At 68.0% G+C, this 55,117-nt stretch carries 57 protein-coding genes (2 of these 57 cut by a window edge); 19 read left to right on the forward strand and 38 right to left on the reverse strand.

The features are described 5' to 3' along the window. The 5 genes from H7V21_RS15050 to H7V21_RS15070 all read right to left on the reverse strand — a co-directional run. Nucleotides 1–889 carry the 5' portion of a sigma-54-dependent transcriptional regulator gene (locus H7V21_RS15050; protein ID WP_188054515.1) on the reverse strand. 449 nt of this gene lie to the left of the window's left edge, so only the first 889 of its 1,338 coding nucleotides appear in the window; its start codon is at nt 887–889; its stop codon lies beyond the left edge, outside the window. Continuing rightward, nucleotides 889–1,245 carry a flagellar motor switch protein FliN gene (gene fliN / locus H7V21_RS15055; protein ID WP_188054516.1) on the reverse strand — a complete coding sequence of 119 codons (357 nt, stop codon included), beginning with the start codon at nt 1,243–1,245 and terminating at the stop codon, nt 889–891. Before fliN ends, H7V21_RS15050 begins: the two co-directional genes overlap by 1 nt. A gap of 13 nt (nt 1,246–1,258) precedes the next feature. Continuing rightward, a complete protein-coding gene (fliF, locus tag H7V21_RS15060) occupies nt 1,259–2,812 on the reverse strand; it encodes a flagellar basal-body MS-ring/collar protein FliF (protein ID WP_223177086.1) in 1,554 nt (517 codons plus the stop codon). A 266-nt stretch (nt 2,813–3,078) separates the two neighbouring features. Beyond that, a complete protein-coding gene (locus tag H7V21_RS15065) occupies nt 3,079–3,732 on the reverse strand; it encodes a FliH/SctL family protein (RefSeq protein ID WP_188054518.1) in 654 nt (217 codons plus the stop codon). 10 nt (nt 3,733–3,742) lie between these two features. Then, the gene (locus tag H7V21_RS15070; protein ID WP_188054519.1) at nt 3,743–4,777 is read right to left on the reverse strand and encodes a flagellar motor switch protein FliG; all 1,035 of its coding nucleotides are present in this window, start codon (nt 4,775–4,777) and stop codon (nt 3,743–3,745) included. Nucleotides 4,778–4,867: 90 nt separating this feature from the next. Here H7V21_RS15070 and H7V21_RS15075 point away from each other — a divergent pair, with 90 nt between their 5' ends. Both H7V21_RS15075 and H7V21_RS15080 read left to right on the forward strand, forming a co-directional pair. Next, nucleotides 4,868–7,636: a hypothetical protein gene (locus H7V21_RS15075; RefSeq protein WP_188054520.1), complete on the forward strand. Its 2,769-nt coding sequence runs from the start codon at nt 4,868–4,870 to the stop codon at nt 7,634–7,636. A gap of 3 nt (nt 7,637–7,639) precedes the next feature. Then, entirely contained in the window at nt 7,640–8,059 is a 420-nt protein-coding gene (locus tag H7V21_RS15080) for a flagellar basal body protein (RefSeq protein ID WP_188054521.1), read from the forward strand. A gap of 163 nt (nt 8,060–8,222) precedes the next feature. On the opposite strand, the gene H7V21_RS15085 is transcribed toward H7V21_RS15080, so the two are convergent. Genes H7V21_RS15085 through H7V21_RS15095 form a run of 3 tightly spaced genes read right to left on the reverse strand, consistent with a single transcriptional unit; the run spans nt 8,223 to nt 10,014 of the window. Then, nucleotides 8,223–8,645 (reverse strand): flagellar protein FlgN, encoded by a 423-nt coding sequence (locus H7V21_RS15085; protein WP_188054522.1) that lies wholly within the window; start codon nt 8,643–8,645, stop codon nt 8,223–8,225. Continuing rightward, the gene (locus H7V21_RS15090; RefSeq protein WP_188054523.1) at nt 8,642–8,938 is read right to left on the reverse strand and encodes a rod-binding protein; all 297 of its coding nucleotides are present in this window, start codon (nt 8,936–8,938) and stop codon (nt 8,642–8,644) included. Before H7V21_RS15090 ends, H7V21_RS15085 begins: the two co-directional genes overlap by 4 nt. Then, nucleotides 8,935–10,014 carry a flagellar basal body P-ring protein FlgI gene (locus tag H7V21_RS15095; RefSeq protein ID WP_188056586.1) on the reverse strand — a complete coding sequence of 360 codons (1,080 nt, stop codon included), beginning with the start codon at nt 10,012–10,014 and terminating at the stop codon, nt 8,935–8,937. The genes H7V21_RS15090 and H7V21_RS15095 overlap by 4 nt, the downstream gene beginning before the upstream one ends. A 105-nt stretch (nt 10,015–10,119) precedes the next feature. Between H7V21_RS15095 and H7V21_RS15100 the strand changes: the two genes are divergently transcribed. Further along, nucleotides 10,120–10,539, forward strand: coding sequence for a flagellar assembly protein FliX (locus H7V21_RS15100; RefSeq protein WP_262503907.1), 420 nt, complete (start codon nt 10,120–10,122; stop codon nt 10,537–10,539). Between the two features lie 77 nt (nt 10,540–10,616). Here H7V21_RS15100 and flhB read toward each other — a convergent pair whose 3' ends face one another. Genes flhB through flgC form a run of 5 tightly spaced genes read right to left on the reverse strand, consistent with a single transcriptional unit; the run spans nt 10,617 to nt 13,487 of the window. Next, nucleotides 10,617–11,687 carry a flagellar biosynthesis protein FlhB gene (flhB, locus tag H7V21_RS15105; protein ID WP_188054524.1) on the reverse strand — a complete coding sequence of 357 codons (1,071 nt, stop codon included), beginning with the start codon at nt 11,685–11,687 and terminating at the stop codon, nt 10,617–10,619. A gap of 3 nt (nt 11,688–11,690) precedes the next feature. Further along, nucleotides 11,691–12,443, reverse strand: coding sequence for a flagellar biosynthetic protein FliR (gene fliR / locus H7V21_RS15110; RefSeq protein WP_188054525.1), 753 nt, complete (start codon nt 12,441–12,443; stop codon nt 11,691–11,693). A gap of 39 nt (nt 12,444–12,482) precedes the next feature. Next, nucleotides 12,483–12,746 carry a flagellar biosynthetic protein FliQ gene (locus tag H7V21_RS15115; RefSeq protein ID WP_188054526.1) on the reverse strand — a complete coding sequence of 88 codons (264 nt, stop codon included), beginning with the start codon at nt 12,744–12,746 and terminating at the stop codon, nt 12,483–12,485. Between the two features lie 3 nt (nt 12,747–12,749). Further along, nucleotides 12,750–13,067: a flagellar hook-basal body complex protein FliE gene (locus H7V21_RS15120; protein ID WP_188054527.1), complete on the reverse strand. Its 318-nt coding sequence runs from the start codon at nt 13,065–13,067 to the stop codon at nt 12,750–12,752. Nucleotides 13,068–13,079: 12 nt separating this feature from the next. Further along, complete coding sequence (flgC, locus tag H7V21_RS15125; RefSeq protein WP_188054528.1) at nt 13,080–13,487, reverse strand: flagellar basal body rod protein FlgC; 408 nt, start codon at nt 13,485–13,487, stop codon at nt 13,080–13,082. A 119-nt stretch (nt 13,488–13,606) separates the two neighbouring features. Here flgC and H7V21_RS15130 point away from each other — a divergent pair, with 119 nt between their 5' ends. The 3 genes from H7V21_RS15130 to fliP are packed head-to-tail and all read left to right on the forward strand — an operon-like array spanning nt 13,607 to nt 15,019. Next, on the forward strand, nt 13,607–13,843 hold the full coding sequence (locus tag H7V21_RS15130) for a FliM/FliN family flagellar motor switch protein (RefSeq protein WP_188054529.1): 237 nt from the start codon (nt 13,607–13,609) through the stop codon (nt 13,841–13,843). Further along, nucleotides 13,843–14,253, forward strand: coding sequence for a flagellar biosynthetic protein FliO (locus H7V21_RS15135; RefSeq protein WP_188054530.1), 411 nt, complete (start codon nt 13,843–13,845; stop codon nt 14,251–14,253). The genes H7V21_RS15130 and H7V21_RS15135 overlap by 1 nt, the downstream gene beginning before the upstream one ends. A 37-nt stretch (nt 14,254–14,290) precedes the next feature. Further along, nucleotides 14,291–15,019: a flagellar type III secretion system pore protein FliP gene (gene fliP / locus H7V21_RS15140; protein WP_188054531.1), complete on the forward strand. Its 729-nt coding sequence runs from the start codon at nt 14,291–14,293 to the stop codon at nt 15,017–15,019. A 14-nt stretch (nt 15,020–15,033) separates the two neighbouring features. Here the strand turns inward: fliP and H7V21_RS15145 are convergent, their stop codons facing one another. The 14 genes from H7V21_RS15145 to H7V21_RS15210 all read right to left on the reverse strand — a co-directional run bounded on the left by H7V21_RS15145 (nt 15,034) and on the right by H7V21_RS15210 (nt 26,936). Then, on the reverse strand, nt 15,034–15,708 hold the full coding sequence (locus H7V21_RS15145; RefSeq protein ID WP_188054532.1) for a PilZ domain-containing protein: 675 nt from the start codon (nt 15,706–15,708) through the stop codon (nt 15,034–15,036). A 14-nt stretch (nt 15,709–15,722) separates the two neighbouring features. Then, nucleotides 15,723–16,163, reverse strand: coding sequence for a hypothetical protein (locus H7V21_RS15150; RefSeq protein ID WP_188054533.1), 441 nt, complete (start codon nt 16,161–16,163; stop codon nt 15,723–15,725). Nucleotides 16,164–16,177: 14 nt separating this feature from the next. Next, nucleotides 16,178–17,038: a flagellar motor protein MotB gene (locus tag H7V21_RS15155; protein WP_188054534.1), complete on the reverse strand. Its 861-nt coding sequence runs from the start codon at nt 17,036–17,038 to the stop codon at nt 16,178–16,180. A 1-nt stretch (nt 17,039) separates the two neighbouring features. After that, entirely contained in the window at nt 17,040–17,363 is a 324-nt protein-coding gene (locus H7V21_RS15160) for a hypothetical protein (RefSeq protein WP_410482663.1), read from the reverse strand. 11 nt (nt 17,364–17,374) lie between these two features. Beyond that, a complete protein-coding gene (locus tag H7V21_RS15165) occupies nt 17,375–17,899 on the reverse strand; it encodes a chemotaxis protein CheD (protein WP_188054536.1) in 525 nt (174 codons plus the stop codon). A gap of 10 nt (nt 17,900–17,909) precedes the next feature. Next, the gene (locus H7V21_RS15170) at nt 17,910–18,299 is read right to left on the reverse strand and encodes a response regulator (RefSeq protein WP_188054537.1); all 390 of its coding nucleotides are present in this window, start codon (nt 18,297–18,299) and stop codon (nt 17,910–17,912) included. Beyond that, nucleotides 18,299–19,336 (reverse strand): chemotaxis response regulator protein-glutamate methylesterase, encoded by a 1,038-nt coding sequence (locus tag H7V21_RS15175; RefSeq protein ID WP_188054538.1) that lies wholly within the window; start codon nt 19,334–19,336, stop codon nt 18,299–18,301. Before H7V21_RS15175 ends, H7V21_RS15170 begins: the two co-directional genes overlap by 1 nt. Then, a complete protein-coding gene (locus H7V21_RS15180; RefSeq protein WP_188054539.1) occupies nt 19,333–20,229 on the reverse strand; it encodes a CheR family methyltransferase in 897 nt (298 codons plus the stop codon). The genes H7V21_RS15175 and H7V21_RS15180 overlap by 4 nt, the downstream gene beginning before the upstream one ends. Further along, nucleotides 20,226–20,726 (reverse strand): chemotaxis protein CheW, encoded by a 501-nt coding sequence (locus H7V21_RS15185; RefSeq protein WP_188054540.1) that lies wholly within the window; start codon nt 20,724–20,726, stop codon nt 20,226–20,228. The genes H7V21_RS15180 and H7V21_RS15185 overlap by 4 nt, the downstream gene beginning before the upstream one ends. After that, nucleotides 20,723–22,885, reverse strand: a complete 2,163-nt coding sequence (locus H7V21_RS15190) for a chemotaxis protein CheA (protein WP_188054541.1) — start codon at nt 22,883–22,885, stop codon at nt 20,723–20,725. Before H7V21_RS15190 ends, H7V21_RS15185 begins: the two co-directional genes overlap by 4 nt. Continuing rightward, on the reverse strand, nt 22,882–23,247 hold the full coding sequence (locus tag H7V21_RS15195; protein WP_188054542.1) for a response regulator: 366 nt from the start codon (nt 23,245–23,247) through the stop codon (nt 22,882–22,884). The genes H7V21_RS15190 and H7V21_RS15195 overlap by 4 nt, the downstream gene beginning before the upstream one ends. A 2-nt stretch (nt 23,248–23,249) precedes the next feature. Then, nucleotides 23,250–23,570: an STAS domain-containing protein gene (locus tag H7V21_RS15200; protein ID WP_410482664.1), complete on the reverse strand. Its 321-nt coding sequence runs from the start codon at nt 23,568–23,570 to the stop codon at nt 23,250–23,252. Then, nucleotides 23,554–24,438 (reverse strand): flagellar motor stator protein MotA, encoded by an 885-nt coding sequence (gene motA, locus H7V21_RS15205; protein WP_188054544.1) that lies wholly within the window; start codon nt 24,436–24,438, stop codon nt 23,554–23,556. The genes H7V21_RS15200 and motA overlap by 17 nt, the downstream gene beginning before the upstream one ends. A gap of 101 nt (nt 24,439–24,539) precedes the next feature. Beyond that, complete coding sequence (locus H7V21_RS15210) at nt 24,540–26,936, reverse strand: HAD family hydrolase (RefSeq protein WP_188054545.1); 2,397 nt, start codon at nt 26,934–26,936, stop codon at nt 24,540–24,542. Between the two features lie 124 nt (nt 26,937–27,060). On the opposite strand from H7V21_RS15210, the gene flaF reads away from it, so the two are divergent. After that, nucleotides 27,061–27,420: a flagellar biosynthesis regulator FlaF gene (gene flaF, locus H7V21_RS15215; protein WP_188054546.1), complete on the forward strand. Its 360-nt coding sequence runs from the start codon at nt 27,061–27,063 to the stop codon at nt 27,418–27,420. A gap of 152 nt (nt 27,421–27,572) precedes the next feature. On the opposite strand, the gene H7V21_RS15220 is transcribed toward flaF, so the two are convergent. From H7V21_RS15220 to H7V21_RS15230, 3 genes are all read right to left on the reverse strand, one after another. Continuing rightward, complete coding sequence (locus tag H7V21_RS15220; protein WP_262503908.1) at nt 27,573–29,462, reverse strand: methyl-accepting chemotaxis protein; 1,890 nt, start codon at nt 29,460–29,462, stop codon at nt 27,573–27,575. 214 nt (nt 29,463–29,676) lie between these two features. Continuing rightward, nucleotides 29,677–31,080: a methyl-accepting chemotaxis protein gene (locus H7V21_RS15225; RefSeq protein ID WP_188054547.1), complete on the reverse strand. Its 1,404-nt coding sequence runs from the start codon at nt 31,078–31,080 to the stop codon at nt 29,677–29,679. Nucleotides 31,081–31,363: 283 nt separating this feature from the next. Continuing rightward, complete coding sequence (locus H7V21_RS15230) at nt 31,364–33,256, reverse strand: methyl-accepting chemotaxis protein (protein ID WP_188054548.1); 1,893 nt, start codon at nt 33,254–33,256, stop codon at nt 31,364–31,366. A gap of 226 nt (nt 33,257–33,482) precedes the next feature. Between H7V21_RS15230 and H7V21_RS15235 the strand changes: the two genes are divergently transcribed. Together H7V21_RS15235 and H7V21_RS15240 are read left to right on the forward strand one after the other, a co-directional pair. Beyond that, complete coding sequence (locus H7V21_RS15235; RefSeq protein ID WP_188054549.1) at nt 33,483–34,847, forward strand: alginate export family protein; 1,365 nt, start codon at nt 33,483–33,485, stop codon at nt 34,845–34,847. Between the two features lie 111 nt (nt 34,848–34,958). Continuing rightward, complete coding sequence (locus H7V21_RS15240) at nt 34,959–35,321, forward strand: hypothetical protein (protein ID WP_188054550.1); 363 nt, start codon at nt 34,959–34,961, stop codon at nt 35,319–35,321. On the opposite strand, the gene H7V21_RS15245 is transcribed toward H7V21_RS15240, so the two are convergent. Together H7V21_RS15245 and H7V21_RS15250 are read right to left on the reverse strand one after the other, a co-directional pair. Further along, nucleotides 35,318–35,947 (reverse strand): response regulator transcription factor, encoded by a 630-nt coding sequence (locus H7V21_RS15245; protein ID WP_188054551.1) that lies wholly within the window; start codon nt 35,945–35,947, stop codon nt 35,318–35,320. The genes H7V21_RS15240 and H7V21_RS15245 overlap by 4 nt on opposite strands. Next, complete coding sequence (locus H7V21_RS15250) at nt 35,944–38,643, reverse strand: PAS domain S-box protein (protein ID WP_188054552.1); 2,700 nt, start codon at nt 38,641–38,643, stop codon at nt 35,944–35,946. Before H7V21_RS15250 ends, H7V21_RS15245 begins: the two co-directional genes overlap by 4 nt. A 275-nt stretch (nt 38,644–38,918) precedes the next feature. Between H7V21_RS15250 and H7V21_RS15255 the strand changes: the two genes are divergently transcribed. The 3 genes from H7V21_RS15255 (at nt 38,919) to H7V21_RS15265 (ending at nt 42,094) form a co-directional block, all read left to right on the forward strand. Next, complete coding sequence (locus H7V21_RS15255) at nt 38,919–40,310, forward strand: amidohydrolase (protein ID WP_262504112.1); 1,392 nt, start codon at nt 38,919–38,921, stop codon at nt 40,308–40,310. A 2-nt stretch (nt 40,311–40,312) separates the two neighbouring features. Beyond that, nucleotides 40,313–41,623 (forward strand): amidohydrolase family protein, encoded by a 1,311-nt coding sequence (locus tag H7V21_RS15260; protein ID WP_188054554.1) that lies wholly within the window; start codon nt 40,313–40,315, stop codon nt 41,621–41,623. Between the two features lie 111 nt (nt 41,624–41,734). Beyond that, nucleotides 41,735–42,094: a hypothetical protein gene (locus H7V21_RS15265; RefSeq protein WP_188054555.1), complete on the forward strand. Its 360-nt coding sequence runs from the start codon at nt 41,735–41,737 to the stop codon at nt 42,092–42,094. Nucleotides 42,095–42,191: 97 nt separating this feature from the next. Here H7V21_RS15265 and H7V21_RS15270 read toward each other — a convergent pair whose 3' ends face one another. Next, nucleotides 42,192–44,669 carry a PhoX family protein gene (locus tag H7V21_RS15270; protein WP_188054556.1) on the reverse strand — a complete coding sequence of 826 codons (2,478 nt, stop codon included), beginning with the start codon at nt 44,667–44,669 and terminating at the stop codon, nt 42,192–42,194. A gap of 350 nt (nt 44,670–45,019) precedes the next feature. On the opposite strand from H7V21_RS15270, the gene H7V21_RS15275 reads away from it, so the two are divergent. Genes H7V21_RS15275 through H7V21_RS15285 form a run of 3 tightly spaced genes read left to right on the forward strand, consistent with a single transcriptional unit; the run spans nt 45,020 to nt 46,310 of the window. Next, the gene (locus tag H7V21_RS15275; protein WP_262503909.1) at nt 45,020–45,427 is read left to right on the forward strand and encodes a hypothetical protein; all 408 of its coding nucleotides are present in this window, start codon (nt 45,020–45,022) and stop codon (nt 45,425–45,427) included. After that, nucleotides 45,424–45,894 (forward strand): hypothetical protein, encoded by a 471-nt coding sequence (locus H7V21_RS15280; protein WP_262503910.1) that lies wholly within the window; start codon nt 45,424–45,426, stop codon nt 45,892–45,894. The genes H7V21_RS15275 and H7V21_RS15280 overlap by 4 nt, the downstream gene beginning before the upstream one ends. Then, nucleotides 45,885–46,310 (forward strand): hypothetical protein, encoded by a 426-nt coding sequence (locus H7V21_RS15285; protein ID WP_188054558.1) that lies wholly within the window; start codon nt 45,885–45,887, stop codon nt 46,308–46,310. The genes H7V21_RS15280 and H7V21_RS15285 overlap by 10 nt, the downstream gene beginning before the upstream one ends. On the opposite strand, the gene gspD is transcribed toward H7V21_RS15285, so the two are convergent. The 5 genes from gspD to gspG form a co-directional block, all read right to left on the reverse strand. After that, complete coding sequence (gene gspD / locus H7V21_RS15290; RefSeq protein WP_188054559.1) at nt 46,304–48,388, reverse strand: type II secretion system secretin GspD; 2,085 nt, start codon at nt 48,386–48,388, stop codon at nt 46,304–46,306. The two genes, H7V21_RS15285 and gspD, sit on opposite strands and share 7 nt — an antisense overlap. Nucleotides 48,389–48,400: 12 nt before the next feature. Continuing rightward, the gene (locus H7V21_RS15295; RefSeq protein ID WP_188054560.1) at nt 48,401–49,204 is read right to left on the reverse strand and encodes a type II secretion system protein N; all 804 of its coding nucleotides are present in this window, start codon (nt 49,202–49,204) and stop codon (nt 48,401–48,403) included. Next, complete coding sequence (gene gspI, locus H7V21_RS15300) at nt 49,201–49,569, reverse strand: type II secretion system minor pseudopilin GspI (RefSeq protein WP_188054561.1); 369 nt, start codon at nt 49,567–49,569, stop codon at nt 49,201–49,203. The genes H7V21_RS15295 and gspI overlap by 4 nt, the downstream gene beginning before the upstream one ends. Continuing rightward, entirely contained in the window at nt 49,566–50,060 is a 495-nt protein-coding gene (locus H7V21_RS15305) for a prepilin-type N-terminal cleavage/methylation domain-containing protein (protein ID WP_262503911.1), read from the reverse strand. Before H7V21_RS15305 ends, gspI begins: the two co-directional genes overlap by 4 nt. Nucleotides 50,061–50,151: 91 nt before the next feature. Then, entirely contained in the window at nt 50,152–50,646 is a 495-nt protein-coding gene (gene gspG, locus H7V21_RS15310; RefSeq protein WP_188054562.1) for a type II secretion system major pseudopilin GspG, read from the reverse strand. 45 nt (nt 50,647–50,691) lie between these two features. Here gspG and gspL point away from each other — a divergent pair, with 45 nt between their 5' ends. From gspL to H7V21_RS15330, 4 genes are all read left to right on the forward strand, one after another. Beyond that, nucleotides 50,692–51,801: a type II secretion system protein GspL gene (gspL, locus tag H7V21_RS15315; RefSeq protein WP_262503912.1), complete on the forward strand. Its 1,110-nt coding sequence runs from the start codon at nt 50,692–50,694 to the stop codon at nt 51,799–51,801. Beyond that, a complete protein-coding gene (gene gspM, locus H7V21_RS15320) occupies nt 51,798–52,301 on the forward strand; it encodes a type II secretion system protein GspM (protein ID WP_188054564.1) in 504 nt (167 codons plus the stop codon). Before gspL ends, gspM begins: the two co-directional genes overlap by 4 nt. Beyond that, nucleotides 52,298–53,791 (forward strand): GspE/PulE family protein, encoded by a 1,494-nt coding sequence (locus tag H7V21_RS15325; RefSeq protein WP_188054565.1) that lies wholly within the window; start codon nt 52,298–52,300, stop codon nt 53,789–53,791. The genes gspM and H7V21_RS15325 overlap by 4 nt, the downstream gene beginning before the upstream one ends. Nucleotides 53,792–54,041: 250 nt before the next feature. Then, nucleotides 54,042–55,117, forward strand: partial view of a family 43 glycosylhydrolase gene (locus H7V21_RS15330; RefSeq protein ID WP_188054566.1) — the 5' portion only. 481 nt of this gene lie beyond the right edge of the window; 1,076 of the gene's 1,557 nt are visible here — the first part of the coding sequence; it begins with the start codon at nt 54,042–54,044; its stop codon lies off the right edge, out of view.

Consider the following 55,117-nt stretch of genomic DNA (forward strand, 5'->3'; position numbering starts at 1 on the left):
GCGCGCGCAGCGGCGGAACCTCGATGCGCGCGAAACCGAGCCGCGCGAGAAGATCAGCGCGGAAGGCCCCTTCGGCGACGCGCGCTTCCAGATCCATGCCGGTCGAGGCGATGATCCGGGCGCGGAACGGCACGAGCTCGGCGCCGCCGACGCGGCGGAAGCGCTGTTCCTGGAGCACACCGAGCAGCTTCGCCTGTGTGGCCGGTGCCACGGCGCCGACTTCGCGCAGCAGCACCGTGCCTTCACCTGCCTTCTCCAGCCGACCGAGACGACGCGCTATTGCGCCGGGGAAGGCGCCTTCCTCATGGCCGAACAGCTCGGATTCGAGCACTTCGGCGGCGACGCCCGAGCATTCGACGACGAGCAGCGGATCGGGACGGCCCGAGGCGGCGTGGATGGCGCGCGCCATCACTTCCTTGCCGGTGCCTTTCTCCCCGGTGACGAGCACGGGCGCGCCGCTCGGCGCCACTGCGACCGCAAGTTCGGTAGCACGCATGAGGGCGGGGTGTTCGCCCAGGCCGCGCGGCACGCGGCGCGCCACGACCGACGCGATCGCTGCGGCGATCAGTTCGCGCTGCGGCGGCAGCGGCACATAGTCGCGCGCGCCGGCGCGGATCGCCGCGACCGCGCGTTCGGCGGGCGCGTCGACTCCGCACCCCAGCACCGGAACGATGAAGCGTTCGGCGCGAAGCCGCTCGAGAAAGCCGACGATGTCGAGCCCGACATCGAACATCACCAGATCGCAGCCGCTCTCGCGCAGCAGTGCCAGCGCCTCGGCAGGGCCGTCGGCCATCGCGGCCTCGGCACCCGCATCGCGCGCCAGCTCGGCGGCAAGACGGAATTCGCCGCCAGGCGCGCCGACCAGCAGCATACGGATCGGTCCGGCCATCAGCGGTCCGCCCGAACGATTTCGGTGAGCGTCACGCCGAGAGCTCCGTCGATCAGCACAACCTCGCCGCGTGCGATCAGCCGATCGTTGACGAAGATGTCGACCGGTTCACCGACCCGCCGATCGAGTTCGAGTACATGCCCCGGCCCAAGCTGGAGCAGTTCGCCCACCGGCATCCGCGTGCGGCCGAGTACGGCCTGCACCTTCACCGGGACGTCATGAACAGCTTCCAGCTCCTCCGGCGTGCCGGCGCCAGGCGCCTCGCGTTCCGGGGCGGCGTCGAAATCCTCGAGGATCGGCGCACCGGTTTCCTCGGCGGGGGCGGCTTCGGCGGGAATGATATCGTGCGGTTCCACGTACGGGGCTCCTTCAGGCGTTCATCCAGTGGCGGATCACCGACGCGGCCTCGGGGGGGCTCGCGGCGATGGCGTCGCCGATGCGCTTCAGCGCGGAGAGTTTGATGCGGCCGTCGACCTGCGCCATCTCGATCTCCTGATCGAGCATCGGATGCTGGCGGCCGGCTTCGAGTGCGGCGAGCTCCTGCTGCGCTTCGGGATCGCCTTCGGCGGCGCGGCCGGCCAGCGCGATCATCTCGGGGGATTGTTCCTCGATCATCGCCGGTTCGGCCACGGCGGGCGCGATCTTCGGCTTCAGCATTCGCAGAGCGATCAAGCCGGCAGCGGCGATCACGAGCAGCTGAAGCAGCCCGAACACCCGATCCATGGAAAGGAGCGACAGGAAGCTGTTCTCGCCCTCGGCCAGATCCTCGACCGGTGCGAAGGCCATGCTCTCGACGACCACGCTGTCGCCGCGTTCGGCGTCGATGCCGACGGCGTTCTCGACCAGGCGAGTCAGCCGCTGGACCTGTTCGGCGGGCAGGCCCGCTTCGCCGCCATCGACCATCACCGCGACAGTGAGGCGCGTGACCTTGCCCGGCGCGCGCACCGTGACCGTGCGGCGCGAGCTGTTCTGATAGGTCGTGTCCTCGGACGTCTGGTTGCTCGCCGACCGGCGGCTCTCGCCGGGCAGGCCGGCTGCAGCGCCTTCGTTCTCGGGCAGCTGCTCGGCAACGGTGGCGGCAGGAGGCGCGGCGCCGTTCTCCTCGTCCTGGCTGCCGTTCTCGACCGTCACCTGACGGGCGATCACCTGCGTATCCGGATCGAAGATATTCGCTTCCTCGCGCGTGGCATCGCGATCGATCTGGGCGGAAACCTCGGCACGCACCTTGCCCTGGCCGACGATCGGCTCGAGCAGCGATTCGATTTCGTCGCGCATCCGCGTCTCGACCTGCGTCTGGCGTGCGTCGGCGTCGCCGGCAACGGCGGCATCGGGATCGCCGGCGCGAGCGAGCAGCGCGCCCGACTGATCGACGATCGAAACCGACTCGGGCGACAGCTCGGGCACCGAGGACGAAACGAGATAGCGTATCGCGGCGATCGTTTCGGCGGGCAGGCGGCCGCGCGTCTTCACCGTCACGGCGGCCGAGGCCGGCCGCCGCTCGGCGGCGAACATCGCCCGCTCGGGCATGACGATATGGACGCGTGCGCGGGCGATGCTCTCAAGGCTCTCGATCGAGCGGACGAGCTCGCCTTCGATCGCGCGCGTCTCGTTCAGCTTGGCGCGGCTGGCGGAAACGCCGAACGATTCCTCCTGGTCGAGCACGTCATAGCCGATCGCGCCGCCCAGCCGTTCGCCGGCCAGGCTCATGCGCAGCTCGGCGAGTCGGTCCTGCGGCGCCATCACCGAGCTGCCGTCGGCGGAGAGGCGATATTCGACGCCCTGCGCTTCCAGCTTCTCGACGATCGTCTGCGCCGCGCCGGGATCGAGATCGGTGTAGAGAAAGCCCATCTGCGGGTCCGAGCCGCGCGTCGCCACGAATGCGAGCGCCGCCAGCAGCGCCAGTGCGACGCCCCCCATCAGCATCAGCCGCTTGGGCCCGAGCTGCTCCGCGAATTTTCTGATTGCTTCCAAGATCGCCCCGCCATTCGCCGGATACCCTGGGCACGCGGCCCGATAGCTCTCTTATAGGAGGAGCGACGGCGGCAGATTCTGCCGGGTGGGAAATTTTTGCCGGGCTTGGGTCCGGCACATGCCGAACATGGCTCGACCGCGGCGGCACGGGCCGCCGCGGTCGTCCGGGCAGGTCAGGGCTGCCGTCCGCGAAGGGCAGCGGCAGCCGATGAGTAGGGCTAGAGGTCCTTGGGCAGCAGCGTCTCGAGCTCGGCCGCGATTTCCGCGCGCCGCGCTGCGGCATCAAGCACAAGGCCCCCTTGTTCCCAAACGATGTGCGCATCGCCAGGGACCAGCGCCGGATCGGGCACGACGGCCAAATTCAGCCGGCGGCGGTCCTTGCTCTGGCGGTCGGCGATCCGTGCCTCGATCTCGGAAACCAGATCGGGATGGACGCGGATCAGCAGTTCGGTGCCGCGTGCCACCTGTTCTAGCACACGCCCGATCGCACCGTCGATCGCCGCCGCGGGAGCCGCTTCGAGCGCGCGTCCGGCGAGCAGCTCGGCTGCGGCGAGCGCCACATCGGTCGCTTCGCCGGTGAGGCGCTCGGCGGTCTCGGCGAACTGGCCGTCGAGCGCCTCGATCCCCGCCTGCAGCGAATCCACGGCGCTCAGCAATGCGGTGTCGCGTTCGGTGCGGGCGTGGGTCAGCCCTGCCTCGAAGCCGTCGGCCCGTGCCATTGCCAGCGCGCCTTCGTGGTCGGCGCGCAACACCGCCAGCTCCTTGCGCAGCGCCGCGAGCTCGAGCGTGAGATCGCTGCGCGGCGCCTCGCTCTCGGGCATGGCGGCCGTGAAGACCCGATCGAATGCGAAGCGCTGAACGTGCAGACTCATCGCCGACTCCTCAGATGATCATCGCATCGTCGCTCTTGGGATCGACGAGCAGAATCTCGCCGCGATCCGCAAGCGACTTGGCGAGACGGACGAGCGCGGTCTGCGCTTCCTCGCAGTCGCGCGCACGGACGGGGCCCATCGCGGCCATGTCCTCGCGCATCAACTTGGCGGCGCGCTCGGTCATGGCGCCGAAGAAGAGGTTCTTCATCTCTTCCGGGGCGCCCTTGAGCGCCAGCGCCATCTCGCGCTTGTCCGCATTGCGAACGATGACGGCGATCGCGGCCGGCAGCAGATTGCCCAGATCCTCGAAGGTGAACATCAGCGCGCGAATGCGTTCGGCGCTCTCGGGCGCCTTTTCGTCGAGCGCGGTCAGCATCGCCTCTTCGGTCGAGCGATCGAGCGCGTTGAACATCTCGGCCATGGCCTCATGCGGATCGCGCTTGTTGGTGCGCGACAGATTGGTCATGAATTCGGTCTTCAGCGTCTGCTCGACCTGCTGGATGACTTCCTTCTGCACCGTCTCCATGCGCAGCATGCGCATCACGACGTCGGTGGAGAAGTCGCGCGGCAGTTCGGCGATCACGCGTGCGGCATGATCGGCGCGCAGCTTGGAGAGGATCACTGCAACCGTCTGCGGATATTCCTGCTTGAGCGCGCCGGCGAGCACGGTTTCGGATACGTTGGAGAGCTTGTCCCACATCGTCCGGCCGCTCGGCCCACGCAGATCCTCCATGATCTCCTTCACGCGGTCGCCCGGCAGCACGCTGGTAAGCAGCCGCTCGGTCGTCTCGTAGCTGCCGTGCAGCGAGGCCATGCTCGACACTTCGCCGGTGAACTGGACCAGCAGATGCTCCACCACCGCCGCGGGGATGCGGCCCAGCCCGGCGATCACGCCCGAAAGCTCCTTGATTTCGTCTACCGAGAGCTGTTCCCAGATGGGGGCTCCATGGTCCTTGCCCAGCGCCAGCATCAGTGCGGCGGCGCGCTGGGGGCCGGAGAATCGCTTCAGTTCGGGCGGCTCGGCCACCGGCGTCATCACGGTCATGCAACTTCCCTGAAAATTGCGTCCGCGCGCACCCGCATGGGCACGCACCCCTCTATTATAGAAGGGGGGAAAGAGAATGGGCTCGCGGAGATGACGCTAAATTTGTCGAACGGCCTGGTGGGCCTCAGCCTGATGACGGGCGGCAACGCCTTCGCGACGGTGGGCGCGGGAATCGCGTTCGAGAGCCGCGCGGTGCGAACGGCGAAGGCGCAGTTCACAGCCGAGCCGACAACGCCGCCGTGGAAGCAGCCGGCGGACAGGCTGCCCTTCTCGGCGCAGCTTTCCGCGATCAAGGCGATGCGGACGATCATCGACAAGTCCGGCACGGGCGTCGATCTGCTGCCGCCCGATATCCAGACGAGCTTCACTACCTATAAGGCGCTCGATCGCCTGCGCACGCTGGCCGAGGCGGCGGCGTCGACCACTGCCTCGGATGCGCAGCGCAAGTCGATGCAGACTGCCTTCGCCAAGGGCATGACCGATCTCGAGACCTTCCTCTCCAAGGCGCCTTCGGATCAGGTGAACATCGCCTTCGGCCAGCCCAGCCGCTATACGAAGAGCGTCGGCATCGCCGCTCCGGACAAATATGCGATGAAGGGCCCTGTGCTCGTCGAGCAGCGGGCCGATGCGATTCCGGGGCTGACGGGGCAGGAGAGGTTCACCATCGCCCTGTCGAAGCCCGGCGGGAGCGACAGCATCACCGTCGATCTCGCGACCGGTCCCCAGCCGCCGACGCTGGATTCGATCGCCGACGCGTTCAACCAGGCGATCGCCGCGGTGCCGATGCGCAATCCGGACGGCAGCCTATATCTCGATGCGAACGGCGAGACCCAGCCGCGCTGGCTTGTCCGCTTTGTTCCCGAAAAGGGGGAGGACGGCTGGGGCTTCAACATCAAGACGCCGATGGGCGTCGAGCAGGTCGCGATCACCGAAGCGAGCGCCAAGGACAGCCTGATCGTCGCCGCCGGCCAGACCGCGTTGGATGCGCCCACCTCGGCCCAGGTTTTCCGGATCGACGATCCGGCAGGCGCGGCGTCGCGCACGACAATCGCCGGCATCTCCTCGCTCGATCGCGTCGCCACCGAGCGCGCCGAGCTGCTCGCCAAGAACGCGCCGCCGAGCAAGCTCGTCCTGCCGGTCAAGAAGGGCGACGAGCCGCCGCCTCCGCCCAATTATGACGTGAACGCAGATACCGATGCGGCGGCGATCGCCACCGATGCCTATGGCAACAGCTATATCGTCGGCACGACCGCGGGCGATTTCGGCGCGATCCGCTCGGACGGCGACGACAATCTCTTCCTCACCAAAGTCGATTCCCAGGGAAGGGTGCTCTGGCAGCGCGGGCTTGGCGCGGGCGGTTCCTCCGAAGGCGCGGCCGTAACGGTCGGTGCCGACGGCAGCGTCACGGTCGCCGGCACGGTCAACGGCAAGTTCGACGGTGCGAGCACCGACGGGGACATGCTCGTGGCGCGCTTCAGCGCCGACGGAGACGAAGAGTTCGCCACGGTGGTGCGCAACGCCGGCGCCGATGTCGCGCAGGCGCTTGCCGTCGGAAGCGACGGCAGCGTCTATGTGGGTGGCCGCGCCTCCGGGAACGGCGGCGACGCCTATCTCGCCAGGCTCGATGCCTCCGGCCGGATTACCGAGCGGCGGAAGATCGATCTCGGCGGCAGCGAGCGAATCACCTCGCTCGCGGTGGACGGCGACGGCAACCTGCTCGCGTTGATGAACGCCAACGGGGTGGCCTCCGTCCGCAAGATGGATGGCGGTTCGCTGGCGACCGATCTTGCGAGCATCGATCTGGGCACCGCCGATGCGCGGGCGCTGGCAGTGGCCGCGGACGGCAGCATCGCCGTCGGCGGCATGACGTCGGCCGCGCTGGCAGGCACGCAGGTCAACGGCACCGGCGGCGGCCGCGACGGCTTCGTCGCGACGCTGGATGCGGGGCTCGCCTCGGCGCGGGTCACCTATCTCGCGACGGCCGAGGAGGATCAGGTCGACAGCCTGACCTTCCTCGATGGCACGCTTTACGCCGGGGGCCGCACGACGGGCGCGCTCGGCGGCGATCCTCGCCGCGGCGCCGTCGACGGCTTCGTCGCACGGATCGACGCCGCCACCGGCACGGTCGCGGGCGTGACTCAGTTCGGCCAGCCGCAGCTGCGAACCGAGCCGGTGCAGGTCGCCGTGGCAAAGGGCGCCGACAGCGCAGTTTCTGCGCTCGGCTTCGCCGCCGGCCCGATCAATCCGCCGGTTTCCGACAAGCTCGTCGCGCAGACCGCGCTTCGTGCGGGCGATCAGTTCGCCGTGCGCGTGAACGACGGCACGGTGCGCAAGATCACCATCGGCGAAGACGATACGCTAAAGAGCCTCGCCGATCGCCTGCGCACGATCACGGGATCCAAGGTGAAGCTCACGACGCCGCTGGTGGATGGCGAGCGGACGCTGCGGATCGATCCCAAGGCGGGCAATTCGATCGAGCTGATCGCGGGCCCGGAGGGCAGCGACGCGCTTTCCAAGCTGGGCCTCGATGCCCAGCGGATCGTCGTGCCGCCGTCGGTGGACGATGATGCGCCGAAGGTGCGACCGGGCGGCAGCTTCGGTCTCGGCCTGACGCATGCGTTCAACCTCTCGACGCTCGACGACGCCAAGCTGTCGCTCAAGAAATTGAAGGAGGCGGTTTCGATGAGCCAGACCGCCTATCGCTCGCTCTATTGGGACGACACCAAGGCGATGATGGTCGACGGCACGGCGGGCGCGCTTCGCAAGGGCGGTTCCACTGCGCGCCAGCAGTCGCAGCTCGCCAATTATCAGGCCGCGCTCAACCGGCTTGCCACTCCCAACACCAGCTTCGGATTCTGAATCATGCGCGACGTGCCCCCCGTTCTGGCCGGCATCAAGGCCAGCATGCAGCATATGTCGCAGCGCCAGCAGGTGCTCGCACAGAATATCGCGAACAGCGAGACGCCGGGCTATCGCGGGCGCGAGCTCGAGGCACCGGACTTTTCCAGCCTGGTGCAGGGCGCCGGCGGCACGCCGCGCGTCGCCGCGCCGCGCGTAATGCTGACCGACGCGATGCAGGGGCTGGGGGCGGTGCAGCCGGCCGGCGCCAACGGTGTCATCTTCGACACCGACATCGCCGAGACCAAGCCCGACGGCAACAATGTCACGCTGGAAGACCAGCTGCTCCGCATGGGCGAGCTGCAGGCGGATTTCACTGCGATGGCAGGGCTCTACCGCAAGCAGATGGATCTGATGCGCAAGGCGCTCGGCCGCAGCGGCTAAGCCCGGGCGGCACTGCCGGCGCGCTGCTTCCGCTTGCGGCAGGCAAGCGTCGCGGGTGAAGCGGGATCGATACTCAACGCTGATGCAGGCGTCCGCATGCGTGCGGGCGCCTTCGCCACGTCGGTCAGGAGCGGGTGGAAGGCGGCGGGGGCCGCCTCCCAGGTTACAGGCGCGTGTTGATCGAAATGGGTGCGGGCGCGTCGATGCCGCCCAGCGCGCCGCGCGCGCCATAGGTGGCATTGCGCGTGCCGGTGAGGCGCTTCGCCTCGGCGGCGATTGCCTCCATCATCTCCACCGACAGTTCGATCTGCCGCTTCAGCACCTGCGCGTTGACCAGCGATGCGTCGCGCAGCGCCTGGCTGGCATCGGCGAGTTCGGCGCGCAGCTCGTCGTCGAGCGTCTCAATCCAGTCGGGAGTCTCGCGGCCGAGCCGGGCGACTTCGTTCTCGATCTTCCCCGCCAGCCGCAACTTGGCGGACGCGATCTCGGGCAGTTCGGGCACGCGGGCGGAGCGGGCGAGCTGTTCGCTCTCCTCTTCCATCAGCGCCGTCATCGAAACGATTGCATCATGAAGTTCGCGCGTCATTCGCTGCCTGCCTGCTGGAGCTTGAGGATCTGGTCCATGACCGCGGGTGCCAGCCCGATTCCGCCGCGCGAGGCGACTTCGCGCCCCAGCTTCTCGGCCAGCATGCCGCGATAGATGCCTTCGGCGCTGCCGCCGCCGAATTCGCCGGTCTCGACGCTTTCCAGCATCAGCTGCAGCATCTGGCCGAGGAACACGGCTTCGAAATCGCGTGCGGTTTCGTTCGGCGGCGTTGCCGCACTGGCGCCGGGGAGTTGCGGCCCCGCGGCGGGGGGAAGCCCGATCGGTCCGGTCATTGTACGGTGATCTCCGCCTGGAGCGCGCCGGCGCTCTTCACGGCCTGAAGGATCGTGATGAGATCACGGGGCGAGACGCCTAGCGTGTTGAGTCCGCTCACCAGCGACTGCAGCGACGCGCCTTCGACGATCGCGAGCGAGGCGCCGCCGCCGTCGTCCACGCCCACCTGGGTGCGGGGGACGACCACCGTCTCGCCTTGGGCGAGCGGGTTGGGCTGCGACACCATCGGCGTCTCGCTGATCGTGACGGTGAGGCCGCCCTGCGCGATCGCGACGGGGCTGATCTTGACGTCGTTGCTCATGACGACCGTGCCCGAGGCTTCGTTGATGACGATCCGGGCCGGCTGATCGACATCGATCCGCAGCTCTTCGATCTGCGTGACGAGATCGATCACCGAGGCCGGCGAGCCCTGCGCCGGTGCGATCTCGACTGTCGCGGGGTCGAGCATCTGCGCAGTGCCGGGAAAGCGCGCGTTTATCGCGCCTGCGATCCGCTCGGCGGTGGTGAAGTCGGGATTGCGCAGCGCGAGCTTCAGGCTCGTGGCCGAACGGAGCGCGAAGGGCACTTCGCGTTCGACGATCGCGCCGCCCGCGATCCGCGCCGAAGTGGTGACGCCGCGGCTGACGCTGGCCGCCTGGCCGCGCGCCTCGAAGCCCGAAACCGCGACGGGGCCCTGCGCGACTGCATAGATTTCGCCGTCGAGCGCGCGCAACGGCGAGGCGATCAGCGTCCCGCCCTGAAGGCTGCTGGCGTCACCGAGTGCGGAAACCTGCACGTCGACCGCGCTGCCCGACCGCGCGAAGGGCGGCAGCGTGGCGGTGATCGAAACGGCGGCGACATTCTGGGTGCGCATCTGCGTGCCACGCACGTTGACGCCCATCCGTTCGAGCATCGCCTGCATCGATTCCTCGGTGAAGGGTGCGTTGCGCATCCGGTCGCCGGTGCCGGCGAGGCCGACGACGAGGCCATAGCCGACCAGCTGGTTCGGCCGGACGTTCTCGACGTCGACGATGTCCTTGATGCGCGTCTGCGCCGCCACATTGGCGGGCAGCGCGGCCAGCCCGAGGGCCAGCATCGCTGCGAAAATACGGTTCACCGGCAATATCCCTGTAGCCGTGAAAAGTCTCTACAATGCCTTATAGGACGAACGCCGCACGGAGAGGGCAGGGACGGGCAAAAGGTGCAGATCGACGGTCTTCCTCCGATCATGGCGCGATCGCTGCTGGCGGCGCTGCCCAAGGTCCAGCCGAGCTTTCCGATAGGCGAGGCGGAGGGGGCGGGCGTTCGCGCGCAGCCGATGGTGCAGCCGCAGGCCGGCCAGCCGATTCCTTCGGTCGCGATGCTGGTGACGCTCGCGGCAGCCGATCCGGCCGTCGAGCGCCGCCGCAAGCAGGCGGCGCAGGCGGAGCGCGGGCTGGACGCGCTGGAAGCGCTCCAGCGCGAACTGCTCACCGGCACCGCCACGCCCGAGCGGCTGCGCGAGATCGTCGAATGGGCCGCCACGCTCGAGACACCCGACGATCCCGTCCTGGCGCAGATCGCGCGCGACATCGACCTGCGCGTGCGGGTCGAACTCGCCAAATACGACGTACAGGTCTGATCCGGGATAGCGGACGCCGGCCGGCGCCCTTGCAGCGCACCGGCGTGTGAACCGAGCCTCTTTGTCGAACCGCGCGCCTAGCGTCGGCCGCGCGCGATCTTCAGCACATAGCTGATCACTTCGGCCACGGCGGCATAATGCTCCACCGGGATCGGCCGGTCGAGCTCGGCGCTGGCGTGGAGCGCGCGCGCCAGCGGCCGGTTCTCGACGAGCGGAATGCCGTTCGCGGTCGCGATCTCGCGGATCTTCAGCGCAACCGCGTCGACGCCCTTCGCCACCACCACGGGCGCGGCCATCGCGCCATGATCATATTGCAGCGCGACGGCATAATGGGTCGGGTTGGTGATGACGACGCTCGCCTTGGGCACATTTGCCATCATCCGCTGCTTGGCGCGCTGCATCTGGATCGATCGGATACGGCCCTTCACCTTAGGGTCGCCTTCGGACTGTTTGTATTCGTCTTTCACTTCCTGGAGCGACATGCGCATCTTCTCGATGAAGGCGCGGCGCTGCCACACGATGTCGAACAGCGCGAGCGCACCGGCGAGCATCACGACCGGCTTCAGCATCGCCACCACGATGTCGAACGCCGCGCCGCCGATCGCATGCGGGGCGATGCCGACCATGCGGTCGATGCCCGAAGCCGCTGGCCAGGCGATCCACATCGCTACGCCGCCCACCAGCAGCAGCTTGGCGAGCGTCTTGCCGAATTCGACGAGCGCTTGCTTGCCGAGCAGCCGCTTCACGCCCGAGAACGGATTGAGTTTGGACCATTTGGGCTTCATCCGCGCCCAGGCCATCATCGGCCGGCCCTGGATGAGCCCGCCCAGCAAGGCAAAGGCGAACAGGACGGCGATGACCGGCAGCAGCGCGGTTGCGATATGGGCGATCACGCCGGTGATGAAATTGGTCGCGCCCGCAGGCTCCATGCGAAAATCGTCGGCGCTGCCCCAGAGCCGGACCGCCATGGTGCCCAGCGATTGCACGCTATAGGCGCCGACGCCGGCGACGGTCAGCAGCATCGCGCCGAACATCACCGCATGGCGAACCTCGGGCGCGACGGGCGTATCGCCCTTCTTGCGCGCGTCCTCGAGCTTCTTGGGTGTCGGATCCTCGGTCTTCTGATCCTTGTCGGGCGCTTCCGACATGGCTCAGCCCCAGCCGCCCTGCATCGCGTCGCCCATCGCGGTCGCGAAGAAGGTGAGGACGGTGCCGATCGTCACTGCGGTGATCGCGATTCCGAGCAGCAGGTTGAGCGGCTGGCCGATGAAGAAGACCTGGATCGCCGGCGCGACGCGCGCGGCGAGGCCCAGCGCGACGTTGAAGATGATGCCGTAGATCAGCAGCGGCGCGGCGAGGCTCACTGCGAGCGTCATCGAGCGGTTGACCGCCGCGACCGCCAGCTGCGCGAAATCCTGCGCCGGGGGGAGGCCGCCGATCGGGAAGAGTTCGTAGGAATGGACGATCGCGCCCAGCCACAGATGATGCACCTGCATCGCCATGCAGACGAGCGCCGCGGCCACGGTGACGAATTTCGAAAGCAGCGGCACCTGGCCGCCCTGGCTGGGATCGAACAGCATCGCTGCGGACAGGCCGATCTGAAGGCTGATGATCGATCCCGCCATCGAGATTGCGTAGAAGAGGATCTTGACGATCATTCCCATCGCCAGCCCGGTCAGCAGCTCGGCGACGAGAATGGCCGCGAGCCCGCCGCTATCCACCGCCGCCCGTGCGCCGCTGCCCAGCAGGCCCCACAGCGCCAGCGTCATCCCGGCGGCGATCAGCAGCCGGATGCGGCCGGGCACCGCGTCCTCGGAAAAGACGGGGAGCAGCATCAGGACCGCGCCCACCCGCGCGAAGAGGATGAGGAACGCCGTGACGGTCGGTTCGAGTTCAGCCCACATGTACGCGGTCCTGCGGCCGGAGCGGGCGATCGCCCGGCATCAGCCGGTGACGATCAGATCGCTGATCCGCGCCATGAACGTTCCCATCGCCTCGCCGATCGTCGGCAGCATCAGCAGCAGCACGACGCCCATCGCGAGAATCTTGGGAACGAAGGTGAGGGTCATTTCCTGGATCTGGGTCAGCGCCTGCAGCAGGCCGATGACGACGCCGACGATCAGCGCCGTCAGCAGCAACGGGCCGACCAGGGTGAGCACCAGCATCAGCGCCGCTTCGGAAATATCGAGCACCTGGCTGGCGGGCATGGATCAGATCTGCATGCGCATGATTTCGGAATAGGCGCTGACCACGCGGTCGCGCACCGCGACCATCGTGTCGAGCGCCTGCTCGGCGGCGCCGATCGCAGTGACCACGTCGATGAGATCGCCCTGGCCGGCGACCTGCTGGGCCGATGCGTGCTCGGCGGCGCGCAGCTGCTGCGCGGTGCCGGTCACCATTTCCTCGACCATGCTGCCGAAGCCGCCGGCGGCTTCGCCGCCGCCGATCTTCGTTCCCGGCGACGTGCCGCCGCCCAGCCCCAATACGCGGCCATAGGCGGCCGTTGCATCCAATGCTCCGATCGACATCGGTTCGGTTCCTTACTTGAGAAGATCGACGGTGCGCATCGTCAGGCTGCGGGCAGCCTCGATGGCGTTCAGATTGGCTTCGTAGCTGCGCTGCGCCGCCTTCATGTCGGCCATTTCGACCAGACTGTTGACGTTGGGACGCAGTACATAGCCGTCCGCGCCCGCGGCCGGGTTGCCCGGCTCATAGATGCGCCGGAAAGCCGAATTGTCGGTGCGCACGCGATCGACGCTCACGCCGGTGCCGCCGGTCGCCCGGTCGACTTCGGTGCGGAAGCTGACGACGCGGCGCCGATAGGGATCGCCGCCCGGCGTCTGCGACACCGAGTCCTGGTTGGCGAGATTCTCCGAGATCACGCGCATCCGCATCGATTGGGCGCGCAGCCCCGATGCCGAGATGGAGAGCGACGTCTTGAGATCCATGAATTCCTCCGCAAGCGCGCCCCTCTTGGCGCCCACACAACTCTTATAGGCATTTTTTGCCTAGTCGGGCCGGAGGTGCGGAAAAATGATCCTATAAGTTTCTTCGAAAGGAACACGCCATGTCCGTGCTCGAAGGAATTTCGATCGAGCTGTCGATCGTCCTGGGATCCGCCGAAGTGCCGATCCGCCAGCTGTTGCAGATGAGCCGCGGCGCGATGATCCCGCTCGACTGCAGCCAGGACGATCCGACGCATGTCTATGTGAACGGCGAACTGGTGGCGAAGGGCCGCATCCTGGTCGACGGCGATCAGATGTCGCTCGAAGTCGCCGAGCTCGTGCAGAAGCGGCGCCACTGATGGACTTGCTTTCGCTGCTGCGCACTCTGGGTGCGCTGGGAACGGTGCTCGGCCTGCTTGCCGGTGCGCTGTGGCTCGTCCGTCGCTACGACATCAAGCTGCCGGGCCGTGTCTCGGGCGGGTCGCGCAAGCGAGTCGAGATGGTCGAGCGGCTGTCGATCGACGCCAAGCGCTCGGTCGCGCTCATTCGCCGCGACGATGCCGAGCATCTGATCCTGATCGCCCCCGACGGCCATGTCGTCATCGAAACCGGCATCGCCAAACCTGCCGTCGCCGAGCCGGTTGCGGCTGTGGTGGCGGCGCCGGTGCCGGTGACGCCCATCAACGACAATCTTTCCGAACTGCGCCAGGGCTTCGGCCAGCTGGTCGAGCAGGCGCGCACCCGTCTGACGGCGTCGGCGCGTGGCTAGGATCGCTCCGCGTCGAAAGACGCTCTGTACCCGGCTGATGCTGGGAGGAGGCGCGCTGACGGCGCTCCTGTTCCCGGCGATCGCGCATGCCGCGACGGCGGGAACGCAGACGATCGTCACGATCGGCGAGGGTTCGCTCTCGGCGAAGGCGATCCAGCTGGTGCTGATGCTGACGGTGCTCAGCCTCGCGCCGGGCATCCTGATGACGATCACCAGCTTCACGCGCATCGTCGTCGCGCTTTCGCTGCTGCGCACCGGTCTCGGCGCGCCGGGGGTGCCGCCGAACCCGGTCATCATCGCGCTCGCGTTGTTCCTCTCCTTCTTCGTGATGGCGCCGACCTTCGAAAAGGCGTGGGAACAGGGCGTCACGCCCTACACCAACGGCGCGATCACCGAAGAAGTCGCGTTCGAGCGCACTGCCGAGCCGTTCCGCCAGTTCATGCTCAGCCAGGTGCGCGAGAGCGATCTTCAGCTGTTCGCGAGCCTCGGCGGCACGCAGATCGAGGATCGCAGCACCGTGAAGCTCTCCACGCTCGCTCCCGCCTTCATGATTTCGGAGCTGCGCCGCGCGTTCGAGATCGGGTTCCTGCTGCTCCTGCCGTTTCTCGTCATCGATCTCGCCGTTTCGGCGGTGCTGATGGCGATGGGCATGATGATGCTGCCGCCGCCAACGATATCGCTGCCGATGAAGATCATCTTCTTCGTGCTGGTCGACGGCTGGGCGCTGGTCGCAGGGTCGCTGGTCCGAAGCTTCGGTTCCGGCTGAAGCGGCAAGGCCGCTCAGTCGGGATGCGAATAGCGGCGCTCCGCGTCGCAGAGCCAGTCCGAAAGCTCCTGGAACGGCAGCGGCAGGAAAAAGCCGAGCCCGGCCTCTGTCTTTCGCAGCCAGCGCAGCGTCGCGCGCCGGCCGGCGAGTCCCGGGATCCGCAGCACCAGCGTTTCCTCGAGCGTCATCGGCTCGGGCAGCGCCAGCCGGGCGCCGCTCTGCGACAAATTGGTGAGCACGACCGCATGGGTGCGGTCGCCGCTGCACAGCTCGGCGGCGCAGCGCGCGTCGAAGCGCGGCGCGCGCGGCATCGGGCCGCCGGGCCGGGCAGGGCGGTTGAGCGGCACCGAAAGCAGTGCCTCGACATTGACCGGCGCGAGGAACTGCACCCCGGCGCGGCCGCCGTCTGTCCATACGATGCGGCCTTCCAGTGCGCCGCAGTTGCGCAGCTCGAGCCGTACCGTCCGTCCCACGCCCAAGGAGCGCCGGGTTTCGAGCATCATGCCGCCGGCGGAAAGGTTGCGAACGCGGCACAGATCGTCGGCGCCATCGTCCTGATGGACGCGGCCGACCAGCAATGTCGTCACCTGGCGCTGCGCGCGCGGGCGCCAGCCGGCCGTTCGCTCGTGTCCGGCCGCGCCCTGCGCGTCGTGCGATCCTTCGGCCATTCGTTCTTCGTCGAAGGTCATCGGACCATCCCCGTTCACGCCGGAACGGCTTGGGTGATCGCGACGCGCCGGACGATGCCTGCGCCGAATGCGGGCGTGGCCGCTTCCTCGACGACGCTGCGGAAGCCGGCGATGTCCGGCAGCGCGCCGTCGGGGCCGCTCGCCAGCGGCTTCTTAAAGGTGCGCATGTTCACTTCGTGCATCAGCAGCGGCAGCCGCGCCGTGACGAATTCGGCCTTGTCCTCGGGCACTTCGAGCGCGAGGTCGACCTTGACGTAGCCGGCGAGCCGGCCGTCGGGGAAGACAAGCGGCGCGAGCAGGCTTCCGCCCGGGACATAGGCAGCCGCAGCCGCTTCCTCCGGCGCTTCGCCGGCCGGAGCCGGCGGGCCGAGCAGCAGCGAGGTCGCAAAGGCCGCGCCGCCGCCAACGCCCAGCCCCGCGGCCAGCAGCGCCAACGGCATCAGGAGCTTCTTCATTGTCGCCGCTCCTTTCAGAACCGGAAGCTTGGGTCGCTGGGCAGCGCCGAAGCGTCGCCCTTCAGCACGATGGTGATGCGGCGGTTCTCCGCCCGGTCGGGCTGGTCGGGATAGACGGGCTTCGTCGCCCCCATCGCCACTACTTCGGCGAAGCGGTCGGGCGTGAGCCCGGCGCCGATCAGTGCGCTGCGCGCGGCGAGCGCGCGTTCGCCGGAAAGCAGCCAATTGGCGTCACTCTGGCCGCCGGTCCCGTCGGTATGTCCCTCGATCGCGATCTGCGCGCCCGAAGTGGCGAGCTTTTCGGCGACCTGCCGCAGCATCGCGCGGGCATAGGGATTGAGCTCGGCGGTGCCGGGTCGGAACATCGACTGGCCGTCGCTGTCCATCAGCGTGATGCGCAGCCCCTCGCGCGAGGAGTCGATGTCGAGGTTGCTCTTGCCGTCGCGGTCGCGGGGGATGGCATCAATCGCGACCCGCAGCTCGGCGGCCAGGACGCGCAACGACGCATCGGGAATCTGCGCGGTGCCGCCGCGCGAGGCGCCGACGGTCGAGCTTTCGCTGGTCGGCTGGCCGGTGGCGGAGGAGTTCTCGGCCTGGGCGCGGCGGGTGCGTCCGCCGATGCCCGCCTGATCGCCCGGTGAGCTCGCCATCGTCGTGGCGGGGGAGGCGCTGGGCGAGGTGGGGGAGAAATATTCGGCGAGCCCCTTCAGCCGCTCCTGATCGGGATTGGCGATCAGCCACAGCAGCATGAAGAACGCCATCATCGCCGTCACGAAGTCGGCATAGGCCACTTTCCACGCGCCGCCGTGGTGGCCGCCGACGACCTTCTTGACCTTCTTGATGACGATCGGTCGCTGGTTGGCGGCGCGCGCCATGTCAAATCCCCTTCAGCGCGATGCGCAGCCGTTCCTGAACCGCGCCCAGGCGGACATGGCCGATCGCCTCGAGCGAATCCTCGCCTTCGGCGATCCGGTCGAGCAGGCGCGCGCATTCGTCGGCATGCTGGATCACATAGTCGAAGGTCTGGAGCTGCTCGAGATAGCTGCTGGCGAAATGCTCGTCGCACACCAGAACCTCGGCCAGCGTCTCGAGCTTTTCGCGGATCTCGCGGATTTCCTTGGCCATCACCGCATGAAGCACGCCCGCAAAGGGATCATAGCCCGGCAGCGCGCCGGCGGCGGTGGCATCGGAAACAGGCATCGGACACGACATCAGAACAGCTCCAGTTCGCCGCCGCGGGCGGGCTTGGGCATCGGAACGGGGACAGCCTCGGGGACCGCCTGCGACACGGCGGTGCAGCGGCTGCGCCCTTCGTGCGGCATGAATTCCACCTTGCGGGCGCGGGTGCCGCCCAGGTCGCAATGCGCGATGGCGATACCCTCGGTCTCCATGAACCGGCGGGCGAACGCTCCGTTGGACGAGCCGATGGTGCCCAGCCCGGAGATCATGTTCGCGCCACCGTACAGATGTGCGCTCAGCCGGTTGCGCGCCGCGCCCTTGGCCATCAGCCCGTTGATCAGCAGCTCCATGGCGTGAACGCCGTAGCGTTGGCGATCGATCGGGGTGAGCATCTGGTTCGCGCCGGGTTCGCCCAGCAGGAAGTGGTTCATGCCGCCCACCTTCGCGACCGGGTCGTGCAGGCACACGGCGACGCAGCTGCCGAGCAGCGTGGCGATCACCACATGCGGCTCGGCGACGACGGCGTGCTCGCCCTGGACGATGGAGATACGGCGCACAACAGGGACCTCAGGTCAGTTCGCCGAAGACGCGCTCGATCTTCTCCTTGAGCGCGGCCGGGGCGAAGGGCTTCACGACATAGTTGTTGACGCCGAGCGCCGCGGCCTTCTGCACGATCTCCTTGTCCGACGAGCCGGTGAGCATGATGAACACCGTCTTGCCGATCACGGGATCGCCGCGGACCTGCTCGAGAAACTGAAGCCCGTCCATTTCAGGCATGTTGTAGTCGGAAATGACGAGGTGAACCCGATCCGTGCGGATCGCGCTCAGCGCCTCGGGTGCGCTCGCCTTGTCGCGAACGTCCTTGAAGCCCAGGTCTTGCAGCGCGCGACGGATCATCGCCCGCATGCTCGTCTGGTCGTCGACCACCATCACTTTGATCTGCGCAGCCGCAGGCATCAGACGCTCCCAATCTTCTCGTTGCGGCATGCCTTGAGGATCGCCTCGGGCAGTGCCGCCAGACCCAGTTCCTTTTCCACCGCGCCCGCCTCGAAGGCGGCACGCGGCATGCCGTAAACGACACAGCTGTCGCGGCTCTGCCCGAAGGTGCGGGCGCCTGCCCGGCGCATCGCCAGCAGGCCTTCCGCACCGTCCGCCCCCATGCCGGTGAGGATCGCGCCGACGGCCGAACGGCCCATTGCCGCGACCGACCGGAACAGAACGTCCACCGAAGGCCGGTGACCACCGACAGGATCGCCCCGGCGCAGCCGGATGCGGTTTCCAGCGGCCAGCTCCATGTGCCGTTCGCCTCCAGGAGCAATATAGACGGTTCCCGGTGTCACCGGCGCACCGTCCGTCGCTTCGACGACATGGACGCTGCACTCGCCGTCAAGCCGCTCGGCGAAGCTGCGCGTGAAGGTCGCCGGCATGTGCTGCACGATCAGCACCGGCGGGCAATCGGCGGGCAGGGCGGGGAGCAGGCTGAACAGCGCCTCCACGCCTCCCGTCGAAGATCCGATCGCGATGATCGCGTCGCCTGCGGTGCCGTGCATCGGCGTCGTCGCGCGCGGCAGCGGCGTGGGCCCGGCGCGCGGTGCGGCGCGTGCGGCCGCGCGCACCTTGCTGCACAACAGCGCCGCCTCGCGATTGATGTCCTCGGCGCTCCCGCTCGGCTTGGTGATATAGTCCACAGCGCCCAGCCGCAGCGCCTCGATCGTCACGGCGGCGCCGCGGGCGGTCAGCGTCGAACACATCACCACCGGCATCGGCCGAAGCCGCATGATCCGCTCGAGGAACGAAAGGCCGTCCATCCCCGGCATCTCGATGTCGAGCGTCAGCACGTCTGGATCGAGCGTCTTGATCATCTCGCGCGCGGCGAAGGGATCGGGCGCCATGCCGACCACTTCGATCGCCGGGTCGGACGAAAGGATGCGGTTGAGCGCCGCGCGCATGCTCGCGCTGTCATCGACGATCAGGGTGCGCACGGGCGCGTTCATCGGGCAGGATCCTTCACATATATCGTCTGGCCGCAGCCGCGCATCCGCGCCGCCGCCGGACCGATCAGCCGCTCCGAATGGCCGATGTAGAGATGACCGCCGGGCGCCAGCTGCTCGACGAACCGTGCCTCCAGCTCCGCCTTCGCGGCATCGTCGAAATAGATCATCACGTTGCGGCAGAAGATCACGTCATAGGCAGCCTTGAGCGGCCAGGCGGCGAACAGGTTGAGCTCGCGCGCCGTCACCAGCGCGCGTGCCTCGTCCGCCATGACGAAGCCGTTGCCCGACGGACGCATCCAGGTGCTGCGATAGGGTTCGGGTACGGCTGCGGCGATGCTGTCGGAATAGAAGCCGCGTGCCGCCGCCTCGACCACCGGCGGCGCGATGTCGGTCGCCAGCAGGCGCACGTCCGCGTTGCGCAGCCAGGTCGCGGACGTGCGGTCCGGGCCGAGCAGGCACATCGCGATCGTGTACACTTCCTCGCCCGACGAGCATCCGGCGGACCAGATGCGCACCGGCTGTCTGGCGGCCGCCTTGCGCTTCAGTTCGGGCAGCACCTGCGACCGGAAATGGTCGAAATGGTGCGGCTCCCGGAAGAAATGCGTGTGGTTGGTGGTGAGCGCGGTCACCATCCGCGCCCGCTCGACCATGTCCTTCTGCACCAGCGCGACATAGTCGCTGTAGCGCGCGAGGCCGTTTTCGCGCAGCCGCCGCGCGAGCCGCGACTGAACGAGCGTGGTCTTCGCTTCGCTCAGCGCGATGCGCGCGTCGGACTGCATGATCGCGGCGATGGCGGCGAAGTCACGCGGAGTGAGCTCCGCATTCTGCGCTGCTGCGGCCATCGCCGTTCCGCCGCCGGCAAGCGCCGCGGCGGCGCCGCCGGCGGGGCTCATGCCGCGAGGTCCAGGTGGCTGGTGAGCGACAGCGCGTCGAGGTCGAGCAGCAGTACCATCTGCATGTGCTCGCGCTTGCTGCCGTCGGTTCCGCGCGCCGCGATCCGGACGAGGCCGTGGATCACGTGCGGCTCGCCGATTTCGACGTCGGGGGCGGGCTGCACTTCCTGGCTGCCGATGTTGACGATGTCGGTCACTTCATCGACCAGGAAGCCGGCGTGCTTGCCGCCGATCGAAACGACGAGGATGCACGAGCGCGGGTGGATCGCGCTCGGCTCCCAGCCCAGCCGCTCGGCGAGGCCGACGACCGGCACCACGTTGCCGCGCAGGTTGGTCACGCCCTTGATGAAGCTCGGGACGGTCGGGATCGGCGTCGGCTCTTCCCACTCGCGAATCTCGATCAGCGAGCCCATCTCGATGCCGAACATCTGCTTGCCCAGCGTGAAGGTCACGATCTTGCGGTCGACGGCGTCGCCCGACTTGTCCTCGGTGTTCATGCGGCGATTCCTTTCAGTGCGTAGCGGGGGGCGGGCACGGGCGCGGAGACCAGTGCCTCGATGTCGAGGATCAGCGCGATCGAGCCGTCACCCAGGATGGTGGCGCCGCCGAGCCCGCGGATCGGATGGAGATTCTGGTCGAGGCTCTTGATCACCACTTCGCGGCGATCGTCGATGGTATCGACGACGATACCGACATGGCCGGCGGCTTCGCTTTCGACGATCACCACCAGCGAGTCCTCGATCGGCCGATCGTCGTTCAGCCCGAAGATCTCGGTGGCGCGCTTCACCGGCAGGAAGTCGCCGCGATTGTCGATCACCTCGGTCGTGGGCGAGGTACGCTTCACCTGGCCCGACTCGGGCTGGACCGTCTCGATCACATGCGCCAGCGGCAGCACGAAGCGCTGGCCGGCAAGCCGGACGATCATGCCGTCGAGGATCGCGAGCGTCAGCGGCAGGATCATGGTGAAGGTCGTGCCCTGACCCGGGGTCGACTGGATCTCGACCCGGCCGCCCAGCGCCTCCACGTTCGATCGCACCACGTCCATTCCGACCCCGCGGCCGGAAATGTTCGAGATGGTGTCGGCGGTGGAGAAGCCCGGCGCGCAGATGAGCTGGTCGATCTCTTCGTTCGAAAGCTGCGCGTCCGCGGCGACGATGCCCTTCTCGACAGCCTTGGCGAACACCTTCTCGCGATTGATGCCGCGGCCGTCGTCCTTCACGCGGACGAAGATGCGCGCACCGCGCTGTTCGGCCGAAAGATGGATCGTGCCTTCCGGGTTCTTGCCGGCGGCGATGCGTTCCTCGGGGCTTTCGATGCCATGATCCGCGGCGTTGCGGATCATGTGCGTCAGCGGGTCGCCGATCTTCTCGATCACGCCCTTGTCGACTTCGGTCGTCTCGCCCGTCGTCTCGAGGTTGATCGTCTTGCCGGTCTCCGCGCCCAGATCGCGCAGCATGCGCGGCACGCGGCTGAACGCCTGCCGGATCGGCTGGGCGCGCAGCGACATGACATTGTCCTGGATCTGCCGCGTCAGACGCGCCAGTTCGGGCAGTTCGACGCGCTGCTGGTCCGCCGACGAAAGCCGGTCCGACAGGATCGAGTTGCGGATCACCAGCTCGCCGACGAGGTTCAGCAGCAGATCGAGCTTCGCCAGATCGACGCGGATCGTCTGCGAGGCCGCCTCGGGCGCGCGCTCGGCGGCCTTTGCCGGCGCTTCCTCGGGCGCAGGCGCTGCCGGCGCTTCGGTGGTGGCGGCGGCGATCGTCTGCACCATCGACAGCATGGCGTCGAGGTCGTCCACGCCGCTCAGCGTGGCAGCGGCGCCGGTGGGAAGCGGCGCGGCTTCCTCACGCACGATCTCGACCCGCGTGTCGGGCGAAACGAAGTCGAAGCAGTCGGCGATCGACGTCTGCTCGACCGTGCCGGGCACGCGCAGCGTCCACGCGAAATAGCTTTCCTCAGTGTCGAGGTCGCGCAGCGAGGGCAGGGCGCCGGTGTCCACCGCGATGACTTGGCCGCCCAGGCTTTCGACCTCACGGACGACCAGCAGCGGCTCGCCGGCATTGGCGAGGTCGCCGCGCGCCGGAGCGTAACGGACGATCCAGTCGCCCTCGGCCACCGGCTCGGCGGGCGCGTCGAAATCCTCCAGGCTGACGCCGATCGGCTGGAAGCCGAATTCGTCGGCATCGTCGGCGGGCGCAGGGGCGGCCTCGACCGGAGCGGCCGCAACAGGCGCGGCGGCCAAGGGGGCATCGCCATCCTCGGCCACGCCCTTGTCGGCGAGCACCTTGTCGAGCGCCTCGAGCATCGCCGCGTCGGCGGGGCGACCCGCCTGGCCCTGGGCTGCCGCGACATGGTCCGAGAGCAGGTCGAATGCCGAGAGCATGACCTTGATCACGCCGGCCGTCGGCACGATCTTCCCGGCGCGCACTTCGTCGAGCACATTCTCGAAGCGGTGCGCGAAGGCGGTCAGATCGGCATGGCCGAACGCGCCGGCGCCACCCTTGATCGAATGCACGGCGCGGAACACGCCGGCGATCGTCTCGGCGGATACGTCACCCGCCTGCATCGCCGACAGACCTTCCTCGGCCGTCGTCAGTCCCTCGGCGCATTCTTCGAAGAAGATCGCCTGGATGTCGTCCATATCGTCGTTCACGGGCACACCCGGCGGATCGCCGCCCCCAGCTTGGCCGCTTCGAACGGCTTGGTGATCCAACCGGTGGCGCCGGCTTCGCGGGCGCGGGCCTTCTTCTCGTCCGAGAATTCGGTCGACAGCACCAGGATCGGAGTGCCCTTGAAGGCGGGGACGCCGCGCACCGCTTCGATCAGCTCGAAGCCGTCCATCTTGGGCATGTTGATGTCGGTGATCAGCAGGTCGGGCTGCACTTCGTGCATCCGCTCGAGACCGTGCTCGCCGTCATTGGCGCTTTCGATGCGATAGCCCTGGGCTACCAGCGACGTCTTGAGCAGCATGCGCATGCTCGCTGAATCGTCGACGGTGAGAATCAGCTTGGACACGTTTACTCTCCGGTTTGCAGGCCGAGTGCCTGCGTCAGCCGACAGCGCTCGACGCGCTCCACAAAGGCAGGGCTGGGATTATCGATGCGAAAATTCTGGCCGTTGCTCGCCGCTTCGGCGCGCGCGGCGACGAGCAGCTGGAGCACGGCCTGGCCGACGCTCTCCACGTCGGTGGCGTCGACTGCCATCTCGTCGTCGAGATCGGCGGCGAGCACCAGCCGGACGCGCAGGTCTTCCGCGGTGACAGTGGTTCCGTGCGCCGGCAGGCGAAGCGCGCGCTCTTCGGCGAGGGCGTCGATATCGGAGTCAGGCAGGGGCGGCATTGAGTCCATCTTTCGCCTCGTCGAGTGCGGTTTCGAGTTGTTGGAACGTCGGCGCATAGGCGCTGGGGGTCATCCGCCGGGCGATCTCGATCGCGACCTGAACGGGGACTTCCTGCGCATAGGCGACGATGGCGGTCTTCACGATCGCGAAGGGCTTGCAGTCGCCTTCGATCGTTTCCTGAAGCTTGGCGGCGAGCGGCCCGACCACGCAGTAGCTCAGCAGCACGCCCAGGAAGGTGCCGACCAGCGCGCCGCCGATCATTGCGCCCAGGATTTCGGTCGGCTGGTCGATCGAGCCCATGGTCTTGATGACGCCCAGCACCGCGGCGACGATGCCGATCGCGGGCAGACCGTCGGCCATGATCTGCAGCGCGTGCTGCGGACCCATCTCCTCGTGATGGTGTTTCTCGATATCGGCTTCCATCGCCGCTTCGATCTGATGCGGATCCTCGAAGTTCACCGTCATCATCCGCAGATAGTCGGCGATGAACTCGATCAGATGGTGGTCCTTCAGCAGCCGGGGATAGGGCTTGAAGAGAGCGCTTTCCTCGGGATTGTCGAGGTGCGGCTCGATCGCAGTCGCGCCGCCCTTGCGGAACGTCGAGAGCAGCCCGAACAGCAGCGTCAGCAGATCCTGATAGTCGCTCGCCTTCCAGCGCGATCCCTTGAAGGCGCGCCCCAGTCCCGCGCCGGCCTTCTTGACCGTCGCGATCGAATTGCCGACCAGGAAGGCGCCGATCGCGGCGCCGCCGATCGCCATCATCTCATGCGGCAGTGCATGGCTGATGATGTCGAACTTGCCGCCGGCAATCACGAAGCTGCCGAAGACGCATCCGAGTATGATTACGAAGCCGACGACGATGAACATGATGGTTCCAAGTGTTCCCTGGTTATTCTGGAATTATAGGAAGGAATGTGCGGCCGCGGTGGCTCTCAGGAGATTCACGCTGGCGCCGCCCCGCAGGCAGTTCATCGCACGGCTGCGGCTTCGGTCGCCGAAGTCGGAGCGGGACTGGAGGCAGGCTCGCGCGCGACGAGCGGGCGAAAGGCGACGGCGAGCATCGCCGGTCCCTCGAAATTGGTGTGCGGCGGCACCATCAGGAAGGAATCGGCGCCGGTGCATCGAAAGAGGTGCGGCGCGACCTGCTCCATGCCCTCCAGCGTCGGCATCGCCTCAACCGGCTGCGTGTCCGACGGTTTCTCCGCCAGGAAGTCCGCCACCGGCACGAATTCCGCCGAGACGATCTGCAGCCATTCGTAGAGTTTGCCGAACTGGAGGCCGACGGCATATTGTGCCTCCCCGACGGGGATCGTCGCGAGATAATGGCCATTGTGCGTCGGTGTCGCGCGGATGCTCGATGCCGCCACGTCGCGGCCGTCCGCGAGCAGGATCGGAACGTCGATGCCGTGATCGCAGAAGTCCGCGAAGCGCAGGTCCATGCCAAAGCGGCGTTGCGCGAGCAGAGTCAGGTTGAGCGGCAGGCCGTGCCCGCGCAGCTCGGCGGGAAGATACATGCGATCGGCGCCCTTCAGGTAGAAGAGCCCGCGCCGCTCGAGTCCCGCCTTGGCGATCTCCGGGTCGAACAGCTTCACTGTCTCCGAACCGCCCAGGTTCACGTCGTGCTCGAAGCGCGTGAGCACTGCGAGCTCTTCCGGCTGGGGCAGGAACATCAGTCGCGCCAGAGCGGCTGCGGCGCCACTGCGTTCGCATTCGGCGCGGGCGCTGTCGTTCGTCCGGATGATTGCCTGGGCATGATCGCGTGCAAAGGCGATGGCACCGCGCTGGGCCCGTTCGCGCGTCTCGCTCTGGCGTCCCTTGATGCTGTTGCCGGCACGTACCGGGCTGCCGTCGTCGGAATAGTCGATCACCGAGCCCTGGGCCGCGGTGCACAGCTGCTCGAGCACCGCCACGTTGGCGGCAAAGGCTTCCAGCGTATCGGCATCGTGCGTGCTGCCGTCCATGAACCCGCGCTTGTCGAAGCCAGTCGCTGCCTGTTCGCGCAGCAGCAGGTACCGGCCGGCGACATGCACCCCCAGCAGCGCGCGCAGCACCGGCTCGGCATGGTTCTGCACCGTTCCGTTGTAGCCCAGGTCGGCCAGCAACAGCGTGTCGCCCGGCTGCGGATCGCATTCGCGGCGCAGATAGGTGGCGAGGCGTTCGGCGAACGCCTGCGAGCGCCGCTGGATCGCAGCCATGCGGCGTGGCGCGCGCAATGCCTTGGCAAGCGCTCCCAGCTGCGCCTTCTCCGGAAGCGCGTTTACGATCTCCGCGATCTCTTCCGGCGGGAACAGCAGCTGGCGGAGCAGATCCTCGGGCGTGCCGTTGCCGAGCTCGGCCTCGACATAGTCGTGCACCGCCGCCTCGTCGCGGAAGCTCGCGGCGGTCGCGGTGAAGCGGCTGAGCTCGATCGCATGGCCGGCGCGAGCGGGGAAGGCGGCCTCGTGGATGCGGCGCGGCAAATGGCCGTCGCGCATCAGGAACAGCATGTGGACGCGTCCGCCGTTCGTGGCGGCGAGCGCCTCGGCTTCCTGCTCGAGCCAGTTCGCGAACGGCACCAGCACGGGGCCGAGCACATTGTGGCCCAGCGCTTCGGCGGCGTCCTCGATCCGGTGCGCACCCGCGGCGAGCATCGCGCGGTGCGGCTGGAAGACCGCGCCGCCCGCATCCACCATCGCGCCGGTCGCCGCTTCGAGCCGCAGCCGCTGCGCGCAGCCGTCGGTGAACTGGCGCAGATGCAGGGCAGGGATGCCGTGGCGGCGCGCTGCATCATGATCGGCGGCGCAATTGTCGCCGATGTGCAGCACGCGCTCGGGCTTCACCGACGTCTTGCGCAGCATCGTGCCGAGCAGGCCTTCCTTCTTCGAAAGCTTGTGCTCGGAAGACGCGAAGATGGTGTCGATCAGGCCTGCGACTTCGTCGCCCGCCGCGCGGCGGATCAGCTCGCGAAGCTGCTTTCCACTGAGATAGGTGTCGCTGACGATGACGGTCTTGATGCCGCGCTCCCTGGCGGCCTTCATCAGTGCGACGGTGGGGCCGAAGGCAAAGCAATGGCGTGCCTCCGCGTCGATCTCGGCGTCCACCGCTGCCGCGCGCGTCGCCGCATCGGCGTTGGGCAGCAGCTCGGCGTAGATTTCCTCGATCGAAACCTCGTTGCGACTGTGGCGCAGCAGCGCCGATCGCCGCGCACGGGTTTCCGCCCACATCCGCTGTTGCGGCGTCGTTCCGCTCAGCAGGCGGAAGATGTCGCGCGGCGCATGCGTGTCTCGCCACAGCAGCGTGTCGAAACAGTCGAGCGACAGGAGCCTTACCCCCGCGCGGGTTTCGAGTGCGGTGGGAAGCTCATGCGGGAGGATCGTGTCGGCCATCGGCGGCTCCGTTGCGACAGAGTCTCGGGAAAAAGGCGCGCAAGGCGCATTCTTCTTATAGGACGATCGACCCCTCCAGGGTCCGAACGCTCTAAAATGGGTGGGTAAGCCAAGGAGCACGCCTATGACCCTTCAAGCCTATGCCGCTGCCCGCAGTCGGGCCGAAACCCCGCGCGCCACCGAGCATCGCCTGATCGGCGAGATCACCGGCGAAATGATGGATGCACAGAACGCCGGCCTCACCGGCCCGGCGCTCGTCCGTCCGCTGCACCGCAATCGCGAGATGTGGTCGACCTTCGCCACCGACTGTGCGGCCCAGGGCAACGGCCTTCCGGCGGAGCTCCGCGCGCAGATCGTCTCGATCGCCCTGTGGGTCGATCGCCACACCAGCGCAGTGATGGCCGGCCGCGAGTCGATCGGTGACCTGATCGACGTCAATCGCAACATCATGGAAGGGCTGCGCGGCGAGCGTCTCGCCGCCTGATCCATCGTCCGCACGTCGCAGAAGCGTCGCAGCCCACAGGCTGCGGCGCTTTTTTCGTGCGTCTTTCCTGCGCCGGCGCCCTGAGCGGCGGACATACGAAAAGGGCGCCGCGGCAGTGCCGCGGCGCCCCTTCGCGTCGATGGTTCAGCGGATCAGAAGGTCGCCCAGTCGTCCTGTGCGTGGCCGTTCGACATCGCCGCCATCGGCAGAGCCTGTACGGGCGAACTGTAGGCCGCCGCCCGCTTCGGGCTGGTCTTGGCCTGCTGCACGGCTGCTGCGCGAACGTTGCCGGCGGTCTTGCCGGATGCGTCGACCCGGAACCGGGCGGCCTGATCGGCCAGCGTGGTGACTTCGCTCGACAGGTTGCGCGCGGCGGCCGAGGTTTCCTCCACCATCGCGGCGTTCTGCTGGGTCGACTGGTCCATCGTGGTGATCGCGGTCGAGATTTCGCCGATCGCGGTCGACTGCGCCTGGTTGTCGGCAGCCATCTCGTTGAGCAGCGCGTGGACCTCGCTCACGTCGCCGCTGATGTTGGCCAGTGCGCCATCGACCTTCTGCACCATATCCACCGCCGCGACGATGTCGGTCTGGGTGGCGGTCAGCTGGTCGCGAGCGCGGCCGGCTTCTTCCTCGGCACGCATCGCGAGCGCCGAGACGAGATCGGCGACGACCGCGAAGCCGCGTCCCGCCTCGCCGGCACGACCCGCCTCGACAGCGGCGTTCATCGCGAGCACGCGCGTCTGGAACGCGATCTTGTCGAGCCCCTCGATCACACTGTCGATGCCCTTGGCGCTTTCGCTCACACGGCCCATCGCCTGCACCGCCTCGTCGGCGATCGCGCGGCCGCCCGAAACGGTGGCGATGGCGCCGTCGGCGCGCTCGACCGTGCTGGTCGCCGCGGTCGCGGTGGCGCGCAGCCGCTCGTTCATCTGGCTGACCGCAGCGGTGGTCTCCTCAAGGCTGGCGGCATTGGCTTCGGTGCGGCGCGCCAAATCCTCGCTCGCCTGGGCGATCTCGCCCGATCCCGTGCGGATCGCGCTCGTCGATTCCATCACCGAACCGATCAGCTCGCGCAGGCTGGCCAGGGCATTGTTGAAGTTGGTCTTCACTTCGACATAGGTCGGCGAGAAGTCGATGTTGATGTCGGCGGTCAGATCGCCTTCGGACACCTTGGCAAGCGAGCCGCTGAGCGTCTCGACAACCAGCTTCTGCTCGGCGTCGGCGCGCTCCTTCTCGGCCTGCGCGCTCGCCTGGGCGCGGGCATTGTCGCGGAACACCGTTACCGCGCGGGCCATTGCGCCGATCTCGTCGCGGCGTTCTCCGCCCTTAACGTCGAGGTTGTGGTCGCCTCCGGCCAGCCGGTCCATCAGGCCCGTCATCTCCCCCAGCGGCTTGGTGATCTGCCGGCGAACCAGCCACAGGACGACGCTTGCGATCAACACCAGTCCGATGAGCGAGGTCAGGATCAACGCCCAGGTCGCGCTGGTCGCATGCTCGGCGGCAGCCGCGGCACCGGCGTCCAGATCGGCTTCCTGATTCTCGACGATCGCGCTCAGTTCTTCGTTCAGCGTTTCGAACGGCTGCCGCGCGTCATGCTGCAGCACGTCTTCGGCGTCTTCGCGGCGGCCCTGCGCCCACAGCGCCGGAATGCGGTCGGTCGCCGCAGTGTACTCGGCGAGCGCACGCTTGGCCGTTTCGAGGCGCTCTGCGCTCTCTCCGTTGAGCAGCGGACCGAGTTCGGCGAGCTGGGCATCAATGCCGCTGCGCTCGTCCCTGATCTCTTCCATCAGTGCGTCGAAATCGGGCTTGTCGTTCTCGATGGCGACCTGGAACCAGATCTGGTGCTGACGGGTCTTGCGCTCGTTCGCCTCGGCGGCGAGCTGCAGGCTGCGCGCGTCTCCCCGGACCAGACGATCGGTGTCCGCTGAGATGCTGTGCAATTGAACGGTGCCGAACGCGGTGATGAAAACGGCCAGGACGGCGAACAGCGCCAGACCGGACATGATCTTTGCCGCGATCGGCAAATTGGTGAAGTGCTTCACGAGGGGCCTCCGGGAAAAGTGGAACCACGGACTCGCTTTTCCCTGTGGCGGCCCGTTTGCTTCATTATAGTGCAGTCGCGGGGCCCGGATGGTTTACGCGGCGGAAATAGGGGTTTGGCCGGAGGTCGTTTCGGCGCCGACCGGCGCGCCGATGCGAAGCAAAAACGGGCGCCGCGATGTGGCGGCGCCCGTTTCGTTCCAGCGTCAGTCGGCTTCAGAAGGTCGTCCAGTCCTGTCCGCTGGAGTGGCTTGCGGAGCCATTCACCGCCGCTGGCGGCAGCGCCCTGCCGGACATGCCATTGCCCGGCGAAGCTGCCGGCTTGCGCGCGGGCGCGAAGCTGCGCGGGGCCGGAGCGTTGCCGGTGTCGACGCGGAACATCGACGCCTTGTCGGCCAGCGTGGTGACTTCGCTCGACAGGTTGCGCGCGGCGGCCGAGGTTTCCTCCACCATCGCGGCGTTCTGCTGGGTCGACTGGTCCATCGTGGTGATCGCGGTCGAGATTTCGCTGATTGCGGTCGACTGCGCCTGGTTGTCGGCAGCCATCTCGTTGAGCAGCGCGTGGACCTCGCTCACGTCGCCGCTGATGTCGGCCAGTGCGCCATCGACCTTCTGCACCATATCCACCGCCGCGACGATGTCGGTCTGGGTGGCGGTCAGCTGGTCGCGAGCGCGGCCGGCTTCTTCCTCGGCACGCATCGCGAGCGCCGAGACGAGATCGGCGACGACCGCGAAGCCGCGTCCCGCCTCGCCGGCACGACCCGCCTCGACAGCGGCGTTCATCGCGAGCACGCGCGTCTGGAACGCGATCTTGTCGAGCCCCTCGATCACACTGTCGATGCCCTTGGCGCTTTCGCTCACACGGCCCATCGCCTGCACCGCCTCGTCGGCGATCGCGCGGCCGCCCGAAACGGTGGCGATGGCGCCGTCGGCGCGCTCGACCGTGCTGGTCGCCGCGCTGGCGGTGGCGCGCAGCCGCTCGTTCATCTGGCTGACCGCCGCAGTGGTCTCCTCAAGGCTGGCGGCATTGGCTTCGGTCCGGCGCGCGAGATCCTCGCTCGCCTGGGCGATCTCGCCCGATCCCGTGCGGATCGCGCTCGTCGATTCCATCACCGAACCGATCAGCTCGCGCAGGCTCGCCAGGGCGGCGTTGAAGTCGTTCTTGAGCGCGGCATAGGTCGGCGGGAACTCCGTCGTCACCTCTGCGGTCAGGTCGCCGTGTGTCACTGCGGTGAGGCTCCCGGCGAGTGCGCCGACGACCATTTCCTGCTCGGCTGCTGCCTGTTGCTGTGCACGCGCGGTGTCGCGGAAGGTGAACATCGCCCGCGTCATGCGGCCGACGCAGTCGGTATAGTCGGTGAATTCGATCGGCGTATCGAGATCGCCCGCGGCAAGCCCCTCCATCCGGACGACGGTGGCGACATACGGATCGGCGATCGCGCTGCGGAAGCGCATGCCCTGAACGACCGCCACCAGCGTCAGCGCCGCGCCCATCGCCGCAGTGATCCAGGCACCCTGCAGCAGTGCGGCGAGAGCGAGGATGGCAGGCAGCGCCGCCATCGTTCCGAAGGCGATCTTGAGCTTGAGGCGGATCGGCGCAGAAGATCTGAACCAGTGCATGGAGCGCTCCTTGTGATTTGAGGTACACACCAGAACGCGCCGACCCCTGAACCCCTGCGCGATTGGTTGGGACGGCAGCAGTTGCGCTGATGTCCCGGTAGGGCCGTTATAGAAGCGATTGTGCAGATACGTTCGAAAGGGCTTCCGGGGGCAAATCCAGAAACGCGAGAATGTTCGCCCGCGCGCCGGCGCCCCGGGCGCTCTGTCCGCTGGTGTGAGGCACGAAAAAAGGGCGCCACGGCTGAGTGCCGGGCGCCCTTGAAAGTCGTTGAAGCTGAACCGCTTAGAAGGAGGTCCAGTCCTCCTGCGCTGCTGCGTGGCCGTTCGCCTTGCCGTTCGCCATCGCCGCCACCGGCAGCGCCTTGACGGGCGAGGAGTAGCCTGCGGATTTTTTTTCCGCGGAGCTGGTCAGCGGCGCCGCGACCGACCGAACCGAGGTGCGCGAGCGGGCCTCGGCGCCGATCCGGAAGCGTCCCGCATTATCCGCCAGCGTAGTGACTTCGGTCGAAAGGTTGCGCGCGGCGGCCGAGGTCTGTTCGACCATCGCGGCGTTCTGCTGGGTCGACTGGTCCATCGATCCCACTGCGGTCGCGATCTGGCTGATCGCGGCCGACTGCGCCTGGTTGTCCGCAGCCATGTCGTTGAGCAGGGCGTGAACCTCGCTCACGTCGCCGGTGATATTGGCGAGCGCGCCATCGACCTTCTGCACCATGTCCACCGCTGCGACGATGTCGGTCTGGGTGGCGGTCAGCTGGTCGCGGGCGCGGGCCGCTTCCTCTTCGGAACGCATCGCGAGCGCCGAGACGAGATCGGCGACGACCGCGAATCCGCGGCCCGCTTCACCCGCACGACCCGCCTCGACGGCGGCGTTCATCGCCAGAACACGCGTCTGGAACGCGATCTTGTCGAGCCCTTCGATCACGCTGTCGATGCCCTTGGCACCGTCCGCCACGCGCGCCATCGCCTGCACTGCCTCGTCGGCCACCGCGCGGCCGCCCGAAACGGTGGCGATGGCGCCGTCGGCACGCTCCACCGTGCGCACCGCCGCGCCGGCGGTCGCCTTGAGGCGATCGTCCATCTGCGCGACGGCAGCCGAGGTTTCTTCCAGGCTGGCTGCATTGGCTTCGGTGCGACGCGCGAGATCCTCGCTCGCCTGTGCGATCTCGCCCGATCCGGTGCGGATCGCCGCAGTCGATTCCATCACCGATCCGATCAGGTCGCGCAGGCTGGCGAGCGCGGCGTTGAAGTCGCTCTTCAGCCCTGCATAGGCGGTCGGGAACTCCGCCGTCACCTCTGCCGTCAGGTCGCCCTCGGTAAGCGCGGCCAGGCTGCGGGCGAGCGACTGCGTGACGATCTGCTGGTCGGCCGCCTCGCGGGCGGCCGCTTCGGTGCGCGCCACGGCTGCCACGCGGAACTGTTCGACGGCATTGGCGATCTCGCCCAGCTCGTCCTTGCGGTCGCGATAGGGGACTACCGCCTGGCCGCCTTCCGCGAGCGTCTTGGTGGTGTTGGAAACCTGGGCGAGCGGAGCCGCAACGGTGCGCCCGATCAAACGCCAGATTCCGAACAGCACGCCGAACGCCACGACGAGAATGCCTAGCGTCAGATACAGCACGCCCCTCGCCATGGCGTCGCCGGCGGCGTCGTTCCGCGCCGCACGCTCGGCGGCCAGCTCGATGAGCTCCCGCGCGTCTTCCAGCGCCTTGTTGGAAAGGTCGAGTCCTTCGGATTTCATGAGAGGCACAGCGGCTGCGCTTCCGCCAGCCCGGTGGGCGTCGATAATCTGCTCGTTGCCGCGTTCCAGCGTCTCGACATCTTGCACGAGGCGGTCGAACTGAGTCTGATACTCGCCGGCGAGCGGCGCGAACTTGTCGAGCGCCTCGACGAGCGCCTGCTTGCTGTTCGCATAGCGCTGGTCGAGCGAACGGAGTTCCTCCGAAGAGGTGGCGTTCATTCGGGTCCAGAGGATGATCCGATGCTCGCGCAGCTCGGACCGCACGTCGCCGAGCGCGGCCGTCCCGGCGATGCCGCGATCGACGTGCGCGCTCGCGACCGCGCTGAGGCGCTGGGCGCCCATGATCGCGGCGACGCCGAGGATGGAGAAAAGCAGCGCGATTGTGGCGAAGACGGCGAGCATCTTCCGCGCCAACGGCCAGTTGTTGAAGGTTGATAGCATGGGAAGAATCCGGAGTTGTGGACAAGAAGGTCAGGTGCCGCAGCAGGGCGAGCCAAGGCCATTATAGGAGGATGATTCGGCGCGGCGGACCGCGCCGTGCAGAGAAAATCGCATAAGATCATGTTGTTGTTAGCTAGTCTGCGTATCATTACGGAGGCGGACGTTTGTCGAGCGGTGAGATTGTCCTCCTATAAAAAGGCGACACTCACGATCAGGAACACTGCCAATGAACCGCCTTTCGCCGCGCCGCTTCGCTGCCGCCACCGCGTTCGCCGTCGCCGCAGCCATGCCGGCTTCCGCCTTCGCTCAGGACGCGAGTGACTCGCTCCGCTTCAGCATCGAGGGCGATGTGCGGGTGCGCGGCGAAGCGCTGGATGGCCAGTTCCGCGCGAGCGGCCTCGAGGAAGACAGCTTCGTCTCGACACGCACCCGCGTGAAGGCCGAGCTTGCCGCCGGTCCGGTGCGGCTGGTCGGCGAACTGCGCGACGGGCGCAGCCTTTACATGCCCGATGGCGACACTGCCGCACTCAGCACCAGCTCTGTCAACACCATCGAACCGCTTCAGGCCTATGGCGCGTTCGACATCGCCGGCGTCGCCGGCGGCACGCTCACCCTCTCGGGAGGCCGCTTCACGCAGGAGATCGGCTCCGGCCGCCTCGTGGGCATCCCCGGCTTCTCCAACTCGGTCGTGAGCTACGCCGGTGTTCGCGCCGAATGGGAAGGCGCGGGCGATCGCAAGGCGATCTTCTTCTGGACCCGGCCGTTCGACACGCTTCCGAGCGACGACGCCGCGCTGCGCGACAACGAGGTCGAGCTCGACCGCGTCTCGAACACTGTCACCTTCTTCGGCGGCAGCGTCACCACCGGCGTGATCGCCGGCGCGACCGGTGAGGCCTATGTGTATCGCTTCGCCGAAAACGACAGCGTCGCCCGTCCGACCCGAGATCGGAAGCTGGTGACGGTCGGCGGCCGCTTCGCGCGTGATCCCGAAGCAGGCGTCGTCGATTTCGATTTCGAGGCGGCCGGCCAGTTCGGGTCGATCCGTGCAGGAACCGCTCCGACTGCAGGCGAGCTCGACGTCGAAGCGGCGATGCTGCACGCCGAGGCCGGCTACACCTTCGCCACCGGCTGGTCGCCGCGCGTCGCGCTGGCGTTCGATCTCGCCACGGGTGACGGCGCCGACGCGTCCTATGGCCGCTTCGATGCGCTTTACGGCACGCGTCGTTCGGATTTCGGCCCGACCTCGATCTATGGCGCGGTGAAGGGCGCCAACATCGTCTCGCCCGGCATCCGGTTCGACGCCGAGCCGAACGCACGTCTCGATATGTCGCTCTTCGTGCGCGGCCTGTGGCTGGAAAGCAGCACCGATGCCTTCGTCGGCGCGGGTGTTCGCGATGCCAGCGGCAATTCGGGTAGCTATGCCGGCACCCAGGCCGAAGCGCGCGTGCGCTACTGGCTGGTGCCCGGTACCCTGCGACTCGAAGCGGGCGGCGCCTATCTGGCCAAGGGCCGGTTCCTCGAAGAAGCGCCCAATGCGCCCGACACCGGCGACACGCGTTACGGGTATCTCGAGCTTTCGGCGAAGTTCTGATGCTCCACCCGTGCCGTATGCCGGCCTAGGTATAACTCCGGGAGGGAGACGATTTCCCTCCCGGACTATCATGCCGCGCCCGCTGTTTACCGCCTTGACCGGGAGGGCGATGTGCCTGCCAAATCACTGCTGATCGTGCTCCTCGTCCGCGACGCGGGCGTTCGCAGCACGATGGCCGCCCGGCTCTCGATGCATGGTGTCGACGTGCTGACCGCCAGCGAATTTCACGATCCGGTGATGCACCGCACGCGCGGCAGGGCAGTGCTGGTTACCGACGAGGCAATCGCCGCGGAGGATCGCGCCGAATGGGCCGAGGCCCTGCAGGACGAGGCGCGCTGGCTTCGGATCGTGGTGCTCACTGCCGAGCCCCCGGAACCCTCCGGTCCCGACGATCGGCTGGTCTTCGTGCAGCAGCAGCATGCGGCGGCCCAGCTCGTTGCACTGCTGCCGGAATGGACCGATTCGGGTCTTTAGGACGCCTGGACCTCTTCCTTTGGGAACAACCCGGCGGCGAAGGCGATGCGCAAGGCCTCCGAAAGGCTGCGGACCTCGAGCTTCTCCATCAGGTTCGCGCGATAGATCTCCACCGTGCGCGGGCTGATGTCGAGCTCATAGGCGATGATCTTGTTCGAGCGCCCTTCGATCAGCCCCTTCAGCACATCGGTTTCCCGCGGGCTGAGCTTGTCGATCTTCGCCTGCGCTGCGGCGACGCGGGCGGCCTCCTCGCTATCCTCTTCGAGCCGGGAGAAGGCGGCATCGACGATTCGCAGCAGCGTTTCGGCCTCATAGGGCTTTTCTATGAAGTCGAGCGCGCCGGCCTTCATGGCTTTCACGGCCAGATCGACATTGCCCTGGCCAGTCAGGATCACTGCCGCGAAGCGGGGATCGTCCTGAATCGCGAGCAGTACGTCGAGCCCGGTCGAACCCGGCATGTGGAAGTCGAGCAGCAGGACGCCCCGGTCGAGCTCGGCGGATTCGGCAAGGAACGCATCGCCCGTGCGAAAGCCGCGGATCACGAGATCCGATTTCACCGACAACAGGCCGTGGAGCGATGCGCGGACGGGGTCGTCATCATCGACGATGTAGATTGTTCGTGTCACGCTTCCTCCAACTCCCTTACTGCCGGTACGGTGAACCGGAATGTCGCGCCGCCTTCAGGACGGTTCTCCGCTTCCAGCGTACCACCATGCGCCTCAATGATACGCCTGCTGATCGAAAGACCAATACCCATTCCGGCATTCTGTTTCGTCGTAACGAAACGGGTATACAATTGTTTTAGAACCGTATCTTTTATTCCGGGTCCGGTATCGCTCACGCTTACTTCGATGAATTGCTCGTTAAGCTTGCGCGAGGCGATGTGGATGCTGCGCTCGCTCGTCGGCGAATTGCGCAGAACGTCGATCGCGTTGCGCAGCAGATTTACCAGCACCTGCTGGATCTGAATGCGGTCTGCGAAGATCAGCCGAGCGGCAGGATCCAGCGAATAGGTCACGTCGATGTCGAACTGCCCGGTGCCGACGAGAACCAGCTCGGCAGCGTCACGCAGCGTCTGCTCGAGCGATTCCGCTCCGATCTCGACCTCACCCTTGGACATGAACGCCCGCATCCGCCTGATGATCTCGCCGGCGCGCTGGATCTGTTCGTTGGCCATGCGAAGCAGCTCGGAAATGCGATCGGCATCGCCCTGCTGCTCGATCAGGATGCGCGCAGCGGACAGGAAATTTGCGGTCGCGCTCAGTGGCTGGTTCAGTTCGTGCGCGATGTCCGCCGCCAGTTCGCTCATCGCGCTCTGCCGCGAAACATGGGCCAGCTCGGCGTTGAGATCGCTCAGCCGCTCCTCGGCAGCCAGCCGTTCGGAAATGTCGCGGAAGAAGAAAGTGAACAGAACGCCTCCGTCGACCCGCATGACTCCGCCTCTTCCCTCCAGCGGGAAGCGGCGTCCATCGGCATGTTCTCCCACTGCGGTGGCGGCCCGGCTGACGAGATCACTGTCTCCCGCGCGAAGAAATTCTCCCAGCGATGTCATGACCCGCTCGCGCTGGTCCTGTGGAATGAGCAGCGTATAGTCCCTGCCCACGACGTCCCCGGCGCGATAGCCCCACAACGCTTCTGCCGCTGCGCTGAATTCGCGGATCTTGCCCATCTCGTCGACCACCACCATCCCGTCGGGCACGGTCTCGAGCACCGAGCGCAGCTGCGCCTCCCGCGCGCGCAGCGCCATCTCGCGCTCCTCGCGCTCGCTGACGTCCATGATCACTCCGACGGTGCGTACCAGATTGTCCTGGGCATCGTAGAATGCGCGTGACGATCCCTCGACGGCGCGGACGGTGCCGCTCTGCTGAAGGAAACGGTATCGGAAGGTGAAGCGCTCGGCGCGATCGGCGACGGCTCTGGCGATCGTGTCGAGGATTTGCTGGACATCCTCCGGTTCCACCTGTGCCCGCCAGCTTTCGAAGTCGCCGATCGCGTTCGGCGCGAGGCCGAGCCGTTGTTCGGTGCCGGGGGACCAGGTGATCGCTCCCGTCTGCACATCCCATTCGAAAATGCCGAGTTCATGCGCCGACATCGCGATCGCGAGCCGATCCTCGCTCGCCCGGAGCGCGGCCATCGCCTCGGCCTCGCACGAAACGTCGGAGATGTTGCAGATGACCAGCGGCTCGCGCCCCGGTCGCTCCACGCGACGGGTTCGCTCGAGAACGGTGACTTCGCTTCCGTCGCGGCGTTGCTCCACCAGTTGCTGCACATCGGGTCCGGTGCGGCGGGGGAGGCCCGTTTGCCAATCCTGCTCGCATCGGGACCGCAGTAGTTCGTACTTCCGCTTGCCTCGTGCTTCCGCGGCGCTCCAGCCATAGAGTTGTTCGCATCCGCGCGACCAGTGGCTGATTCGCCCGTCCTCGGTCACCAGCACGATGGTCGTGAATTCGAGCGCCTCATTGAAGTCGGTCAGCAGCGCCTGTTCGTGCGCGAGCCTGACGACAGCCCAATACGTGACGACCGCCACGATCGCGATGTTGCCGAACACGACGATCATCTCCCGCGCCAGCGGAGACATCAGATCGGCGTCGGTGAGCGCCACTTCGAGCAGCGAGGGCACGACCGGAAAAAAGAGCACCACCGGCAGCAATCCCGCGATCGCACGCCAATCGACGTGACGGCGGCTCAGAAGGCGGTGCCGGCCGAAGTCGACGTTCCACACGATGCACGCGGTCGACAGCAGCACCGCCATGATTCCGGCGGGAAGCGCACCGGTGAACAGGCCCGACGACTGCTGCGACAGCGAGGAAAAGATCGCAAGCAGCGCCGCGAGGATACCCAGGCCGAGGCTCGCGCTCGCCAGCAGGTTGGCGTGCTCGCCCAAAAGAAAGCGATCCGCCCCGCGCAGCTTTCCGCTGACGCTTACATAGCCGGCGCACGTCAGGAGCAGGATCGAGGCCGCCGAATTCAGCGTTGGCCGGCCCGCCGCGTCGAGCGGATAGTCGCGCAGCGCGTCGGCGAACAGCAACGTGTCGGTGCCGAGGCTGAAGCCGCCCAGAATCTGCGCGATCGAGGCGCCGGCAATGACGAGCGGCGCAATCCAGATCCGGCGCGCGAGGCGTTTGTGCCCGAGCAGGCCCGCCAGATAGCCGAGCGACAGCACGATATAGCCCACCGACGTCCACGGCCAGATCGGGTGGCCTTCGACGCCGAAGCCGCGGAGCCACCGGAGGCCGAGGGACCAGCCGCCTATCAGCTCGACAAGGCCGCACAGAGCCGCGGCGGCGGCGAGATATGCCGCTAGTCGCCGTCTGGCCGGCATCGTTGCCGTTCCTGGCGTCTGCCCGTGCATCGTCACTCGACACGTCCTACGCACCGGGCGCGGAAGGCGCCCGGCAGGAGGAGCATAACGACATGTTTCCATATTGAAAATGTCCGTGCGTCCACGGTGGGCCAGCTTTTCTCGTCGCGCGCGAAGGTTGCGGGTGCGAAATCGTCTTGTCCCTTGCCAAGCGGACGCCGGCCCGCGATCAAGAGCGCGCACACGCGACCCGCGACGACTTGATGGGAGACTGCCGCTTGCTTCGATCGATCCTCATGCTGGGCGCGGCCGTCGCGCTCGCGGGCTGTGCCGCCGCGGGCGCCGGCGGCACTTCCAGCGCCTCGGCATCGTCCGATGCGGACGCGCGGGGGGAGAGCTACTCGCGCGATCCCTACCCCTCGACCTATCGGCCCTATGCGGGGGTGCCGACGCTCGTCACCAACGTCACCATCCTGGACGGCGAGGGTGGCCGGATCGAGAACGGCGCGGTGCTGTTCCGCGACGGGCGGATCGTCGAGGTCGGATCCGATCTCGCGGCCCGCGCCGGCGTGACGGTGATCGACGGGGCGGGCAGCTATCTCACGCCCGGCATCATCGACGTGCACAGCCATCTGGGCGACTATCCTTCGCCCTCGGTGGCGGCGGTCTCCGACGGGAATGAAGCGACCGCGCCCACGACGCCCGAGGTTTGGGCCGAACACAGCGTCTGGCCGCAGGATCCCGGCTTTTCCCGCGCGCTCGCCAATGGCGGAGTGACCACGCTTCAGATCCTGCCCGGCTCGGCGAACCTGATGGGCGGGCGCTCGGTCACGGTGAAGAATGTCTATGCGCGGACGGTGCAGGGCATGCGCTTCCCGGGCGCCCCCTATGGGCTCAAGATGGCGTGCGGCGAAAACCCGAAGCGCGTCTATGGCTCGCGCAACCGGATGCCTTCGACGCGGATGGGCAATCTCGCGGTCAATCGCCAGACCTGGGCGGAGGCGCAGGCATATGATCGCAAGTGGGACAAATATGAGGCCGAGGGCGGGGATCCGCCCGCGCGCGATATCGGCATGGATACCCTGCGCGGCGTGCTCGACGGCGAAATCCTGATCCAGAACCATTGCTACCGCGCCGACGAGATGGCGGTGGTCCTCGATATGGCGCGTGAGTTCGGCTATCGCGTCACTGCGTTCCACCACGCGGTCGAAGCCTATAAGATCGCCGATCTGCTCCGCGAAAGCGATACATGCGCAGCGGTCTGGGCCGATTGGTGGGGTTTCAAGCTCGAAGCCTATGACGAAACCGACGCCAATCTCGCGATCCTCGACGATCAGGGTGCCTGCGCACTGATCCATTCGGACGATGCCAACGGCATCCAGCGGCTCAATCAGGAAGTCGCCAAGGCACGTGCCGCCGGCATCCGCGCCGGAATGGACATCAGCGAGGAACATGCCTGGCGCTGGCTCGGAATCAATCCTGCGCGCGTGCTCGGCATCGCGGACCAGACCGGCAGCATCCGCGCCGGCAAGATGGCCGATCTCGTGCTGTGGAACGGCAATCCGTTCAGCGTTTACACGCGCCCGCAGATGGTGTGGGTCGATGGCGCTCTATTGTACGACATGAACAATCCCGAGTTGCGGCCGGTGTCGGACTTCGAGCTCGGCCAGCCGGGGCAGGGGATGTGACGATGAAGCGCATGATGCTTTCCGCGACCGCGATCGCAGCGGTTTTCGCCGCCGCGATTCCCGCCGCTGCGCAGGATGTCGCCATCACCAACGCGCGGCTCGTGATCGGTGACGGCTCGGCGCCAGTGGAGGGTGGCACGGTCGTGATCCGCGACGGCCGTGTCGTCGCCGCCGGTACGAACGTCGCCGTTCCCGCGGGGCTCCGCACCGTCGATGCGCAGGGCAAATGGGTGTCGCCCGGCATCGTTGCAGGGTTCAGTCGGCTTGGCATTGTCGAGATTTCCGGCGTCTCCGAAACGAACGATACCAGCGCCGACGATTCGCCCTTTCACGCCGCGCTGGATGTCGCCCCGGCGGTCAATCCGCTCGCCAGCGCGATCGCGCTGAACCGGGCCGAAGGCGTCACCCGCGCGGTCGTCGCTCCCGGCACCGGCGAGTCGATTTTCGCCGGCCAGGGCGCGGTGATCGACCTTGGAGCGGACATGGACGCGGTCACCGCGCCGCGCGCGTTCCAGTACATGGAATATGGCGAAGCCGGCGCCCGCACGGCGGGCGGCAGCCGCCCGGCCGCGCTCGCGATGCTGCGCAACGCGCTGATGGAGGCACGCGACTATGCGCGCGATCCGGCGGCCTTCGCCGATCGCGGCCGCGACGCGTTCCTCACGCGGCTCGATGCCGCGGCGCTGGCGCCGGTGGTGCAGGGGCGCGTGCCGCTGCTGGTCCATGTCGAGCGCGGATCGGACATTCTGACCGTCCTCGATCTCACGAGCGAGTTTCCCGATCTCGATCTCGTCCTGGTCGGTGCGACCGAGGGCTGGACGGTCGCTCCGCGCATTGCGGCAGCCGGCGTGCCGGTGATCGCCGCCGCGCTCAACGATCTGCCGGCCTCGTTCGAACAGCTCGCCGCCACCCAGTCGAACCTCGGCCGGATGCGCGCGGCCGGAGTGAAAATCGCGATCGGCCTGTTCAACGACGAGGCCCATCAGGTGCGCTGGGTGAAGCAATATGCCGGCAATCTGGTCGGGCTTTCGCGGGTTCCGGGCGAGACCGGACTCGATTGGGGCGCTGCCTTCGCGGCGATCAGTTCGGGTCCGGCAGAGGCACTCGGCATGGGCGGCGAGATCGGCTCGCTGCGTCCGGGCCGCCGCGGCGATGTGGTGATCTGGGACGGCGATCCGCTCGAGGTCGGGACGGCGGCGACGATGGTGTTCGTCGACGGCGTCGAGCAGCCGCTCGAAACCCGTCAGCAGCGGCTGCGCGATCGTTATCTCACCCCGCCGGACGGGCGTCTGCCGAACGCCTATCGGCATTGATCGGCGGTTCCGCCCGGAACTTCCGGGACGGCTGCGGCATTGCCGGGGGAGGCTTCGCACGCGCTGCGATCGGGTGACGAAGCGTTCTGGAGCTGAGGAGGAGCGACGAACATGAGCAAGTGGATCATTGCGGCCGGCGTGGCCGCGCTCGCGCTAGCGGGCTGCACCGAGGCGCCGGAATCGGATCAGACCGTCCAGCCGGCCGAGCCCGTGGTCGAGGACGGCGGCAATCTCGTCGCCACCAACGTTCAGGCGGCGATGTTCGAAATGGGTGAGTCCGAGCGTAACGTCGTCTTCATTCGCGCGATTCGCGACGCCGGGCTCCAGTGCCAGAACGTCACTGCGTCCGAACGGGTCGACGATGTTCAGAACCTGCCCACCTGGCGCGCGACCTGCCAGGACGGGACTGCCCATCTGATTTCGATCACCGTGGACGGTACCGCCAACATCATCAGCCGCACCGACACCTGATCCGAAGCGCGGCCGGTGCGCCGCGCTTCGCACGGGGTCCACGAAAAAGGGGGAGGCCGCGCGAGCGACCTCCCCTCCTCGTTGCGCGTGCGATCGATCAGAGCGCGATCACGCCGCCGTCGTTCTTGGTGATCGCGACCACCGCCGAGCGCGGCCGCGTGCCGGCCGGGGCGGCGCCGTTCTGATTGGCAGGCCAGTTGGAGGTCGGCGCGGCAGGAGTGCCGTCCTCGCCGGGATGCTGGATGCCGACGAACAGCGTGCGGCCGTCCGGCGTGCTGTCGACGCCGGTGATCTCGCACTCGACCGGGCCGATCAGGAAGCGCTTCACCGTCGCGTCCGTCGCCGGCTTGCCGACGCGAGTCGCCTGGGTTGCGGTCGCGCCGTTCGCACCCGTGTTGGTGATGGTTCGCGCACCGCCGTCGCCGACGCGGCCGGGCATCGCGGCGAGCATCTGGTTGTTGGTGACGTCGGTGTAGGCGCCGTCGTCGGTCTGGATCCACAGCACCGGGTTCACCAGGCCCGCCGGGTTCGTCGGTCGCGAGAACCAGATCCCGTCCGGGCTCGAGAAGTCATTGCCGGCGGTGAGGCCCGAGACGTTGATGTTGTTCGGATCGAGGTCCGAACCCGCACCGAACAGATAGATGTCCCAGGTAAAGCCCGCTGCGGCCGGATCGTCCCCATTTTCGCGGATGCGGATGATATGGCCGTTGGGATTGCCGCGCTGGGCCGAAGTGCCCTTCGGATCGTTGTAGTGGCGCGGGTTGGCGGCGTTCGTTCCGTTCAGCGGGCGCACCGTCGCATTGTTGTTGGTGAGGGTGAGATAGACCTCGCCGTTCACCATGTTGGTCGCGGTCCATTCCGGACGGTCCATGCCCGTCGCACCCACGGCGTCCGCGGCGAGGCGGGCGTTGACGAGGATGTCGGCCTGATCGGCGAAGACATATTCCGGATCCGCGCCGGCGGCCGGACGGTTCGGAACCTGCCCGAACGTCAGCGGGAGCCACTGGCCGGTGCCGTCGGCGTTGAACCGCGCGACGTGGAGCGTGCCCTGGTCGAGATATTTGTCGCCCATGGCGAGGCGGTTGGCCGAAGTCGCGTCCGCCGCGTCCCAGCTCGCGTTCGACACATATTTGTAGAAATATTCGCCGCGCGAATCGTCGCCCATATAGACGGCGAGCTTTTTGCCGGCTTCCGCACGGCTCAGCCAGGCACCTTCATGCCCCATGCGGCCGAGCGCGGTGCGCTTCCGCGGCGCCGCATTCTTGTCATAGGGATCATGTTCGACGACCCAGCCATATTGGAAGGGTTCGTTGCGGAAGTCGCTGGTGGGCGTTCCGGCCGTGGCGCGCGCATCCCACTTGCGGAAGATGGTGCTGCTGGCGTCCGCCGGCGTCACCGTCGACCACAGATAGTTGCCGCTGCTGCTGGTCACGCCATAGCGGCGCAGCGACGTCAGTTCCTTGGCGCTGCGCAGCGCATCGTCGCCGCTGCGACGGAAATAGCCCGCCCAATTCTCTTCGCACGTCAGGTTCGTGCCCCAGGGGGTGTGGCCGTTGGCGCAGTTGTTGATCGTGCCGCGGCCGGCGACACCGGTCGGCGAATAGGCAGTGACCACCCAGCTGGTGCCGCGCACCGGACCGTGCAGCACGGTAGGCGTGTTCGGCGTGATGCGGCGGTTGAATGCGCTGTCCTGCACATAAGCCCAGGCGCCGTTCGTCCGGCGATATTCGGTGACGCTGACGCCGTGCGCCTCGATCTCCTTGATCGCCTCGGCTTCCGGGCGGACGCCGCCGGGCGCGGTCGGGCCGGCGGGGTGGAGATACTGGACGTTGAGGTTCTCGTGGTTCTGCACCAGCAGCCCGCGCGTCGAGCTGTTGTCGTCACGCGTGCCCGAGCTGCTCAGGCCGTACCAGTAGAGCGCGTCGCCATGATCGCCGATGCGGTTGGCATAATCGGTATCGGAGCCGTCGTTCCTGAACGCCGGCACGCCCGCAGCCAGCGGATCGCCCAGCGCGGTCATCACGGTCACCGTATAGCCTTCAGGCACGGTGACGATGTCATTGCGGTTCTTGGGGACTGCGGTGAAGCCGAGCACCGCCGGGCTGACCGTGACGGTCGTGGTCGCGCTCGTCGTCTGCGCGTTTTCATCAGCGGCAGTGAAGCGGAAGGTGAGGGTGGTCGGCTCGGCCACGCTGGGCGCCAGGAAGGTCGTGGTGTTGGCGTTCGGGCTGCTGAGCGTCACGGTCGGGCCGCCGGTCTGCGCCCAGGCCACCGCGCCGACCGTCCCGTTGTCGGATGCCGTGCCGGTGAGCGTCACCATCCGTCCCGCCGTCGTCGCGCCGCTCGATCCTGCGGTCACGGTCGGCGGTGCATCGGAGCTCGTGGTGGCTTCGTCGCAGGCGGTCAGCACTGTGCCGCCGAACACCGCGACCGCCGCGGCCGAGGCGCCGCTGCGCAGCGTCTGACGGCGCGAGAGGCGCTGGTCGACCAGCGAGTTCAGCGAGATGGCGCCGGTGTTGTTGGTGTCGATGTCGCCGTCGGTATAGCCGAGGCTCAGGTCGGTCTGGTCGGTCATCGCGGATACCCCCAAAGCCCGAGTCGCAACGGGCGACTCGGTTCGAGAGCGAGCTGTGGCGATCCTGCTTTACGCGGTGATGGACGGCTGATGGCGAAGCGGTGACACATGTGCGTCAGCTTTGTGTCTGCGCCCCGCTGAAGCTATGCGGAGCCCCCCGCACTGGAGTATCGGCGGCGCCGATGGACTTGCCCAAGCCCGATCCTGTCGATCCGCCGCCCGCGCGCGCCAGCAGCTTGGCCGATCGGATAGGTGCGGCCTGGCGCGGCGGCTTGCCGGCTGTGTCGGCGCGCCTGGCGCGTCCCATGCCGCCGCGCGTCGCCTCGCGCGCGGAATGGATTGGGGCCGGAATGCTCGCATTGCTGCTCGCGGCCGGTCCCCTTGCCACGCTGCTGCTCGCGAACCGCCTGACCGCTCGCGCCGAGGCAGCCACGGCGGTGCTCCGCGAACGTGTCGCGCCGCGCCGGGCGGCCGAGGCGGCCCGGCTGGCCGCGCGGGCCGAATTGGCGGCGATGCTCGCCCGCCCCGGCCCGAGCGCCACGATCGAAGCGCTTGCCCGCGCCTTGCCCGAGGATGCGGTGCTCCGCCGGGTCGCGCGCGGGGGGGATGGTGCACTCGCCGTCGAAGTGTTCGCGCCCGATCCGGATCGGCTGCGTGCTGCGCTGCGCCGCGCGCCGGAGCTTGCCGGTCTGCGGGAGACCGGCCAGGCCGGCGACGAATCCGGGTTGCGCGTCCGTTTCGAGGAACGCGGCGAATGATGCGCCTGCCTCCGCTCGCGATCGGCGGTCTCGCGGGGCTTGTTCTCGCGCTGCTGCTCGCCCCAGCGACCGGGGCCGCTCTCGGGAGGCTCGCCGAGGCGCGTGCCGAGCGCGCGCGGCTGGCATTGCTTGCCGATGCGCCTGCGGCCGTCGCGCCGCCGCTCGTCGCGCCTGCCTCGGCGATCGAGGCGCCCGATGCGATGGCGGCGCGCAGGCAGCTCGCCCGTCGCATCCGTGCGGCGGCGGGGCAGGGGGGCCTGCTGGTCGAGGAGCTTTCCCTCGCCCGGGCGCCGGTGGGGCTCGTCGCGGTGAAGCTGCGGCTCTCCGGCCCGGAAAAATCAGTGCTAGCGCTGGCGGATGCGCTGGAACGCGGGTCGCCGCTCGTTCGCCTGCGCGGTTGGGCGCTCGCGCCGCTCCCCGAAGGCGGCATCCGGCTGGAAGGCGAGGCAGTGGCGGCATGGCGCTGATCTCGCGTCCGCTGCGGGCGGCGCTGGTCGCCGCCGCCCTCGCGGCCGTCGCACAGCCGCTGCTGTTGCTGCGAGCGCCCGCGCCAGTGCCGGCGGAACCGGCGCCCGCACCTGGGCCGCTTGCAGTGCCGAAGGCTCCGCCGCCACTCGACGCGGCCTATGCACGCCCGCTCTTCGGAGCGGCTTCCGGCGAAATCGCGCTTCCCGCCGATGCGCCGCGACTCACCGGCATCGTCGGTCGGATCGGGCGCGATGCCGTCGCCTTTGCCGAAACCGCGCAGGGCGAAAGCCGCACGCTGGCGCTTGGCGAGAGCATCGATGGCTGGCGGCTCGAATCGCTCGCGATCGACGCGGCCTATTTCTCGCGCGGTACCGCCCGGGTGCGCGTGCCGCTGCCCGCCGGCGAGGATCAGTAGATCCCGTCGATCTCCACTGTCAGCCGGGGCGTCGGCGGCTTGAGCAACAGACTCTCGCGCTCGATGCTCTCCAGTTCGTCGGCACGCAGCCGGTTGTAGCGGTCCTGTGCCACCGCCGCCGCGTCGGCGCCGTCGCGCAGGATGGTGGGGCGGATGAAGATGAACAGGGTCCGTTTCAACCGCCGTTCCGATCGCGACTTGAACAGCTCGCCCAGGATCGGAATGTCACCCAGCACCGGCACTTGCCGGCGCGAGTCGGTATAGTCGTCGGAAATCAGACCGCCGAGGACATAGGTGCTGCCGTTGTCGGCAAGGACGGTGTTGATTACCGAGCGCTGGTTGGTGATGATATCCGCCGCGCCCTGCACCTGGATCGGCGCGATCGACGAGGCTTCGACGCTCACCTCGAGCCGGATCGTATCGCCGGCGTTGATCCGCGGCAGGACGCGCAGCGTGAGGCCCACGTTCTTGCGCTCGATCGACGTATAGGGCGCGACGTCGGTGTTGCCGGTGAGGATCGATCCGGTGACGAACGGAACCTCCTGCGCCACCACGATCTCGGCGGGCGTGTTGTCCACCGCCATCGTCTGCGGCGCCGACAGCAGGTTCGCACGCTCCGACACGCCGATCGCGCGCAGCAGGACCGAGAAATCGTCGCCGAACGCGATATTGCCCGTGAGTCCCTCGCCAAGCAGCTGACCCGCCGGCACGCCGAGCGCCGTCAGGATCGTTCCCAGCGACGGCCCCGGATTGCCGAACGAGGTGCCGATGCCTTCCACCTGGTCGAGCACCGCGCCGCTGGTGCCGATCTGCATCGCCAGCGTTTCGGCGTCGTCGCCCTGGATCTCGGCGATGATTGCTTCGATCAGCACCTGCGGGCGGCGCACGTCGAGTTCGGTGATCAGTGCCTCGATCGATGCGACTGCGGTGGGCGTGCCGCGCACCACCACGGCGTTGATGTCCGGCGCGGGCTGCACCGTGACCTCGGGCGTCGAAAAGCCCTGTGCCGGCTGGCCCTCGTTGCCGCCGCTCGTCAGCGGCGTGCGTTCGGTCTGCCCGCCCGCTACCGCTGCGGCGGCAGTGGCGGCATTGCCGGAGGTCAGCTCGCTCAGCGCCCGGGTGGGCGAGGGGCGCAGGCTCTGGCTGCTGCGGCTCGAGAGGCTGCGCGCCACCGGATTGGTTGCTTCCGCCTCGATCCCCAAAACGCCCTGCAGCACGGCGGTCACCGATTCAGCGTCGGCGTAGTTCAGGCGGAACACGCGAGTCATCGCGGTCGTGCCGCCCGGCGTGTCGAGCGCCGCGGCGATCCGGCGGGCCTCCGCGACGGCGGAGGGCGTGCCCCGCACGATCACCGTGTTCGAACGCGCGTCGGCGGCGATGCGCGTGGCGCCCACGGTCGCCGGGTCTGCGGCGAGCACGCCCTGGAGCGCCTGCGCCACTTCGGCGGCATTGCCATATTGCAGATTGATCGTGGCGAAAGTCGATCCGCTGCCGCCGTCCAGCGACCGAGCGATCGCTTCGATGCGGCGGACATTGTCGGCATAGTCGGTGACGACGATCGCATTGGGGCTGGTCAGCGGCTCGACGCTGCCGAAATTCGCGACCAGCGGCCGTACGACGCGCGCGACTTCGCCCGACGGGACGTTCGCCAGCCGGATCATCCGCGTGGTCAGTTCCTGCCCGGAAACGCCGCGGCCCGGCACGCCGCCGTCGCGCACCGCATTCGCCTGCGGAACGATGCGCCACGCCCGCCCCGAACGGACCGCGGCGAAACCATTGGCGCGCAGCACCGAAAGGAACAGCTCCCACACGCCCGAAGGCGTGAGCGGCGTGGCCGAAGTCACTGTCACCTTGCCCTGCACTGCCGGGTCGAGGATCAGCGTGCGGCCGGTGATCCGCGAGATCTGGTCCGCGACGTCGGTGATCTCGACGCCGCGCATATTGACGACCACGTCGGCGGGCGGCCCGGCCGGCGCGTCCTGCACCGGCGGCGGAACGGTCTGGGCCAGCAGCGGGATCGGCTGCAGCGCGGTCGCGCCGAGCGCAAGCGTGGCGACGATGGATCGGAGCGAAGTCACGGGGCGGTCTTCCTAGCGGAGCGGGACGGTCAGCAGCACGCGCTGCCCGTCGCGAACGAGAGTGATCTGGGCGGAGCCGTTCGCCTGCGCGGCCTGGAGCGCGGCGGCGGCGGCCGTGGGGTCGCTGAGCGGCGTGCCGTTCACTGCCTGCAGCACATCCCCCTGCCGCAGCCCGGGCGGGCCGTTCTCGCCGATGCGCAGCCCTCCCTCGACAGGTGACGCATCGAGCCGCTGGAGCAGCGATCCGGCGTTCTGCGCGGAAAGGGGAGGCGCGGCGGCAGCGGCAGCGGCGGGTGCGGCGGGCGCTGCCGACGGTGCGGCCGCCTGTTGCTGCTGTGCGGCGGCGCGCTGTTCGGGCGTCAGGGAGGAATCGGGAAACGCGAGATGCTCGATCTGGCCGCCGTTGCTCAGCACCACGCGATCGCGCAGGATGCCCTGGATCGTCGCGCCGTTTACCGTGTCGCCGATCCGGAACGGCGCTGCCTCCGCGCCCTCGACCGAAATGAAGGCAGTGGAAAGCGTCGCCGGCTGCGCGGCGAAAACGCCCTTCAATTCCAGCGGCAGCGATGTCGGCTGCGTGGCTTCGCTCACGCTTGCCTTGCCGAACGGTGCCAGCGCCAGCGCCGGGGAGATGTCCTGCCGCACCGCAGGGCCGCTGCGGCCGCTCGGGACGGTGATCGCGCCGGTTCCGGCATGACCCGCGATCCGCCAGGTCAGCCCCGCCAACGCCCAGGCGATCGAGATCACCACGCCTGCCGTCAGCAGGTCGAGCGCGGTGCGGATCTGCCGCGGCGAAAGCGAATACCCCCCGGTCATCGCGGCCTCCCGTCTACGAAGCCGTCAAGCGTTGCAAGCGCCGACTGTTCGCCGCTTGGGAACACCTCGATGCGCACGCGTGCGATTTCGGGATCGTCGGTCGAGCTGCGGTCCACGGCGACCCGCCAGTCATAGCCCAGCATCGCCACCTCATCGGCTCCGGGCGCTGCGCCGCCGCCCGCCAGCGACAGCTCGGCAAGCCGATTCTCGGCGACCCACATCGCGGCGGCGCGGCGCTCCATCGCCCGCGTCGAATCGATGTGCGATTCGACCGTGCCGATCAGCCCCACCGTCGCGATCGCCAGCACCGCGAGCGCCACCAGCGCCTCGATCAGGGAGAAGCCCTGTGCATCGCCCTGCTTCATGCCTCCGGCTCCAGCCCCGGAATCGCCGTCGCGGTCATGCCGTCATAGGCGACGACCCAGCGCTGCCCGCCGCTTTCGATCGTAGCGGTCAGCGGACGTCCGCCGCCCTCGGTGCCGAGCAGGATCGGCGGCGTTGCGCTCAGCGTCATCACCATCCCGCCCGGGAGGCGGTGAAAGTCGAGCTGGCGCGAAATCGGTTCTGACAGCCCCTGCGGCGTATAGGCCGTGAAGCCATAGCCGTCTTCCTCGACCGTGAACGCGACCATCCGATCGCCCAGCATCGCATCGTCGGCGGCCGCCTGCAGCCGCGTCGCGAGCTGCCGCGCCTCGGCTTCCACGCTGGGCGCGCGCGTCACGCTGCCGATGCCGAGCGAGACTGCGCCGGCACCCACCGCGATGATCGCCAGCACGACGAGCATCTCGACGAGCGTCAGCCCCGCCTCGTGGGGGCGGGCGCGGAAATCGCGCATGTGGCGATGGCGGTCGGCCATGGTTCGCTCGAACATCCCCCCGGCGGACGGCACGGCGCCCGACTCGTTGCTTTCTACCAGAAGGCGCGGTCCGCCGTCGATCCGCCTGCGGTCAGCGCCGCGCCTCGATATCGGCGTTCAGCGCTTCGCCGCCCGGCTGCCCATTGGCTCCCAGCGACTTCAGCTCGATGCTGCCGCCGTTGTTCGCATAGACATAGGGATTGCCCCACGGGTCGATCGGCTGGCCCTGGTCGTTGGTCTGGAGACCGGTCAGATAGCCGCCCTGCGCCCAGTTGGCGGGCACCGGCGGCACCGACGGCCGCTCGACCAGCGCCTTCAACCCCTGCTGAGTCGAGGGATAGTCGCCATTGTCGAGGCGGTACATCGTCAGCGCCTGCGAGATAGTGGCGAGGTTCGAGGTGGCGGTGGTCACGCGTGCCTGGTCGGGCCGGCCGATCACGTTCGGCACGATCAGCGCGGCGACCAGTGCGATGATCACCAGCACCACCATCATCTCGACGAGCGTGAGCCCGGCCTCGCTCTGCGAAGCCGCACGACGCTTGCGTGCCCGCGCCGCTGATGCCACGCTGTCACGGAACTGTTTCATTCTTATGCGCATCGGCTCCCCATGCGTTCGATCCATGAAAGCAATGTGACAAGCGATTCGGCCAGACGCCAGCCGCCCGTTGCGCCCGAGGCTCCGGGCGGCGGTATCGGCACCCTGGCGGGTGGCGGGTTCGTGGCGCTTGCGCCCGACGGGCCGGCGACTCTGCTGGTGCCGACCGAATCGGTGCTGTTGCTCGCCGTCGATCTGCCGCTCGCCACGCGCGCCAAGCGGCTCGAGGCGCTGCCCTTCGCAATCGAGGACCGGATCGCCGAGCCGATCGAATCGGTGCATCTCGCGCTCGGCGCGGAGATCGGCGAGAAGCGCTATCTCGTCGGTGTCGTCCGCCACGATCGCATGGCGGCCTGGATCGACGCGGCCGAGGCGGCGGGCATGGGCCGTGCCGCGATGGTGCCCGATGCGCTTGCCCTGCCGGTGCCGCCGCCCGGCTGTTGGTCGGTCGATCTCGACGGCAGCCGCGCCGTGGTGCGGGCGAGCGACGGCACGGGCTTTGCCTGCGCCGCGTCGATGCTCCCTGCCGCGTGGGCATCGGCGGGCCGTCCGCCCGCGATCGCCTGGGGTGCGCCGCTGCCGCCCGAGATGCGCGCAGAGACCGAGCGCGGCGACGCGGCTCCGCTTGCCGAGCGTCTCGCCGCGCCCGCGCTCGATCTGCGTCAGGGCGTCTATGCCCGCCGCCGAGGCCCCAGCGGCGGCGTGTGGCGGCGACTCGGCTGGATCGCCGTGCTCGGCGCCACAGCGCACGGCCTCATCGCCGCCGCCGACACGCTGATGCTGCGTGCGATCGCCGAGCGCCGCGCGGACGAGACGCGCGAGCTGGTAGCGCTCGCCGCGCCCGGAATCGCGCTCGGCGACGATATGGTCGCCACCGTCACCAATCTGCTGCCGCCGCCGGGCAGCGGCGCTCCACAGACCTTCCTGCCGCTGATGTCGCGCGTTTCGGGCGCGCTGGCGCCGCTCGCCGGCAACCTCTCGACTCGCGCCATCGCGTTCGACGCGAACACGCTGACTCTGGACCTGGCCGCGGCCGAACCGGGCCTCGCCGCGCGGATCGGCGCCGCGTTGCGCGCCGCGCAGGTGCAGGCGACCGTCGCCGAATCGCCTGATGGCACGATCCGCGTTACGGCGGCGGCGGCATGATCGTCGTGATTCGCGAACGCCTTCCGGCCCTCGACGCCGCGCTCACCCGCTTCGACGGCTGGTGGAGCGGCCTGTCGCAGCGCGAGCGGCTGTTGCTCTCGGTCATGGCCGTGCTGCTGTTTCTCGCGGTCGCGGTGTTCGGCGTCGTGAAGCCGCTCCAGGCCGCCCGCGCGCAGGCGCTGGCCGATATCCGCACCTATGAGACGCTCAACGCGCGCATCCGTGCGGCAGGCGGCACGCTCGGCGCGACGGCGGCCCCGCAGCGCAACGGACCCCCGCTTCAGATCGTCACCGATTCGGCACCGTCGTTCGGCCTCGCGGTCACTGCCACGCCGACTGCCGAGGGGGTTCGCGCCGAGATCGCCGACGGCAGCTACGATTCGATCCTCGCCTGGACGGCGGATCTCGCCGCCACCAGCCCGCTCGTGCTGCGTCGCGCCAGCTTCGCGCCCGGCCCCGCGTCGGGCCGTGTCCGGGCGACGCTGGAGTTCGGCCAGTGAACGAGGCTCTGGTGCTGACCGATGCCGCTGCCGAGCCGCGCACGCTTCCCTATGGCTATGCCCGTCGCCATGGCGTGCTGCTCCGCCCCGGCGCGCAGGGTATCGAGTGCCTGCACCGCTCCGCCGTAGCACTCGACGCGCTGCTCGAGGTCCAGCGCATCGCCCCGGGGGTGCGCTTCGTCGCAGTGTCGGACGAAGCCTTTGATGCCGCGCTCGGCGGTGCCTATGGCGACAGCGCGGGCGCCGCTGCCGATTTCGACATCGGCGACATGGATCTCGCCACGCTGGCCGATTCGGCCGCCGCGGTCGACGATCTGCTCGACACGCGCGACGATGCGCCGGTGATCCGCCTGATCAACGCGCTGCTGCTCGAGGCGATCAAGGAAGGCGCGTCGGACGTCCATATCGAAACGCAGGAAAAGCGCCTTGTCGTCCGCTTCCGGATCGATGGCGTGCTGCGCGACATGATCGAGCCGCCGCGCGCGCTCGCGCCGCTGCTCGTCAGCCGCATCAAGGTGATGGCGAAGCTCGACATCGCCGAAAAGCGCGTGCCGCAGGACGGCCGCGTCACGCTGCGCATCGGCGGCCACGATGTCGACGCGCGCGTCTCGACCATCCCGACCCAGCATGGCGAGCGAGTCGTGCTCCGCCTGCTCGAGCGCGGCAGCATGAAGCTCGAACTCGGCGGCCTCGGGATGAGCGAGCGCGATCGTGCGGTGTTCTCGCGCCTGCTCGAGCGGCCGCACGGCATCCTGCTCGTCACCGGCCCCACCGGATCGGGCAAGACGACCACGCTCTACACCGCGCTCACGCGGCTCAACGACCGCAAGCGCAATGTGATGACGGTCGAGGATCCGATCGAATATGAACTCGCCGGCATCGCCCAGACCCAGGTCAATCCGCGCACCGACATGACCTTCGCACGTGGGCTGCGCGCGATTCTGCGCCAGGATCCCGATGTCATCATGGTCGGCGAGATCCGCGATCACGAAACCGCGCAGGTCGCCGTCCGTTCGGCGATGACCGGCCATTTCGTGCTCTCGACGCTGCACACCAACACTGCCGTGGGATCGGTCACTCGGCTGATCGACATGGGGGTCGAGCGCTATCTGCTCGCGCCGATGGTCGTCGGCCTCGCCGCGCAGCGCCTCGTCCGCCGCCTATGTCCCGAATGCCGCCGCGCCGATGTCGCGAGCGAGGCCGATGCGCTGCTCCTCGGCGGAGGCTTGCGCGCCGGCGATCCGGTCTGGCGCGCGCAGGGCTGCGACCAGTGCCACGGCGATGGCTATCGCGGCCGCGCCGGCCTCTACGAAGTCATCGCCGTCGACGATGTCTTCCAGGGCATGATCCACGACGGCGCGAGCGAAGCCGAGCTCGAACGCCACGCCCGTGGGGACAATCCCAGCCTGCTCGACGATGGCGTCGCGAAGGTGCGCGACGGGATCACCACGGTCGAGGAAGTGGCACGCGTCGTTCGCGACGAGAGCTGAACCGCCAGACGTTCCGAATGCCGAACGCGGCGCCGGAAGTACCGCCGCCGGGACATTCGCGCGCCCTTCTGCCGCGCTTAATGGCGGATTAGTCAGACAAGTTGGGCCTGTGCTGAGGTGCGCTAAACTCATGAAGGAGCATCAAAAATCTGTGAGCTCTGCCACTGTAAATGAAGAATCCGTTTGAAACTCAGACAAATACCTGCATTCTCTGGACCGCGCCGCGAGAGCGCCAGCAACTGGAGAGGATATGAACGCTCATCAACGGAGCGCGCAGGTGCGCGCCTGGCCGCTGCTGTCGGCCGCACTTCTGCTTGCGTCCTGCGGCGGCAATGGTGGCGGGAGCGGGACCGTCGTGACCCCTGCGCCGACGCCGACGCCGACGCCGACCGCATCGCCCACGCCCGCAGGTCCAGAGGCCGGTACGATCGTCTCCATCAGCGACGCCGCAGCGCTCGAAATCCGCAGCGCGGGAAGCAACGCCTTGCTGACGATCGAAGGCGCCAGCCAGACGGCGGGCGCGCGGATCGCTCGGACCGACAGCGGAAGCGGTACGGCAGCCGTCCGCTGGCATGCGCTGCCCATGGGGAACAACCGCTACAACATCGAAAGCCTGCTGACTCATCAGGTCATGGGGATCGAAGCCGCCTCGACTGCCGAGGGGGCACTCGCCGTTCAATGGGCGGACAACGGCACCGACGACCATCTCTGGTCCTTCTATCGGCTATCCAACGGCAATTATCTGATCCGCAACGTCAACAGCGGATTATATCTCCAAGTCGGCGCTGGCGGCGCGATCACGCAGGGCGCGCGAGCGACGAGCGGCCAGGAATGGGCGATCACGGTCACCGGCGACCGTGCCTATCCCGAGCCGGCAGTGCTCGCCGGAGCGGGCATCGACGTTCACGATCCGGATCTCCTTCAGGACGCGAGCGGAACCATCTGGCTCTATGGCACGCATAACACGCTGGCGCGTTCGACCGACGGCGCCCTGTTCCTCGCGGAAACCCGACCGATCATCTCGCCCGATTTCAGCTGGTGGGCGAGCAAGAACACCACTTGGCAGGGCCGTACCGACATCTGGGCGCCGTCGATCCTGCACGCGAACGGCACCTATTATCTCTATTACTCGATCCCGATCTACAACACGCCCTCGCAGGCGGGAACCAACAACGGCGCACAGGCACTGATCGCCTTGGCGACGAGCACCAGCCCGAACGGCCCCTGGACCGATGCGGGCACGATCATCGAATCCTGCGGCAACATGCCGGGCTGCACCACTACCTTCAATGCGATCGATCCGGCACCGTTCATTGGTGCCGACGG

The organism is Sphingosinithalassobacter sp. CS137, from assembly GCF_014334115.1.
Taxonomy (GTDB): Bacteria; Pseudomonadota; Alphaproteobacteria; order Sphingomonadales; family Sphingomonadaceae; genus Sphingomonas.

Bases quoted from the DNA above. Each gene is read 5' to 3' on its own strand.
- fliF (WP_223177086.1), bottom strand. From the start codon at position 2,812: ATGCTGATGGGGGGCGTCGCACTGGCGCTGCTGGCGGCGCTCGCATTC.
- H7V21_RS15065 (WP_188054518.1), bottom strand. From the start codon at position 3,732: ATGAGTCTGCACGTTCAGCGCTTCGCATTCGATCGGGTCTTCACGGCC.
- H7V21_RS15070 (WP_188054519.1), bottom strand. From the start codon at position 4,777: ATGACCGTGATGACGCCGGTGGCCGAGCCGCCCGAACTGAAGCGATTC.
- H7V21_RS15075 (WP_188054520.1), top strand. From the start codon at position 4,868: ATGACGCTAAATTTGTCGAACGGCCTGGTGGGCCTCAGCCTGATGACG.
- H7V21_RS15080 (WP_188054521.1), top strand. From the start codon at position 7,640: ATGCGCGACGTGCCCCCCGTTCTGGCCGGCATCAAGGCCAGCATGCAG.
- H7V21_RS15085 (WP_188054522.1), bottom strand. From the start codon at position 8,645: ATGACGCGCGAACTTCATGATGCAATCGTTTCGATGACGGCGCTGATG.
- H7V21_RS15090 (WP_188054523.1), bottom strand. From the start codon at position 8,938: ATGACCGGACCGATCGGGCTTCCCCCCGCCGCGGGGCCGCAACTCCCC.
- H7V21_RS15095 (WP_188056586.1), bottom strand. From the start codon at position 10,014: ATGCTGGCCCTCGGGCTGGCCGCGCTGCCCGCCAATGTGGCGGCGCAG.
- flhB (WP_188054524.1), bottom strand. From the start codon at position 11,687: ATGTCGGAAGCGCCCGACAAGGATCAGAAGACCGAGGATCCGACACCC.
- fliR (WP_188054525.1), bottom strand. From the start codon at position 12,443: ATGTGGGCTGAACTCGAACCGACCGTCACGGCGTTCCTCATCCTCTTC.
- H7V21_RS15115 (WP_188054526.1), bottom strand. From the start codon at position 12,746: ATGCCCGCCAGCCAGGTGCTCGATATTTCCGAAGCGGCGCTGATGCTG.
- H7V21_RS15120 (WP_188054527.1), bottom strand. From the start codon at position 13,067: ATGTCGATCGGAGCATTGGATGCAACGGCCGCCTATGGCCGCGTATTG.
- flgC (WP_188054528.1), bottom strand. From the start codon at position 13,487: ATGGATCTCAAGACGTCGCTCTCCATCTCGGCATCGGGGCTGCGCGCC.
- H7V21_RS15130 (WP_188054529.1), top strand. From the start codon at position 13,607: ATGTCCGTGCTCGAAGGAATTTCGATCGAGCTGTCGATCGTCCTGGGA.
- H7V21_RS15135 (WP_188054530.1), top strand. From the start codon at position 13,843: ATGGACTTGCTTTCGCTGCTGCGCACTCTGGGTGCGCTGGGAACGGTG.
- fliP (WP_188054531.1), top strand. From the start codon at position 14,291: ATGCTGGGAGGAGGCGCGCTGACGGCGCTCCTGTTCCCGGCGATCGCG.
- H7V21_RS15145 (WP_188054532.1), bottom strand. From the start codon at position 15,708: ATGACCTTCGACGAAGAACGAATGGCCGAAGGATCGCACGACGCGCAG.
- H7V21_RS15150 (WP_188054533.1), bottom strand. From the start codon at position 16,163: ATGAAGAAGCTCCTGATGCCGTTGGCGCTGCTGGCCGCGGGGCTGGGC.
- H7V21_RS15155 (WP_188054534.1), bottom strand. From the start codon at position 17,038: ATGGCGCGCGCCGCCAACCAGCGACCGATCGTCATCAAGAAGGTCAAG.
- H7V21_RS15160 (WP_410482663.1), bottom strand. From the start codon at position 17,363: ATGCCTGTTTCCGATGCCACCGCCGCCGGCGCGCTGCCGGGCTATGAT.
- H7V21_RS15170 (WP_188054537.1), bottom strand. From the start codon at position 18,299: ATGCCTGCGGCTGCGCAGATCAAAGTGATGGTGGTCGACGACCAGACG.
- H7V21_RS15175 (WP_188054538.1), bottom strand. From the start codon at position 19,336: ATGAACGCGCCCGTGCGCACCCTGATCGTCGATGACAGCGCGAGCATG.
- H7V21_RS15180 (WP_188054539.1), bottom strand. From the start codon at position 20,229: ATGAGCCCCGCCGGCGGCGCCGCCGCGGCGCTTGCCGGCGGCGGAACG.
- H7V21_RS15185 (WP_188054540.1), bottom strand. From the start codon at position 20,726: ATGAACACCGAGGACAAGTCGGGCGACGCCGTCGACCGCAAGATCGTG.
- H7V21_RS15200 (WP_410482664.1), bottom strand. From the start codon at position 23,570: ATGCCGCCCCTGCCTGACTCCGATATCGACGCCCTCGCCGAAGAGCGC.
- motA (WP_188054544.1), bottom strand. From the start codon at position 24,438: ATGTTCATCGTCGTCGGCTTCGTAATCATACTCGGATGCGTCTTCGGC.
- H7V21_RS15210 (WP_188054545.1), bottom strand. From the start codon at position 26,936: ATGGCCGACACGATCCTCCCGCATGAGCTTCCCACCGCACTCGAAACC.
- flaF (WP_188054546.1), top strand. From the start codon at position 27,061: ATGACCCTTCAAGCCTATGCCGCTGCCCGCAGTCGGGCCGAAACCCCG.
- H7V21_RS15225 (WP_188054547.1), bottom strand. From the start codon at position 31,080: ATGCACTGGTTCAGATCTTCTGCGCCGATCCGCCTCAAGCTCAAGATC.
- H7V21_RS15230 (WP_188054548.1), bottom strand. From the start codon at position 33,256: ATGCTATCAACCTTCAACAACTGGCCGTTGGCGCGGAAGATGCTCGCC.
- H7V21_RS15235 (WP_188054549.1), top strand. From the start codon at position 33,483: ATGAACCGCCTTTCGCCGCGCCGCTTCGCTGCCGCCACCGCGTTCGCC.
- H7V21_RS15250 (WP_188054552.1), bottom strand. From the start codon at position 38,643: ATGCCGGCCAGACGGCGACTAGCGGCATATCTCGCCGCCGCCGCGGCT.
- H7V21_RS15255 (WP_262504112.1), top strand. From the start codon at position 38,919: ATGCTGGGCGCGGCCGTCGCGCTCGCGGGCTGTGCCGCCGCGGGCGCC.
- H7V21_RS15260 (WP_188054554.1), top strand. From the start codon at position 40,313: ATGAAGCGCATGATGCTTTCCGCGACCGCGATCGCAGCGGTTTTCGCC.
- H7V21_RS15265 (WP_188054555.1), top strand. From the start codon at position 41,735: ATGAGCAAGTGGATCATTGCGGCCGGCGTGGCCGCGCTCGCGCTAGCG.
- H7V21_RS15270 (WP_188054556.1), bottom strand. From the start codon at position 44,669: ATGACCGACCAGACCGACCTGAGCCTCGGCTATACCGACGGCGACATC.
- H7V21_RS15275 (WP_262503909.1), top strand. From the start codon at position 45,020: ATGCTCGCATTGCTGCTCGCGGCCGGTCCCCTTGCCACGCTGCTGCTC.
- H7V21_RS15280 (WP_262503910.1), top strand. From the start codon at position 45,424: ATGATGCGCCTGCCTCCGCTCGCGATCGGCGGTCTCGCGGGGCTTGTT.
- H7V21_RS15285 (WP_188054558.1), top strand. From the start codon at position 45,885: ATGGCGCTGATCTCGCGTCCGCTGCGGGCGGCGCTGGTCGCCGCCGCC.
- H7V21_RS15295 (WP_188054560.1), bottom strand. From the start codon at position 49,204: ATGACCGGGGGGTATTCGCTTTCGCCGCGGCAGATCCGCACCGCGCTC.
- gspI (WP_188054561.1), bottom strand. From the start codon at position 49,569: ATGAAGCAGGGCGATGCACAGGGCTTCTCCCTGATCGAGGCGCTGGTG.
- H7V21_RS15305 (WP_262503911.1), bottom strand. From the start codon at position 50,060: ATGGCCGACCGCCATCGCCACATGCGCGATTTCCGCGCCCGCCCCCAC.
- gspG (WP_188054562.1), bottom strand. From the start codon at position 50,646: ATGAAACAGTTCCGTGACAGCGTGGCATCAGCGGCGCGGGCACGCAAG.
- gspM (WP_188054564.1), top strand. From the start codon at position 51,798: ATGATCGTCGTGATTCGCGAACGCCTTCCGGCCCTCGACGCCGCGCTC.